This is a genomic window from Microcoleus sp. AT3-A2, assembly GCF_036705685.1.
Classification (GTDB): Bacteria; Cyanobacteriota; Cyanobacteriia; order Cyanobacteriales; family Microcoleaceae; genus Microcoleus.
Map to the genome: position 1 here is coordinate 1 of NZ_JAUBVF010000031.1, position 57,671 is coordinate 57,671.

52 protein-coding genes, 1 pseudogene and 1 riboswitch (1 of these 54 running past the window's edge) are annotated in these 57,671 nt (G+C 45.5%); of the genes and pseudogenes, 20 read left to right on the forward strand and 33 right to left on the reverse strand.

Annotation, left to right across the window (positions count from 1 at the left end):
- Positions 1 to 302 precede the first annotated feature (302 nt).
- Positions 303 to 1,958: a SpoIID/LytB domain-containing protein gene (locus QUB37_RS17785; RefSeq protein WP_333164380.1), complete on the forward strand. Its 1,656-nt coding sequence runs from the start codon at positions 303 to 305 to the stop codon at positions 1,956 to 1,958.
- Between the two features lie 345 nt (positions 1,959 to 2,303).
- Here the strand turns inward: QUB37_RS17785 and QUB37_RS17790 are convergent, their stop codons facing one another.
- Positions 2,304 to 2,603, reverse strand: coding sequence for a ferredoxin (locus tag QUB37_RS17790; protein WP_106149950.1), 300 nt, complete (start codon positions 2,601 to 2,603; stop codon positions 2,304 to 2,306).
- A 213-nt stretch (positions 2,604 to 2,816) separates the two neighbouring features.
- Positions 2,817 to 2,999 (reverse strand): hypothetical protein, encoded by a 183-nt coding sequence (locus tag QUB37_RS17795; RefSeq protein WP_333164383.1) that lies wholly within the window; start codon positions 2,997 to 2,999, stop codon positions 2,817 to 2,819.
- Positions 3,000 to 3,128: 129 nt separating this feature from the next.
- Here QUB37_RS17795 and QUB37_RS17800 point away from each other — a divergent pair, with 129 nt between their 5' ends.
- Both QUB37_RS17800 and QUB37_RS17805 read left to right on the forward strand, forming a co-directional pair.
- A complete protein-coding gene (locus tag QUB37_RS17800) occupies positions 3,129 to 4,142 on the forward strand; it encodes a Gfo/Idh/MocA family oxidoreductase (protein WP_333164385.1) in 1,014 nt (337 codons plus the stop codon).
- Positions 4,143 to 4,363: 221 nt separating this feature from the next.
- Positions 4,364 to 4,452, forward strand: a riboswitch (Fluoride riboswitch).
- A gap of 87 nt (positions 4,453 to 4,539) precedes the next feature.
- On the forward strand, positions 4,540 to 6,168 hold the full coding sequence (locus QUB37_RS17805; protein WP_333164493.1) for a cation:proton antiporter: 1,629 nt from the start codon (positions 4,540 to 4,542) through the stop codon (positions 6,166 to 6,168).
- 114 nt (positions 6,169 to 6,282) lie between these two features.
- Here QUB37_RS17805 and QUB37_RS17810 read toward each other — a convergent pair whose 3' ends face one another.
- From QUB37_RS17810 to QUB37_RS17875, 14 genes are all read right to left on the reverse strand, one after another.
- Positions 6,283 to 7,998, reverse strand: a complete 1,716-nt coding sequence (locus tag QUB37_RS17810; protein ID WP_333164387.1) for a mechanosensitive ion channel domain-containing protein — start codon at positions 7,996 to 7,998, stop codon at positions 6,283 to 6,285.
- Complete coding sequence (locus tag QUB37_RS17815; RefSeq protein ID WP_333164389.1) at positions 7,979 to 9,091, reverse strand: mechanosensitive ion channel domain-containing protein; 1,113 nt, start codon at positions 9,089 to 9,091, stop codon at positions 7,979 to 7,981. The genes QUB37_RS17810 and QUB37_RS17815 overlap by 20 nt, the downstream gene beginning before the upstream one ends.
- 16 nt (positions 9,092 to 9,107) lie before the next feature.
- The gene (locus tag QUB37_RS17820) at positions 9,108 to 9,233 is read right to left on the reverse strand and encodes a hypothetical protein (RefSeq protein ID WP_333164391.1); all 126 of its coding nucleotides are present in this window, start codon (positions 9,231 to 9,233) and stop codon (positions 9,108 to 9,110) included.
- A gap of 973 nt (positions 9,234 to 10,206) precedes the next feature.
- The gene (locus QUB37_RS17825) at positions 10,207 to 11,160 is read right to left on the reverse strand and encodes a polyphosphate kinase 2 family protein (protein ID WP_333164393.1); all 954 of its coding nucleotides are present in this window, start codon (positions 11,158 to 11,160) and stop codon (positions 10,207 to 10,209) included.
- Positions 11,161 to 11,822: 662 nt separating this feature from the next.
- On the reverse strand, positions 11,823 to 12,632 hold the full coding sequence (locus QUB37_RS17830; protein ID WP_333164395.1) for a glucose 1-dehydrogenase: 810 nt from the start codon (positions 12,630 to 12,632) through the stop codon (positions 11,823 to 11,825).
- A 66-nt stretch (positions 12,633 to 12,698) separates the two neighbouring features.
- Positions 12,699 to 13,727, reverse strand: a complete 1,029-nt coding sequence (locus QUB37_RS17835) for an AI-2E family transporter (protein ID WP_333164398.1) — start codon at positions 13,725 to 13,727, stop codon at positions 12,699 to 12,701.
- Positions 13,728 to 14,085: 358 nt separating this feature from the next.
- A complete protein-coding gene (locus tag QUB37_RS17840) occupies positions 14,086 to 15,240 on the reverse strand; it encodes a baeRF7 domain-containing protein (protein ID WP_333164401.1) in 1,155 nt (384 codons plus the stop codon).
- Positions 15,241 to 15,405: 165 nt separating this feature from the next.
- Positions 15,406 to 15,723, reverse strand: coding sequence for an HPF/RaiA family ribosome-associated protein (locus QUB37_RS17845; protein ID WP_333164404.1), 318 nt, complete (start codon positions 15,721 to 15,723; stop codon positions 15,406 to 15,408).
- Between the two features lie 569 nt (positions 15,724 to 16,292).
- On the reverse strand, positions 16,293 to 16,565 hold the full coding sequence (locus QUB37_RS17850; protein WP_333164406.1) for a hypothetical protein: 273 nt from the start codon (positions 16,563 to 16,565) through the stop codon (positions 16,293 to 16,295).
- 66 nt (positions 16,566 to 16,631) lie between these two features.
- Complete coding sequence (locus tag QUB37_RS17855; RefSeq protein WP_333164408.1) at positions 16,632 to 17,780, reverse strand: tetraprenyl-beta-curcumene synthase family protein; 1,149 nt, start codon at positions 17,778 to 17,780, stop codon at positions 16,632 to 16,634.
- Between the two features lie 167 nt (positions 17,781 to 17,947).
- Complete coding sequence (locus tag QUB37_RS17860; RefSeq protein WP_333164410.1) at positions 17,948 to 18,208, reverse strand: hypothetical protein; 261 nt, start codon at positions 18,206 to 18,208, stop codon at positions 17,948 to 17,950.
- Positions 18,208 to 18,423, reverse strand: a complete 216-nt coding sequence (locus QUB37_RS17865; RefSeq protein ID WP_333164412.1) for a hypothetical protein — start codon at positions 18,421 to 18,423, stop codon at positions 18,208 to 18,210. Before QUB37_RS17865 ends, QUB37_RS17860 begins: the two co-directional genes overlap by 1 nt.
- A 219-nt stretch (positions 18,424 to 18,642) precedes the next feature.
- The gene (locus QUB37_RS17870; protein WP_333164414.1) at positions 18,643 to 19,248 is read right to left on the reverse strand and encodes a glutathione S-transferase family protein; all 606 of its coding nucleotides are present in this window, start codon (positions 19,246 to 19,248) and stop codon (positions 18,643 to 18,645) included.
- Between the two features lie 84 nt (positions 19,249 to 19,332).
- The gene (locus QUB37_RS17875; RefSeq protein WP_333164416.1) at positions 19,333 to 20,295 is read right to left on the reverse strand and encodes a glycosyltransferase family 2 protein; all 963 of its coding nucleotides are present in this window, start codon (positions 20,293 to 20,295) and stop codon (positions 19,333 to 19,335) included.
- A gap of 289 nt (positions 20,296 to 20,584) precedes the next feature.
- On the opposite strand from QUB37_RS17875, the gene QUB37_RS17880 reads away from it, so the two are divergent.
- On the forward strand, positions 20,585 to 21,208 hold the full coding sequence (locus tag QUB37_RS17880; RefSeq protein ID WP_333164419.1) for a TenA family protein: 624 nt from the start codon (positions 20,585 to 20,587) through the stop codon (positions 21,206 to 21,208).
- Positions 21,209 to 21,918: 710 nt separating this feature from the next.
- On the opposite strand, the gene QUB37_RS17885 is transcribed toward QUB37_RS17880, so the two are convergent.
- Positions 21,919 to 23,211: a pentapeptide repeat-containing protein gene (locus QUB37_RS17885; protein ID WP_333164422.1), complete on the reverse strand. Its 1,293-nt coding sequence runs from the start codon at positions 23,209 to 23,211 to the stop codon at positions 21,919 to 21,921.
- A gap of 119 nt (positions 23,212 to 23,330) precedes the next feature.
- Between QUB37_RS17885 and QUB37_RS17890 the strand changes: the two are divergent.
- Positions 23,331 to 23,785, forward strand: a pseudogene (locus QUB37_RS17890) (aspartyl protease).
- A 236-nt stretch (positions 23,786 to 24,021) separates the two neighbouring features.
- Here QUB37_RS17890 and QUB37_RS17895 read toward each other — a convergent pair.
- Entirely contained in the window at positions 24,022 to 24,534 is a 513-nt protein-coding gene (locus QUB37_RS17895; protein ID WP_333164424.1) for a DUF1648 domain-containing protein, read from the reverse strand.
- A gap of 101 nt (positions 24,535 to 24,635) precedes the next feature.
- On the opposite strand from QUB37_RS17895, the gene def reads away from it, so the two are divergent.
- From def to QUB37_RS17910, 3 genes are all read left to right on the forward strand, one after another.
- Positions 24,636 to 25,196 (forward strand): peptide deformylase, encoded by a 561-nt coding sequence (gene def, locus QUB37_RS17900; protein WP_333164427.1) that lies wholly within the window; start codon positions 24,636 to 24,638, stop codon positions 25,194 to 25,196.
- Positions 25,196 to 25,396 carry a hypothetical protein gene (locus tag QUB37_RS17905; protein ID WP_199292547.1) on the forward strand — a complete coding sequence of 67 codons (201 nt, stop codon included), beginning with the start codon at positions 25,196 to 25,198 and terminating at the stop codon, positions 25,394 to 25,396. Before def ends, QUB37_RS17905 begins: the two co-directional genes overlap by 1 nt.
- Before the next feature lie 177 nt (positions 25,397 to 25,573).
- On the forward strand, positions 25,574 to 26,911 hold the full coding sequence (locus QUB37_RS17910; RefSeq protein ID WP_333164429.1) for a PrsW family glutamic-type intramembrane protease: 1,338 nt from the start codon (positions 25,574 to 25,576) through the stop codon (positions 26,909 to 26,911).
- 36 nt (positions 26,912 to 26,947) lie between these two features.
- Here the strand turns inward: QUB37_RS17910 and QUB37_RS17915 are convergent, their stop codons facing one another.
- Positions 26,948 to 27,607 carry a PEP-CTERM sorting domain-containing protein gene (locus QUB37_RS17915; protein ID WP_333164431.1) on the reverse strand — a complete coding sequence of 220 codons (660 nt, stop codon included), beginning with the start codon at positions 27,605 to 27,607 and terminating at the stop codon, positions 26,948 to 26,950.
- A gap of 509 nt (positions 27,608 to 28,116) precedes the next feature.
- On the opposite strand from QUB37_RS17915, the gene QUB37_RS17920 reads away from it, so the two are divergent.
- Complete coding sequence (locus QUB37_RS17920) at positions 28,117 to 29,169, forward strand: Gfo/Idh/MocA family protein (protein ID WP_006635844.1); 1,053 nt, start codon at positions 28,117 to 28,119, stop codon at positions 29,167 to 29,169.
- Positions 29,170 to 29,620: 451 nt separating this feature from the next.
- On the opposite strand, the gene QUB37_RS17925 is transcribed toward QUB37_RS17920, so the two are convergent.
- Positions 29,621 to 30,607, reverse strand: a complete 987-nt coding sequence (locus QUB37_RS17925; protein WP_333164434.1) for a GDSL-type esterase/lipase family protein — start codon at positions 30,605 to 30,607, stop codon at positions 29,621 to 29,623.
- A gap of 860 nt (positions 30,608 to 31,467) precedes the next feature.
- Here QUB37_RS17925 and QUB37_RS17930 point away from each other — a divergent pair.
- From QUB37_RS17930 to QUB37_RS17955, 6 genes are all read left to right on the forward strand, one after another.
- Entirely contained in the window at positions 31,468 to 31,683 is a 216-nt protein-coding gene (locus tag QUB37_RS17930; RefSeq protein WP_333164436.1) for a hypothetical protein, read from the forward strand.
- A gap of 88 nt (positions 31,684 to 31,771) precedes the next feature.
- Positions 31,772 to 33,349: a reverse transcriptase domain-containing protein gene (locus QUB37_RS17935; protein ID WP_333164438.1), complete on the forward strand. Its 1,578-nt coding sequence runs from the start codon at positions 31,772 to 31,774 to the stop codon at positions 33,347 to 33,349.
- A gap of 196 nt (positions 33,350 to 33,545) precedes the next feature.
- Positions 33,546 to 34,433, forward strand: coding sequence for a photosystem I biogenesis protein BtpA (btpA, locus tag QUB37_RS17940; RefSeq protein ID WP_333164441.1), 888 nt, complete (start codon positions 33,546 to 33,548; stop codon positions 34,431 to 34,433).
- Between the two features lie 177 nt (positions 34,434 to 34,610).
- On the forward strand, positions 34,611 to 35,534 hold the full coding sequence (locus tag QUB37_RS17945) for a vitamin K epoxide reductase family protein (protein ID WP_333164444.1): 924 nt from the start codon (positions 34,611 to 34,613) through the stop codon (positions 35,532 to 35,534).
- A 476-nt stretch (positions 35,535 to 36,010) separates the two neighbouring features.
- Positions 36,011 to 38,146 (forward strand): CHASE2 domain-containing protein, encoded by a 2,136-nt coding sequence (locus tag QUB37_RS17950; protein ID WP_333164446.1) that lies wholly within the window; start codon positions 36,011 to 36,013, stop codon positions 38,144 to 38,146.
- Positions 38,147 to 38,720: 574 nt separating this feature from the next.
- Positions 38,721 to 38,990 carry a hypothetical protein gene (locus tag QUB37_RS17955; protein ID WP_333164448.1) on the forward strand — a complete coding sequence of 90 codons (270 nt, stop codon included), beginning with the start codon at positions 38,721 to 38,723 and terminating at the stop codon, positions 38,988 to 38,990.
- A gap of 21 nt (positions 38,991 to 39,011) precedes the next feature.
- Here QUB37_RS17955 and nadB read toward each other — a convergent pair whose 3' ends face one another.
- The 4 genes from nadB to QUB37_RS17975 form a co-directional block, all read right to left on the reverse strand.
- Positions 39,012 to 40,664 carry an L-aspartate oxidase gene (gene nadB, locus QUB37_RS17960; protein ID WP_333164449.1) on the reverse strand — a complete coding sequence of 551 codons (1,653 nt, stop codon included), beginning with the start codon at positions 40,662 to 40,664 and terminating at the stop codon, positions 39,012 to 39,014.
- 314 nt (positions 40,665 to 40,978) lie between these two features.
- Complete coding sequence (psbU, locus tag QUB37_RS17965) at positions 40,979 to 41,413, reverse strand: photosystem II complex extrinsic protein PsbU (protein ID WP_333164451.1); 435 nt, start codon at positions 41,411 to 41,413, stop codon at positions 40,979 to 40,981.
- A 255-nt stretch (positions 41,414 to 41,668) separates the two neighbouring features.
- Positions 41,669 to 42,628 carry an adenylate/guanylate cyclase domain-containing protein gene (locus tag QUB37_RS17970; protein ID WP_333164454.1) on the reverse strand — a complete coding sequence of 320 codons (960 nt, stop codon included), beginning with the start codon at positions 42,626 to 42,628 and terminating at the stop codon, positions 41,669 to 41,671.
- A 553-nt stretch (positions 42,629 to 43,181) separates the two neighbouring features.
- Positions 43,182 to 43,529 (reverse strand): zinc ribbon domain-containing protein, encoded by a 348-nt coding sequence (locus QUB37_RS17975; RefSeq protein WP_333164456.1) that lies wholly within the window; start codon positions 43,527 to 43,529, stop codon positions 43,182 to 43,184.
- Positions 43,530 to 44,217: 688 nt separating this feature from the next.
- Here QUB37_RS17975 and hisF point away from each other — a divergent pair.
- Both hisF and QUB37_RS17985 read left to right on the forward strand, forming a co-directional pair.
- On the forward strand, positions 44,218 to 45,009 hold the full coding sequence (gene hisF / locus QUB37_RS17980) for an imidazole glycerol phosphate synthase subunit HisF (protein WP_333144026.1): 792 nt from the start codon (positions 44,218 to 44,220) through the stop codon (positions 45,007 to 45,009).
- A 430-nt stretch (positions 45,010 to 45,439) separates the two neighbouring features.
- Positions 45,440 to 45,781, forward strand: coding sequence for a low temperature-induced protein (locus tag QUB37_RS17985; RefSeq protein ID WP_333041098.1), 342 nt, complete (start codon positions 45,440 to 45,442; stop codon positions 45,779 to 45,781).
- Between the two features lie 160 nt (positions 45,782 to 45,941).
- On the opposite strand, the gene QUB37_RS17990 is transcribed toward QUB37_RS17985, so the two are convergent.
- The gene (locus QUB37_RS17990) at positions 45,942 to 46,958 is read right to left on the reverse strand and encodes a sulfate/molybdate ABC transporter ATP-binding protein (RefSeq protein ID WP_333057474.1); all 1,017 of its coding nucleotides are present in this window, start codon (positions 46,956 to 46,958) and stop codon (positions 45,942 to 45,944) included.
- 438 nt (positions 46,959 to 47,396) lie between these two features.
- On the opposite strand from QUB37_RS17990, the gene argC reads away from it, so the two are divergent.
- Complete coding sequence (gene argC / locus QUB37_RS17995; RefSeq protein WP_333164460.1) at positions 47,397 to 48,455, forward strand: N-acetyl-gamma-glutamyl-phosphate reductase; 1,059 nt, start codon at positions 47,397 to 47,399, stop codon at positions 48,453 to 48,455.
- 233 nt (positions 48,456 to 48,688) lie between these two features.
- On the opposite strand, the gene eno is transcribed toward argC, so the two are convergent.
- On the reverse strand, positions 48,689 to 49,969 hold the full coding sequence (eno, locus tag QUB37_RS18000) for a phosphopyruvate hydratase (RefSeq protein ID WP_445299864.1): 1,281 nt from the start codon (positions 49,967 to 49,969) through the stop codon (positions 48,689 to 48,691).
- Between the two features lie 303 nt (positions 49,970 to 50,272).
- Between eno and QUB37_RS18005 the strand changes: the two genes are divergently transcribed.
- The gene (locus QUB37_RS18005; RefSeq protein ID WP_333164462.1) at positions 50,273 to 51,187 is read left to right on the forward strand and encodes a calcium-binding protein; all 915 of its coding nucleotides are present in this window, start codon (positions 50,273 to 50,275) and stop codon (positions 51,185 to 51,187) included.
- A 91-nt stretch (positions 51,188 to 51,278) separates the two neighbouring features.
- On the opposite strand, the gene QUB37_RS18010 is transcribed toward QUB37_RS18005, so the two are convergent.
- The 3 genes from QUB37_RS18010 to QUB37_RS18020 form a co-directional block, all read right to left on the reverse strand.
- On the reverse strand, positions 51,279 to 51,926 hold the full coding sequence (locus tag QUB37_RS18010; protein ID WP_333164465.1) for a nucleoside triphosphate pyrophosphatase: 648 nt from the start codon (positions 51,924 to 51,926) through the stop codon (positions 51,279 to 51,281).
- 119 nt (positions 51,927 to 52,045) lie between these two features.
- Positions 52,046 to 52,585, reverse strand: coding sequence for a photosystem II reaction center PsbP (psbP, locus tag QUB37_RS18015; RefSeq protein WP_333057481.1), 540 nt, complete (start codon positions 52,583 to 52,585; stop codon positions 52,046 to 52,048).
- Between the two features lie 143 nt (positions 52,586 to 52,728).
- A complete protein-coding gene (locus QUB37_RS18020; RefSeq protein WP_333084124.1) occupies positions 52,729 to 52,941 on the reverse strand; it encodes a high light inducible protein in 213 nt (70 codons plus the stop codon).
- A 326-nt stretch (positions 52,942 to 53,267) separates the two neighbouring features.
- On the opposite strand from QUB37_RS18020, the gene QUB37_RS18025 reads away from it, so the two are divergent.
- A complete protein-coding gene (locus tag QUB37_RS18025) occupies positions 53,268 to 53,879 on the forward strand; it encodes a hypothetical protein (protein WP_333164468.1) in 612 nt (203 codons plus the stop codon).
- Between the two features lie 478 nt (positions 53,880 to 54,357).
- Here QUB37_RS18025 and larB read toward each other — a convergent pair whose 3' ends face one another.
- From larB to QUB37_RS18045, 4 genes are all read right to left on the reverse strand, one after another.
- On the reverse strand, positions 54,358 to 55,161 hold the full coding sequence (gene larB, locus QUB37_RS18030; protein ID WP_333164470.1) for a nickel pincer cofactor biosynthesis protein LarB: 804 nt from the start codon (positions 55,159 to 55,161) through the stop codon (positions 54,358 to 54,360).
- Between the two features lie 101 nt (positions 55,162 to 55,262).
- Positions 55,263 to 57,023: an ABC transporter substrate-binding protein gene (locus QUB37_RS18035; protein WP_333164473.1), complete on the reverse strand. Its 1,761-nt coding sequence runs from the start codon at positions 57,021 to 57,023 to the stop codon at positions 55,263 to 55,265.
- A gap of 40 nt (positions 57,024 to 57,063) precedes the next feature.
- A complete protein-coding gene (locus QUB37_RS18040; protein ID WP_333164475.1) occupies positions 57,064 to 57,636 on the reverse strand; it encodes a PIN domain-containing protein in 573 nt (190 codons plus the stop codon).
- Positions 57,614 to 57,671 carry the end of a hypothetical protein gene (locus QUB37_RS18045; protein WP_333164478.1) on the reverse strand. 491 nt of this gene lie beyond the right edge of the window, so 58 of the gene's 549 nt are visible here — the last part of the coding sequence; its start codon lies off the right edge, out of view; it ends in the stop codon at positions 57,614 to 57,616. Before QUB37_RS18045 ends, QUB37_RS18040 begins: the two co-directional genes overlap by 23 nt.

Consider the following 57,671-nt stretch of genomic DNA (forward strand, 5'->3'; position numbering starts at 1 on the left):
CAATTTGAGGTCGATGAAGCAGCTATCGTGACGGGCGCTGTCACCTTGGCCTATGCCGCCTACCAATATTGGAAACACCAAGTAAGTAGGTAAATTCGCTTTCCTTCAATTACCCACAATCAGATTGTGGGGTGGGTAATGGCTCAAAATTGCTCGGTGTAAAGTTTATTTGCGCCTACTTAATTAACAGAATTCTGGCAACCAAACCACCTTATCTTCCGCAATTCCCCTATAGCAGCCGCCAAATGTGCTAACGTACAATCAAAAATCCCCAAATTTCAACTATCGGGAGATAGATAACTGTGTCCGCTCAAGCACCTCCAACTCCCAATTACAAATGGTTTAGCTGCATATCTAGCACTGTTTTCACCGCATTGTGCCTGTTGCCCCTTTTGGGCGCTGCGGGATACGCCCAAACTCCCCAAAATAGACCCATCAAAATCGGCGTAGTGCAACGGTTTGGCACCAAAGCAACCGACAAACTGACGCTGAAAGCATTACCGGGCGACAGCTTAACATTGAGTTACAAAACTCCTCAAGGCATAGAAACCAAAACTGCTGCTAGCGTCAAGTTAGAAATAGCCCCGAAACCGCTGGAATCGCCCTTAGTAGAAGAACGAGTTGTTCTGAGCTCCCACCGCAGTTTCGAGAGTGCAGAAGATAGCGCCAATCAGTGGCGCGCCCAGGGAATTGAGGTAGAAATTGCTCAACCTTTTCGCTGGCAAGTTTGGGCGAAAAGAGATACTTACAACTCTCCTTTGGTGCGGCGCTGGCTGTTGCAAAGTTTGCAAGCTCAAGGGAACACAACAGCTTTTTTGGATTCCAAAGTTTTAAAACAAATACCCCAGGCATTTTGGGTTTTAAACGGCTTTCGTTTCAACCGCAATGAGTTGGATGTGACGGCCGGGAAAAATGTGATTGAGGTATTGGAACAAACCACCCAAGAGGCGACAGCTACTGAACCAGAAAAAGCAATTCAACAAACTCACCGTTATGGCGGCAGTTTGCACCTGCAAAAAAATTCTTACGGCACTTATACTTTGGTCAATGAAGTGCTGACGGAAACTTATTTGCGGGGTGTTGTTCCTCACGAAATTGGGGCTTTTTCGCCTTACGCTGCGATTGTCGCTCAAACTATTTTGGCGAGAACCTACGCCCTGAGAAATTTGCGCCGGTTTGCTGTGGATAATTATGAGTTGTGCGCTGATGTTAACTGTCAAGTTTATAAGGGTTTGACCGAGGTTTACCCGCAAAGTGATAAGGCGATCGCCCAAACGAGCGGTTTGGTGCTAACTTACGAAAATCAGCTAGTAGACGCGCTCTATTCCGCGTCTAGCGGTGGCGTGACAGCCTCTTTTAACGATGTGTGGCAGGGCGCGGAACGTCCATATTTGCGCTCGATCGTCGATTCGCCTAATAATATTTGGGACTTGTCCAAGCAGAGTTTGTCTGACGAAAACAACCTCCGCCGCTTTATCAGTTTGCAAAAAGGGTTTAATGAGGAAAAAGAAGACACTTTTCGCTGGCGCGAACCAGCTTCTTTGACCGCGATTGGTGGATTTCTCAAACAGTATCTTCAGAAGAAACAGCACCCGCTGGCTAATATTAAAACTGTCACTCAAGTGGAAGTGGTAGAAAGGTCGCCCGCAGGTCGAGTTTTGCAAATGAAGGTTCAAACTGACTTGGGCCCCATCATTATCGACAAAGACGAGATTCGCAATGCTTTTTACCCGCCGATTAGCACGCTTTTTTACCTCGAACCAATTTACAATCCCGACAAAACTCTCAATGGTTATGCTTTTGTCGGAGGTGGTTTCGGGCACGGAGTGGGAATGAGTCAGACTGGTTCTTACAATTTGGCTAATTTGGGCTGGAATGGATCTCGAATTCTGGGCTTTTATTTTCCCGGCGCTCAAGTTGTGCCGCTCAGCGATAACATTACATTTTGGCGCGAATAGTCGATCGCACTCGGCCTAATAGTCAGCGATTTAAATCATCGCCACTACACAAACAAAGCCCGCCTTTGCGGACTAAATATCAGTCGTAAAACTTTTAGATTTTAGACTTGGGATTCTAGATTGGTTTCACAGTTAATCTAAAATCGGCCATCTAAAATCTAAAATTATTTGGTCAGCTATCTGCTCAAACCGCTAGGAATTCCTAGCTGGGAGTGGCAGACTGCTGGCGGCTTTGTTGCAGTGTTAGACACAGAAACCCGGTTTCATCAAGTAATTGCGCTATTTCAGCTTAATTTGGGAAACCAGAAACCGGGTTTCTTAGGGTATCACGCAGAGCGTCCTATCTTAGTAGAGCGATTCTTCTTGGTGAGTTTCGATCGTACAGTCAGACTTAGGATAGGCGACGCAGGTGAGGACAAATCCAGCCTCGATTTGGTCGTCGTCCAAGAAAGATTGGTCGGATTGGTCAATTTCGCCTTTGGTGATTTTGCCGGCGCAGGTGGAGCAAGCTCCAGCGCGGCAAGAGTACGGGAGGTCGAGTCCTGCTTCTTCTGCAGCATCAAGAATGTAAGTATCGTCATCAACGTCAATGGTCTGGTTAATTCCTTCGGCTTCGCTGATGAGGGTAACTTTGTAAGTTGCCATGCACTAAATCCTCTCAAAAATTCAACAAGATTGATAATTTTTCCTAATGCAACCTTCAAGGCTCTATTAGCTTTGAGGTTAGGTCTTAGGTTCGTTCCCTCTATGATAGTAGGGGAAAGAAGCAAGGTTGCAACACTTATTTACAAAAAATTTGAATGGGATTAGTTATAACTTTTTCTAATTTCATCTTTATTACTTATACCTATCTTGGATTCAGCCTTGTGATACTGTTGCCGCAAGACTTGCGCTAAATAATCCGGTTTCTAGGAAAAATCCTGTTTTGAGCCGTACAGCACAAAAACCGGGTTGTTGGTATGCCGTGTGTCGATCGAGTTTCAGCAAGACTGGCTGCAAGGCAAGTCCCTGCCGGCGTTGAAATGTATAGTTAGATCGCATCAAGACTTGGGTGTTGAAGGCTCGATCGAATAAATCGCACCACAACCACAGCTTAAAATCGGGGCGATAGAACCCTAAAGCCCTGCACCGCAAGTCTTTAACTATCTAAAATCTTAAATCTCAAATCCCATGACTAATATTGATACTCGCTTTGGTTTCTCGCTTAATTCTCCAATTCGCGTGGGGATTGTGGGTACTGGTTTTGCCGCTAAGTTGAGGGCCGAGACAATTCAAGCTGATGGGCGATCGAACTTGGTAGCAGTTGCGGGCCACTCCCCGGATAAAACCGCAGCATTTTGTCAAGGGTTCGGGGCAGAAGCTGCGGTTTCCTGGCGGAAGCTAGTAGAAAGAGACGATTTAGATTTGGTGATTGTCTGTACGGTGAACCGGGATCACGGGGCGATCGTCCTGGCGGCCCTAGAAAATAACAAGCACGTTGTGGTGGAATATCCTCTATCTTTAGACGTATCTGAAGCAGAAAGGGCGATCGAACTTGCCGCCCAAAAGCAAAAACTCCTCCACATCGAACACATCGAACTGTTAGGCGGTTTGCACTCCTCAATCAAAGAATCTTTGCCCTTAATCGGTAAAGTTTTTTACGCCCGCTACATTACTATGAGTCCTCAACATCCAGCGCCGCAGCGGTGGACTTATCAACATTCCCTCTTTGGCTTTCCGTTAGTTGGTGCAATTTCGCGACTGCACCGATTTACTGATTTGTTCGGGGAAGTGGCAAGCGTTAACTGTCAAGCTCAATTTTGGGACAGTCAGCCGGATTTCTACAAAGCTTGTTTGTGCAACGCACAGTTGCGCTTTGCCAATGGCCTTGTCGCTGAAGCTGTTTATGGAAAAGGAGAGACTTTTTGGCAGTCGGAAAACATTTTCACCATCTACGGAGAAGCAGGAACGCTGGTTTTTACTCCTGAATCCGGTCAATTAATTCAGGGAGAAAATCGGCGCAACCTCAAAGTAGGAACGCGGCGCGGCTTGTTTGCCAAAGACACCGATATGGTGTTGGAATATTTGTCAAACGGTACGCCTCTGTACGTAGATAATGCCAGTAGTTTGTACGCTTTGAAGGTGGCAGATGCTGCGAGGCGATCGAGCGAGATTGGGCAAACTATCGCACTTATAAATTCGTAAAAAGGAGCGAACAGGAGGTTATTTGAATTTGGGAAAAAACGCTTATAACTCATAAGACATTAGGACAACTCAGCTAAAAGTGCTGCTCAGCAAATCCGCAATCTGCCGATCGATATTGGTCTGGTGAAAACGCCGACTAGCCATATAGTAGGCCGATTGGGCGATCGCGCTCGTATACTCAGGCTGGGTATAACAGGTATTAATAACAATAGTGCTATAAAAGTAATGATGGCGATGGAGCTCGCCGAAACCGCCCTTCGTTATTAATAATCTTCATAACGTTTAAAAGGCTGATGGCTCCTACTGTTCCGACTTGTGGCGGAAGGGTAGGATGGTGCGGATGGCTCGATCTTTCCCCTACAAGTCACGTTCATCCATTCAGCTTCAAGGGGGCGTGATGTTAGAAAGTATTATCTGGATTTTATTAATGGGCTTTTTTGTCGGGCAGATTGCTCGACGGCTGAAAGCTCCTGCACTGGTAGGTATGGTGCTGGTGGGCATTTTATTAGGCCCGCAACTGGGAAATGTCATTAGCCCAGAGGTTTTGGGCGCAGCGAATTCCCTTCGCACCATTGCTGTGATGGTGATTTTGATGAAGGCGGGGTTAGGACTCGATCGCGAAAAGCTATCCCAACAGGGAACCGTGGCGCTGCGATTAGGCTTTCTGCCTGCAGCTTGCGAGGCCATCGCCATTGCTGTCGCTGCGATGTGGCTACTTCAGTTTGATTTTTTGACGGGGCTACTGCTAGGGTGCATCATTGGCGCAGAATCTCCAGCAGTAATTGTTCCCGGAATGCTGCGGTTAAAAAGTCTAGGTTGGGGAGTAAAAAAAGGAATTCCCGATGCCATTCTGACTGGAAGTGCCTTGTCAGATGTATTGCTTTTGCTGGTGTTTAGCCTACTGCTAGCATTTCTGTCCCAAGGGAAAGCTACAACCATTACCTTACTGGGAGGAATCACCCTCAGCCCTCTGCAATTGCTGCCCTTTCAAATCATCATCCAAATTACCTTGGGGGTGCTTTTGGGATGGGTAACTGCTCGAATTTTGGTGTCACTATTAGTCAAGCAAAACTGGACTCAAACTGCGGTTCAGGACTCCCTAGTCGCTGCTGGCTTTGCCCTTGGGCTGGTAGTATCAGCCGAACATATTCCGGTTTTCTCTGGCTATTTAGCTGTCATGGCGGCGGGGTTTTTCCTGATTGAGTTGGATGCGCCTTTAGCACGAAGATTGCGGGGTGGCTTTGATAGTTTGTGGACGATCGCGGAAATTATTTTGTTTGTGTTGCTGGGAGCCAGTATTCAACTTAATGTATTAGGGAATACCTTGCTGGTTGGTTTGCTGGTGTTGGCGATCGGGACTCTGATTGGGCGATCGCTCGGTTGGTATCTTTCCACCTTGGGTAGTAATTGGACTGGGAAAGAACGGCTGTTTTTGCTAGCAGGAAATTCGGCTAAGGCCACGGTGCAAGCGGCGATTGGGGCGATTCCTCTAGCTCAGGGCATTGCTGGTGGCGAGACGATTTTGGCGATCGCAGCCCTCTCAATTTTAGTAACGGCTCCCTTGGGTGCTTGGGCAATTCCTACCTTTGCTCCCAAACTATTAGAAAAAGGCGAAGTAGACCCGACCAAAGTAGCTATTTCCGGTCGTCCAGTTTTTCTCGCAGCAGTAGACGCTTCCCCCTTAACAACAGATGTTTTAACTAAGGCCGCAGACTTAGCTCGGCGCAGTGATGGGGATGTGATTGTTTTGTATGTGGATAACCTGGGAGATAAAAAGGCGATCGCCCAATTACAAGAACAAGCACAACGACTCTTATCAGATATTTGCTATGAGTTCCTGAGTCTTTCTGGCACTGTGACTGAAGAGATTGTCCGCGTGGCGCAAGCTCGGCAAGTAACAGATATTGTGATCGGGAAACGAGGGCATCAACCTTGGGAAGAAGTGCTAGTAGGTTCGGTTTCTCAAGCCGTCTTAGAAACCAGTCCTATTCCTGTCATTCTAGTGGAATGTAGTCATAAGGAATGAAAAATAAATAAGGTGACTAATAGAGCAATAGTTTACCTTGGAGCAATGCTTCTGGGGTTTAATTCTGCAACTTATTGATTTTTAATTCCTAAGTTGAACACTCCAAAACAATAATCAGATTGTAATCGGGGACTGCACATAAACTGTAGGGTCTTCCATCGTAAAGACAATCCCATGGATCGAGAGCGATTTGGCAATTTTAGCCCTTGCCAACTCTAGTAGACGTTTACGCACTTCAATCGCATTATCTTGAGAACCTAAAATTGCAAAACTAACCCTTAATCTTTTTCCGGTTCCATCAGCCTGAGAGATATTTGTGCTGTTAGTATCAATCCCTGATAGGTAAGCTGTTTTTTCCATGATCACTTGCTGCACTAGGGCATATTCTCGTTCCTCTAAAACACTAGCAAAGTCCATATAAAATAACACCATGATTTTTTTGGCAAGAGTAACGTTTTCAATTTCTACACTTACAAGGATGGAATTGGGCATCACAATAATTGTGCCAGTACCAAGGGAGCGGATTTTGGTTGAGCGCAAACCAATACTTTCTACTTTCCCTAATTCTCCACCTGGTAAGCGGATGTAGTCACCAGTAACAAAAGGACGATCAAGATATAGAACTAAAGTCGCAATCAGTTGTTCGAGAATTTTTTGAGCAGCAAACGCGACGGCTAAACCCACCAACCCCAAACTTGCCACCAATCCAATCAAGTCAAAGTTGAGGCTGCTGGCAAAGGCAACTAAAGCTCCAATAAAGATCAAGATATGAATAATGGTCTCAAACACTAGAATGGCATCATCACTACTAGGGCTAAATTTGCCGCCCAATTTGAATCCGTAGGTACGCAGGTAGCGGCTACTTAGTTTTACTGATAACCAATATAAGCTTCCAATTAAAAATAGATTGACAATCGGCTTTAGGAGATTATAAACGACTGGTACTAATGGTTCTAATAAGCTCACAGACCAACTGATACCAATACTGAGAACTGCAAATTCCAAAAGGCGATCGCTCGGTTGAACAATTTCTATATAGATAGTTTCTAGGGCAGGAGGAGCTAGTTTTTTAAGCGCTAATTTTACTAAATCTGTAGCGTAGTGGCTCAATACAAAAGAACCTCCTAGTGTTCCAAAAAATATCAGCCATTCGGGTTGAGAAAATGGGGAAAGAAACTGATAGCGTAGACTGCGTAAGATGGGAAACCACTCGGAACTGATTATGGCGATCGCACCCCAGCTCAAACTAAAAAAAATCTTGCTGAAAATTCCAGTTTGAAACTTAAATATTCTGGTTGCTAGTCCCAAAAAAAGCCGCACTACGATCAGCGCTGCGATTACGCTCAAAATCCATAGACTTCTCTGCCAAAGATATTGGGGAGTGCGTTCTTTTTTAGCTTTGGCGATCGCTGTTTCTAGAATAGCCCGCCATTGATTAGCTTGTTGAGTTCGAGAAAACCCTGGCAGAACATCATTTGCTGTAACGGTGAGAAGGTAGTTATTATTTAAGGAAATAGAAGTAGCGCTGGTACTATCATCATTCTGCACATCAAAAGTTATGGGTTGATCAGTAGCGATCGCCTCCATGAGAATATTATTAGCAAATTGGGTGCGCTCCTTTGCTGTAAATCGCTCCACAGCTTGCAATTTAAAAAGGGGAATCCCATCAACAACCACCGGCGCACTGCCATTAACAAAACCCTGACTAAAATTTTGAGCAGGATTTTGAGCAAAACTCATGGGAGTAAACACCAACAAACAACCCACTAAAAATAAGCTAGTCAGTTTAATTGCTCGCCTAATTACTTGTTTAGATAGAAATTGGGGCATCCACATAAATCGTTGGTTGGTTAAGGATAAAAGAAATATCATGTTTTTGAAGCTGCTTGGTAATTTTTTGGGTAGCCAAATCCAGCAATTGTCGTCTTAGTTCCATCGATAACTCATTAGAACCCAGAATAAAAAAGGAAACTTGAGCCTGATTTTCACTAAAAGAAACCTCTGTACTACGCCAATCTAAACCAAAAATATCCATAGTACAGTCCATCACAATTTGGCGGATCAATGCTTGCTCATCGGCAGATATTGATTTAAGAAACTCAAGTATCATTACAGACATGACTTTCTTTGCACCTGAAAAATTTTCAATGGTAGCTTGGGTAAGCGCATTATTCGGAATAATTGTGAGCGTGCCTTTACCAGAAGTGCGAATTTTGGTTGATCTTAAGCCGATACTTTCTACTCTACCAAAAGTACCTTGCTTACCCGTAGGCCCATCGGATAAGCCGATATAGTCACCAACAGTAAACGGGCGATCGAGGGTTAAGACAATCCCCCCCAAAAATTGCTCTAAAGTCTTTTGAGCGGCAAAGGCAATGGCAATACCTCCAATCCCCAAACTGGCAACTATGCCGACAACGTTGATGTTATGGCTAATACAAAAAACTAAAATTAACGTTACAGCGATCGCAAAGTCTCCAAAATACCGAATTAAGAAGATTGACTCGCCTTTAACTTTGGGGTTTGACTCAAAAGTTACTCCTAAAATTGTGGTGTTAAAAAATTCTCTAAATAGTCTTGACAGCATCCAACCGCTAAGTATAGTGATGCCAATACTCAGGCAAAACTCGATTAAACTAAGCGATTTGCTTGGAGGGATTAGAAGTAACATTACTTCCATTGCTGAGAAAGTTAGTAACACCAAAAGTATGTTTTTGGAGCCAACCACTACACGAATATAAGTTTGGGTCAATAATTCTGGAGCGAACAAACTTAACGGTAATCTTAAGATAGAAAAGAGCGCAATTCCCGCTAATGCAGTCACCACTCCTGCTACCAAAATAGAGCTTATTTGCCCTAAGCCATAGCCATTATTTAAGGCCAGTTCGGAGGCTAGATAAAGCGGATTAATTGTTTCTGTCATAGCAAAGTTTAATCAGTCAAGTTTCAGGTTGGTTCAAAGTAGGAATCTTGCGCCATGCTTCTAGCAATGGGTGCATTGTTAACCCTTGCAAAAATACCAAAAAGGCAACAACCAGCCAATTTAAAATGCCACTATCTTCCATTTTCTGCTTCCGCAATTACTTTGAGCGCAGTTGTTTTGATTAGGCTTTTGGTGGGGAAGACAAATTTAAGCTGCATTTCTGACGGTCTTTATTATTGCATAGAAGTCATAATTTTTTTTCCAGTTTTCGGAATTTAGATCCCCCAGAGTAACCGTTAAAAAGGAAAATTAATTTTTCCCCTTTTTTAAGACGGATATTTTCTACTTTTACGGCTTCTTCAATTGAGCCGATCATCTAGAGGGATGTTTCGGGTGTATCCGAAAACTCCTCATTGAGGATGCGATCGCATCCTTCTAAGGTATCTTATAATTATACTATTTTACCTGTCAAACCCGTAAACTGGGTTGTTGTAAAGAAAGGTTGTGTGAGAAAACTTTCTCAAGCCCGCGATGGGAATACAACTTTACGATCGCCTTGCGATAATTCTTCTCAACCCAACTTCGCGCTCATATCTTTTAGTTCCTCATAGGTGGCGATGCTTTTGCGAACTAATGTGCATTGAGACTCGTTGGTAATTTATGCTGCAACTTGTGGATCATGCGATTGCGTACCCAAATCAATGCACGAAAACGAGCACAAAAGCGCCTATTCTTGCGCGATCGCCAGCACTAGAGTAAATCCTACGATCGCGATCGCTAACCGCCTAAAAACTGCTTAATGTTAATATAGTTCGGCTTTCGGCTGTAGGTAATTTCTGCACCGTTATCCAATCCACCAGCCACGAAAGTAGAGATTTCCTGGCAAATTCCTCACACTAAAGTAATAGGTCAAAATAAGAGACTGTTAATGCTAAATTTCCTCAAAGCGGATTTTTGCTAAGTTACAAAAGCCGAGAATTGAATTGTAGAGTGAGTCAGAAGAAGTTATGGATTGATAAAAGAGCTGTTTATATCTTTCTTTTCGTCTAGATTTACCTGCTTTAATCGTTCTAAAGTGAGATATTATGGCTAACCCGATTTCATCGTTACCTTAATTACTCGCTCTCAAGAATTAGCTTTGCTTGCAAAAGTTCTTGACGCTTTTCTTCGCTGACACTGGGATACTCAAGGTTCAGTTGCTTCAACTGAGTGTAAATGATGCCAGCTACTACAAGACGAGTGAACCATTTGCGATCGGCTGGGATAATGTACCAAGGAGCATAGTCCGTACTGGTGTGATTAAACATATCTTCATAGACAGCTATGTAGTCATCCCAAAAAGTACGCTCTTTAGCATCATCAACAGAGAATTTCCAGTTCTTTTCAGGACGATTTATCCGCTCTAAAAAACGTTTTCGCTGCTCTTCCTTAGACACATTGAGAAAAAATTTGAGGATGATCGTCCCGTTATTGACTAATTGCTTCTCGAAGTTGTTGATTTCTTCAAAGCGTCGCTCCCAAATATCCTTGTCGATTAAACTAGATGGAATTGGTCGCTGCTCTAGGATTTCTGGATGGACTCGTGTTACCAAGATTTCTTCATAATAAGAGCGATTAAAAATTCCAATCCGTCCTCGTTCTGGTAGGGCTTTGGAACAACGCCATAAATAGTCATGATTTAACTCTTCTGTCGATGGCGCTTTGAAGCTATGCACTTGACATCCTTGGGGATTGATTCCTGACATTACGTGTTTGATCGTACTGTCTTTACCCGCCGCATCCATTGCTTGAAAAATGATTAGTACAGCATGGGTTTTTTGGGCATACAGAATATCTTGATATTCTGCTAAAGCTTTAATACCTTCCTTTAATTGACTTTTAGCTTTCGACTTCTTTAGATGATTCGCTTTGTAAGCTGGGTCATAGTCTTTTGTTAGAGAAATTCCTGGCTCTGATGGCACAATAATTTGCTGCTTTGGTGGAACAATAAAAGGATGAATCAAATCGTCAAGATTTTTGAGCGGAAATGGATTTAATGCTGTATCATTTTTGCTCGGTTTATCGGACATACTTTTAACTCTCTAATGTCAAGGTGAATAGACTTGTTCTGACGGGATTATATCAAATCAATCTGTTAGCATCGGAATTCTTTATATCTCTATTATCGACCTCTGCGTGAATCAGTGTCAATCCATTGTCATCTGCGGCCAGAGAAATTATCTTTTTTAAACCGCAGATACAGGCAGATAAACACAGATTAACGCAGATGAATTATATAAATTCCGGTTGCACCGTCCGTGGTTGACTGTTGACTCGATTTTACGCAGGACGATGAAGCCCGGATTTGATATTAATCATGCCAACGAACGGGACTTGACAAAATTGCATTAATTGGGTCGTGTTGCACACTTAATAACAACGGCAAACCCACACCAGCTACCACATATTCCAAGTTTATAAAGTAGGAATACCTGCTTTAATTATTCTAAAGTGAGAGGTTAGACCTGCTCGATCGCCTTCACAGCAGCAAGATACCACTACTTGACATCTTGGCGGTCTAACTCCTCCGCAATGACTTCCTGGCTGCCACGTTCAATCATATCTGCATGACACCTTAGTGCGGTTTGATCTAGTGTCCGGTGAGTAAAGAAAGCGATCGCCCAAACAAATTCTTTTTTAAGTAAAATGACAGCGATCGCCTATTTCCTCCAAATAGTTTCTCCAACAAAACTTACGCAGACCAAGATTCGCGAAAGTCAGCATAGAGGGTCAATCCACCATCAATATAGAGCGTTTGTCCCGTAATGTAAGCTGCTTCATCTGATACGAGAAAGGCAACAGATGCTGCCATTTCCTCCGATGTGCCTGCCCGTCCCATTGGGATATGGCTTTCCACTACTGCCTTTTGTTCTGGATCGTCCGTCCAGCTTTCATTAATCGGTGTAATCGTTGCACCGGGCGCAATAGCATTGACACGGATGCCTCGGTTTGCATATTCCAACGCTAGGGTTTTAGTCAGATTTCCCATGCCGCCTTTGCTGATGGAATAGCTGATATACATCGGGCGAGGAATTATTTCATGCACACTCGAAACATTGATAATCACGCCAGGGCGTTGCTGCTCTAACAGATGCTTAATGGTTTCCCGCGCACACAAATATGCGCCCCGTAAATTGACTGCAATCACGCGATCGAATTCATCCGTTGGAAGTTCATGTGAGGCGCTTTCTGTTTGAATCCCAGCGTTATTAATCAGGATATCGATATTACCGAACTGATCGACAACCTGATTCACCATTTGCACGATGTCCTCTTCTTTAGAAACATCACCTTGAATCAGCAGCGTTTCAACGCCGCATTCTGCTGCCTGGCCACAGGCTTTTTGCATCGCCATTTCTTCAGTATCTTCTGCCTCTTCTAGGCTTTTGCGATAGTTAACAGCAATGTTGCAACCTTCTTGAGCAAGACGAATCGCGATCGCCTGCCCTATGCCTGAACTCGCTCCAGTAATTAGTGCGTTTTTTCCCTTTAAACCTTTCATAATTTCTCTCCCAGAGATTCACAACAAAATATCTTAACCGAAACCTCAAGCCAATTAGCTTCTACATCAACCAGAAGGTTGTTCTATCTTTTCCCCACGCATTTCATCAATATCCAGGAGGCAGATTATCACGCCCGCGATCGGGAGCGACAGAAAAACTCCGACCACTCCAGCGACTCGCGCCCCCACTAATAGCGCAAAGAACATAATGACTGGATTTATATTAATGGAGCCTTGCATAATACGGGGCATGAGTAAGTTTTCTTCAACCTGCTGTAAGAGAATGCAACCCACTAAAACTTTCAAACTCAGCAGAATTCCTTGAGGCAGAATAATCAGGCAGATGAGGCTAATTCCAATCGTTGCGCCAATACCGGGAATCAGGTCAAATGCGCCTGCGAGTGCAGCCATGACCAGTGCATAGCGAATATCCAGCAAAATAAACACCAGAAAGGTAGAGATGCCCAAGAAGATTGATAATAGCAACCTACCCCAAAATAAACCGAGAAAATTCTTTTGGATTGCCCTGGTCAAATCATCGCGTAAGCTGGCTGGAAACAACCTCACGATCAGATTCCATAGTCGTCTACCATCTAGCAGCATAAAGAAGCCAACCACCGCAATCACAATCACATTTAGCAAGTTTAATAACACATTTTGCAGTGTGGAAAAACCCTTGCCAATGATGCCGAGGGCTTGTTCGCGCAGTTGTGTCTCAAAGGTACTGAAATCGACCGTAATATTGCGCTTTTGCAGAAACGATTGGAGTGTTTCCAACAGTGCGATCGCCGACTCTAAAAATTGAGGAGCCTGTTGCAATAACTGCTGTGCTTGGGAAATGATAGCTAATCCTAACGTTGCCATTAACCCACCTAGAATTAACAAGGCAAGTAAAAACACCAGCACAACCGCTACCCAACGAGGGATGAAACGAGATACAAATTTGACTGGGTAATTCAGCAGAAAGGCGAGAATAGCTGCAAAAATAAAAACAATCAGAACCGTTTCAAAATATGCCAACACCTGCACGATCGCCCAGCCAAGCGCAAGAGTAGCAGGTAGCGAATGAGTTGAGCATTGTTCAGGTGTTCCCACATCTGATTGGTGTTAATTTTTGGATTGTCCATTACAGCGTGTCAACCTCTCCACCGTTCCTCATCCGCAGTATTAACTGAAATACACACCCCTGTCCTCTACCTAAAGAGACGAATTGTAGAGCCTGTAGGGGGAGTTTTTCTCAGCGACAGTTCTCCGGGCCCAAAGAGCAGTTGTCATGACACAAGGACATCAGCAAAAAAGGCTTTCTGCTGATTGTATGGTGGGAGAAGCTATCGGTGGGAAAGGGGTTTGCGCCCAAGCCTCAGCATGAACCGTTGTAGCAAGAGAATCTGTCACCAAGCCGATCGCCAGCCAGCATTAAAGACAGTGTTTGCCACAACAAGAGGGTATGACATCAGTAGCGAAAAACGGCTGCGATCGCCTTGTCTTGAGGAACATTTTCCGGCTCTACGGCGTAAACATTACCACCATTGGTGAGGGTATGCAGTGCTGCTAAATCCAGCAAATCTTCGTCCCCTGCCTGATGTTGAGCGTGAATCTGAACCGAATTCGCATCGGGATCGAACACCCCCCAAACTTGCTCGCCAACGGGAACAAACAACGATTCAACGCGCTGGAAATAGGCAGCCGGCACAACCTGTTCGATCGTACTAGCAGTTTTTTCGGTGGCTTGTAGTTCCTGGTAGCGGGCGATCGTTGCTTCTTTTGCTTGCTCAAAATAAGGCTGTACAATCTGCCACGCTCTTGTATGCAGTTCCTCCGGTTTCAACATTTCTGGATTGCCTGTGATGCCGTCGGGCAGTAGGTGAGCGTAGGTGTTTGCCTGCTGATAAATTGGCAAGAGATAATCAACCCCTGCCAAAATTAGCGGCGCTTGCTCGTTTTTTAAGAAGGATTCTAGCCCGTTGCTAACTTTGCGGAAGTAACGCAGCAGTCGATCGTTGTGGTCATCTTTACCGCCTCCCTGTCCATGAAATATGGCAGAACCATCGCCACCACTGCCGCCTTGTGAGGTGGCCGTATGAAACTGCAGGCTTTTTTCTGGATCGTCATACTGCAATGCTTCTGCAATGCTGGTGGGTACATCAGTCAACTCAACCTCGTTGACGTGATAACGAGTTCCCTGAAACAATCGAACTTGATTTTGGCTTAGTGCCAGAATATAAAACTGCCCATCTCCAGACAACAGTTGCAGCAATGGTTTGAGATGAAAGCGATCAGTAACTACCGTTAATTCTGGGAAGGCGATCGGCAAACAGTAGTAACGGAAGTGATTGGGAGATAGCAAAATTGCTAGTCCATCGCTTTGATGCTGCCAGAATTCATAGGTATCTAGCTCGTGAATCGGTTGCAGCAACTCTTTGGCATCCTGTTCACTCATTCCCATCGCCAGCAATTGTTCTTCGGCTTGCCGCACCCGATTCTTGAACCGAATTGGATTTTGTTGGGTTTCGGCTCCTAAACGCTCCATTGGCGTGTAGATCGAAATACAGGTTGAGTTTGATTGTTTGGCTAAAGTTGTTAATTCATCAAGGGCTAATAAATTCATTTTGTACCTTTGTTCAATGTTTCTTTCAAGCTTTTATCAGCGGTAGGACAGGCTGAATGTCTTTTCTGGGACATCTGCTGTTTTCTGATTTGTCCTGAGAAATTTCGGAGAGTAACTTCCCTGACGGTCAGAGTTGGCCTCAGAGATGTGGTCAAGATTAGTCGCTTAGCGAGCGCGCAACTTTCCGATAGTAGTGTCTAGCAACTTTTTCATTTTCTCGGCAGCACCGCTGATGGACTGCTGCAATATCTGGCCATGATCGCTGACGGCGATTGGCTGATGGTTAGCGAGACGGACTTCGATCAAACAGCGTTTATCATTAGCGCCAAACTTCTCGCTGCTGTTCTCATCGCTAAGGTGAACTTCCACCCGTGTAATATGCTGACTGAAGCGATCTAAGGTGTCGTTAATTATGGCTTCGACCTGTTGAGACAGCGCCTCGTTGCCTTCGATGTTGGCATCAGTGTTGAGCTGAACTTTCATGTGTCTATCCTCTTCTAATAGCTGTCTTATGGGAGTGGTGCGATTAGCGCCCTTTTCCCTACATACAGCATCGTGTCGATCGGTTTAATCAACCCTTGCTCGACAACTCGTTCCCTTACGATCATCGACCTTTCCGTGACCGAAGTGGCCTACTCAAAGGTAGATAGTTACACGCTTAACCCATAGCAAGCGATCGCACAATTAAAATCAGCCTTTCAGCATAGGTTTGTCCAATTTTTTCAATTTTCACTGTCTGCATTCCCATCATAGTGCTTGCACTACTGCTTACGAATTACGAATTACGAATTACGAATTACGAATCGAATTACAAATTACGAGTTTCCTTTTGGGGTCTGTTGGATGCTTCCAATACTTCGGCAAAATTCTTTATTAGTAGGTAGGATTTCGTGCCTCAACCCAATCAACAGAATAAAAAAATATATAGCGATTCTCAAAAAAGTGAGGTATGCAGACGAGCGATTAGCAATTACCAATTACCAATTACCCACTCTACCTCATTTTACTGAGAAGTGCTATATACCTTATTGATTTGATTTATGCTTACCTAATTATTGAAGTTTCCATGCAATCAGACCGACAAGCCCAATCAGACCTAATGCTCTACGAAAGTAATTAACGCCTTGAAATAATTCTTGCCAAGCCCAAGTAAACAAAGACCCAAAGCCTACTATCTGCAACCCTAAATTAATTTTACCACTTGTAACAATGAGCGTTAATAAACTAGCTACAATCCCGACACTCAGTGGTAGATTTGGCATCTGAGCTATAACAATTTGGCCTTCGCTGTCGCGGAATGTGCGATCGAACAATGTATTGTCCATGAGTTTTTTCCTCTCAATGTAATAAAAAGTACGAATTGATTTCAATGACTTACACAAACATTTGACTTACACAAATATTTGTTGATAACGAAGCCGAGCCATAATTATAGCATTCCACAAAAAGAAGAGTGATGAGCCACCACAGGAGCGAAGAATTTTTCCAGCAGTTTTTCTGACATCTCTCTGTTGATTCACTTTTTTATCTGCTAGGTAAACACCTAGTAAAGCTCGATTAATCATTCGATGAAAGTGTTTTTCCGGTAACAGATAAACAGCTTTGTCAGCATTTTTTAGGAAATAAAAAAAGCGTTCTATTGTTTCTTGTTCGCTCTGGTAGTAAGTACAAAAATTTAAATCACCACCTATCCTGTCTTCTTCTTGGTCAATAAAATAGTCAAGTAGGATATGAAGTCCTTGAACCCAAGGAAAGTAGCTGTTTTTAACCTTGATAGCTAGTTCTTTAGAAAAATTGGGATCGCCTGCATAAGCGATCAGGCAAAAAATTCCTAACGTTGAGCCAGTACAAGCAGAAAATTCATACCACTTCATTTCAGGGATTTGGTTGCGATGTTCTTCAAACCATGCTTTTAAGCGAGGAACTCGCTCCTGAACTTTGACGTGTTTATGAACTTGTAAATTACAATAATAATCAGCAAGCTCATGTAAGCAGGGAGCAATTACTTGATAGGATGGCAGTTTTTTTAATACATCTTGACAAGTTTTTACGAGTTTCATGAGATAGCCACCATCGTCTTGTTCTTGACGAAATTGGTAGTAATTAATGCTTTCAGCATCAGGTGTCAAAGCATCTAAGCAAGCTTGATGGAGAGTACGGAAATCTTCTGGATCTAGGGAAGTGCTACGATCGCACAGGTTATCTAAATAATCACTAATTGTTTGATAAGCAACTATAAAGCGGATTGTTGGCTCAATTTTTTCTTTAGCAAGTAGTCCATAAATAGAACCGCCTTCACAGTGAAATGTTTTATTTGTTATGCTTAGTAAAGCTTGTTTCCTTAATTCCGAATTAGGAATTAGTTCGGCTTCTTTCTGCCAGACTTGTAAATATTTACGCACTCTGGGAAGAACTTCGCGGTAAATCCCCAGCATCAGCATCCCAGAATTAGAGGGAACTTGCATTGCTGAAGCTTTTGGGAGAGAATAGCTAACCTCTTTATTAGTATCATTCCACTTATTTTTTATGAGTGTTGTCATTATTTTTAGTTAGTTCTTATGTTGTCCTTTGATAGTAAAATTAAACAATTTAAATATCCTCTCTCGCTTGGAAGAGTTTAGATTAGAATATTATCTATAATTGGACAGACATAATCGTTTCTCTACAATCGCATCGAGATCGATCGACCTCATGCTCAAATCCAAGGTCAGCAATTCACAGGCCTAAACCTTTTCGTGAAGCAGGCTTGAACCTCTGTTGGCAGTGCAGTAATTTCTGTTTCCAGAGCTTGAATTGATTGTGTAGCCGCTATTTCTGTTCGATCGCTCTCAGCATCCTGACTCACAAAAAATGTGGCTAGCGTTGCTGTCAAATAACCACATAGCACGATCGCACACAACGCCAGCAAAAAACAAAGCACCCGCCCTTGGGGTGTCTTCGGGAAGTAATCAGAGTCGATCGTACTCATCAACATTCCCGCCAACCACAGCGCCGTGCCATAGTCATTAATGCCAGCACTACCATTAGGAAAGGCGAAACCTCTCTCAGATTTAGAGTATGTCTGCTGAAGCACTCGATCGCTCGGTAAACTCCCAAAAGTCGAGACAATCGCACTACCATCGGGATGAATACAATATAAAGGCGATCGCCTTTAGGCGAAGTATCGCTGATTCGAGGCATCATTCTCAACTGCTTTGCGTCGAAACTAACCATTGCCGACACAGAGGAAGAGCAGCCAGATCAACTCAACTTCGAGCTAGTTTTCACTGAGCAATACGCTTAACGAGTGTTTTACAGCCCCGTAAAATTTTAGTATTTAAGGCGCACCACTTATTACTTTAGGCTACGGATAAATGTGACGGTAATGTTCTAGACGTATAGTATATTTAGCCTCATTTAAATTTAATTTAATTGTGTAATGCTGATATATCGAGGTTGATTTTTTACTCGATTTATCCAAGTTTGAATAGCTGGAAATCTGGTTAAGTCAAATCCGCCCTCGCCCGCAACGTGAGTGTAAGCAAATAAACCGATGTCAGCAATAGTATAGTGATCGCCCGCAAAAAACTCATTTTCTGCTAAATGCTGTTCCATCACCCCCAAAGCAGCATAACCCGGTGCTTGTTTTTGTTGGAGTGCTTCCTGATATTCTTCAGCTTTCCCTGTCAAATACCAAAAACGAGAAGTAGCAATAAAAGGTTCGTGACTGTACTGTTCAAAAAATAACCACTGCATGACTTGATCCCGTTCAAATTTATCCGTGGGGAAAAACTCAGTTTCTTCGCTCAAGTAAAACATAATCGCATTCGATTCAAACAGAAATTTACCCGGTTCGATTTCTAACACCGGAATGCGGCCATTGGGATTTTTGACCAAAAATTCAGGTGTGCGGCTTTTTCCTTGGAGAATATCAATTTCTGTGCGATCGAAGGGAATATTAAGTTGAGTTAAGAGCAAGCGAACTTTATAGCAATTGCCAGAGGGGGAATATTCGTAAAGTTTAAACATGAGCCTTGAGAAGATTTTATGATGTTAAATTATCTCATAAATTAGATAATGTAGGCACGATGAGTTAACCGTTGTTTGCTAAAATTATTTTGGCGATCGGTGTCGATCGCCAAAACCAGCCACTTCTGCCAGCGTATAAAGCGGGCGGCCCTTCACCTCCTCGTAAATACGCCCTATATACTGGCCCAAAATCCCAATACTCACCAACTGCACCGCACCCAAAAAGAAAACAGCCATCATCACAATTGTCAAACCAGTTAAGGCAGAACTTGGATAAAAAAGCCGCCAATACAAAATCAAAAAAGCCATTAACACAGATATAAATGCAGCAAATAACCCCATATAAATCGAAAGTCGGAGGGGAACTTTTGAAAAAGAGACTAAACCATTCATCGCCAAACTTAAAGATTTTCTGAAGGTATACTTAACCTCGCCTGCAAAACGCGGATCACGTTCAAACTTAACCGCCGTTTGTTTAAAACCAATCCAAGCCCGCAGTCCCCGAATGTAACGATTGCGTTCTGGCATGGCGTTAAGTACATCTACCACGCACCTATCCATCAAACAAAAATCTCCGGTATCTATCGGAATATCAACATCAGCAAGATGGCGCAAAATGCGATAATACATATAAGCTGGTAACCGCTTAAACCAACCTTCTTGACGGCGTTGAGTGCGTTGAGCGTAAACAACTTGATAGCCCTGCTGCCACTGTTCTACCATATCTATAATTAGCTCTGGTGGGTCTTGCAAATCGCCGTCCATGATGACTACAACTTGACCGCTAGAAAAGTTTAAACCAGCAGTTACAGCTATTTGATGACCGAAATTGCGGGCCAAACTGAGGTAACAAATTCGCGAGTCTTTTTCGTGCAATTCTCGCAAAAGTTCTAGAGAGCGATCGCGACTGCCATCATTGATTAAAATTAATTCTACTAGGCCGTCCATTCGATCCATCACGGCACTAATGCGCCGATACAATTCCGCTAAATTTTCTTCTTCGTTATATATGGGAATTACCAAGGAATACTTAGGTGTATAGTCCATCGAATTTTAGGTGATTAAATAGAGTTTGCAAATGCTAGTTTAAATAAATCAACCATTTATTTTTTTCAAGACATGGGTGGATTCAAGTTATAAAGTTGGCACGGAATCTCACTCCTTGAACCTGGCAACAGTATCCGACAAAAGAGCATTAGCCAAACTTATCAAGTTTCTTAAGTACGAAAAACCAAATGTCAACTAAAACTGACCCAAACAAAGTAAAAATCTCTGTTATCATAGATGTTGAGTCGTATCTAAAAATCACTATCATAACCCATAGATTCAAAATTGCATGACAAATTCAAATTATCTTTGGCAAGCAAATCAAGACTTAAGCGAAGCTTGTCTGCAACATCCCTTTGTCAGAGGCATTGCTGAAGGCAGCCTGCCCCAAAATAGTTTTGCATATTACGTTGCACAAGACGCATTTTTTCTGGGAGCCTTCGCTCGCGCTTACAGTATCGCTGCGGCAAAAGCACCCGACTGGGAGGGGTTTGAAATCCTCCACAATCTCGGTAGCGGTGTTTTAGAAGAACTTCGTTTGCATCAAGGATATGCAGCAAAATGGGGTGTAAACTTGCAAGAGGCAAAACCGGGAATCGCTACCCGCCGCTACACAGATTTTTTATTAGCGACAGCCTGGGGGAGTGGTGTAGGTTTGACAGTAGCCGCCATGACTCCTTGCTTGCGGTTGTATGCTTTTTTGGGACAGCAGCTAGCTAAACCTAATATACCGGAACACGCCTTTAGCGACTGGATTTCCACCTATAGCAGCCCAGATTTTGAGATTTTAGCAAAACGGCTGGAAAGTTTGGTCGATCGCTACGCAGAGGCTGGGCCAGAAGTAGAAGCAACCTATCGCTACGCTATGCTATGCGAAAGAGACTTTTTTCAGGCAGCTTGGGAAATAGAGTAAATTAAGTTTGTGCAAAAGATATGGATAACTATCTTAAGCTACCTACACGCAGTAAATTTAACAGCTATGTACAGCAGGAATGTAGCCAATACTGCCATAACAACATATTTTCAACGAGGCTGACTACTCAACACTCAACTGGCTTCCACTCAGAGTAAGACAATGCCGTAAGCGTAGCGATGAAGCGATTGCATAACACTGGAGTTTATCAGTAGCGCTAAAGAGCAAATGCCGGAATACACGACTGTAATGATCAGCCATTTTCGCCAATACCACAACAAATAGCCATTGCCCCAAATCAGGGCAAATTTACTAACAGCTTGCAACCAGCAAAAATGCACGCCAAAATGTCCAACTATTAATGAGTACCCCTCCTAATTTTACTTGCATTCCCAAAGTCGTGAAGCCGCGCATCAGCCAAGGAAACAGGGGATAAAAAGCCACAGAATGCTGATGCCCCTCATCTGCATAGCTGTCGCCTAAATTAGCGATTTATATGTGCCATTTACCGTCCCATCAGGAAGCATATAGCAGCGACAAAAATTAACCATTCCCGGATTTTGGATCGCTCCAGGCGCGGAATTACTTCTAACCCTAAATCAGTATTTGTCATGCCTAAAACAGCGCAAGACTGTAGATTTAAAATTAAAGTGTAGTCCGCTGCCGAGCGATCGCCAAATATATACGTAGGTACAGCGGTACTGCTAATTTTAACGTCCGAGTTTATTGGGAATCCCTTCGCAGCCGCCGGGAATAGTCTCTCTCGACTTCGAGCCGCACCAAGCGCAGCAGTAATAGCGCTGCTCATCCGACAGCCGCTTGACAGCGGTGAAATCAGCGCGTTCAACCACAGCGCCGGTATGTTCGCCCGTTTGATAGTTCGGAAATTCGGTACGGCTGCGGGGAGATGCAGTTTCTGCCGAGCCGTAGAATAATGCGGCTCCTCTCATGTCGGCGCGAGCGAGATTGGCGTCGTACAAGACAGCGCGGGAGAGGTTGGCTTTCACTAAATCGCACTTGCTGAGATTGGCGCGGACGAGGTTGGCTTCGCTCAAATCCGTCCACCGCAAATCGGTGCCAGCCAAATCAGCACCCGCTAACATCACATTGAGATCGATAACCCGGATACCGTGATCTCTATCTTCAGCGTAGCCGCCGTCGCCGTCAAGGATGGGGCGGCCTAAAAGCCGATCGCGCTTCAGAGGAGTAACCAATCTCGACTGCGACAAAAACCGCAGAATTTTAGCTTTACCTTCAGCATCTACACTGCTCATAATCGCAGCGGTGCGCCCTTCTGCGATCGCCCTTTCCTGCGGCCAGTCTTCCAAAAACCCTTGTTCGTCAAGGGCTAAGTCGGAAACCCCTTGAAAATAAGCATCGATCGTTTGCTGCTGCGTAATTCTGTTTTGCTGAATCGTCAAATCTTTCGAGATCACGTACTGTCGCCAAGCCACGTAAACGCCCAAAATTGCGATCAAAATTTGGCCCAAAGCGCCGATCAACTCGCCGAGAGCCCCGATGGCGTCCCAGTTGATTTGGATGTTGCGGCTTCCCGGTTCAGTATTAGTACCGCTGAGCATCAGCAAGCCAACAATCCCAGCTAAAAGCCCGAAGCAGGCGACTATCAAAGTGCGCCAAGTCGGCGGAATTACCTGCGCCCAGATTTTGCCCCAACTCGGCCACATCAGCCGCAGCGATATGGCGATCGCACCGACGCCACCAATTAAGCCCAGCCAAATGTTGTCATTGGCCAGCCCAAAAATCATCGCTGCGATCAACCCCAGCGTCAGCGCCGACCCCGACTTCTCAGCAGTCGTTTGTTCCGGCTGCTCCGGCAATAAAACCTTGCGAGTTGGAGGTGGCGGTACCGGTTTTTTCGGTTCAGCAGTAGTGACGATTGTCCCTGATTCTGGTGGCGCAGTAGGGCTCGCACCGTTGAGACTTTCTACAGTCACGTTAGATTCAGGGCGATTGGGTTGAGAAGAGTTTGGTTCGGGTGTCATGCGTTGAGGCAAATTCTAACTGTGGCTGGTCAATAAAACGATTTTAACTAACCAAGCAGGATTCTAGATAATATTACAATATAAATCTCCACTAATTACACTCAAAGAGGGAACATACTATGGCTCTGGTACTCCCCAATCTGAAAGAAAAACAAAAGGGTCAAGTTGTTACAACAATCACCGTCACGAATCGCATCGATCTAGTTATGGCGGAACGGGGATTCATTGCTGCTGAGGAAGTTCGCTCTGTCACCCTCGATAACGTTGTTGTCGATACCGGAGCAACTCTGCTTTCCTTGCCCGCTCCTATTATTAGCCAACTAGGTTTAAAACAAGTAGGATAAAGAGATGTAGAAACATCGGCTGGCATCAAAAAAGGTAGAATTTTTGCAGACGCTCAAATTATTGTAGAGGGGAGAGAAGGGAGATTTGATTGTTTAGAATTACCCGAAGGCGTTTCTGCTGTTTTGTTGGGGTAATTCCAATGGAAGAACTAGGCTTAGAACCTGATTTGAAAAATCGACGGTTGCGAGTATTGCCGATGAACAATCAGCAAACATATCTGATGGGGTAGTCGATCGGCGTTTACCGTAGTACAAACCTCTCGCCTGTGATTCCTCTCATCTCCAGTCAATTACTCGCTATCAAAAATGTTTGTAATGAGGACTAAACTCTTCAGAAAAATTTGAGTAATTTATTCCTCCTTGCCAGGAATCTTCTTTATTTTTGAGAGGTTAGGTATTATTAACGGCGGTAAAAAAATACCAAAGAACGAGGTTGTTGGGTATATGTAAATTTTTTGCCCTACATCTAGCGAGCAGAATAAGCCTTGAGCAAATACACGCCAACCGTCGAAAAAATCAAAACAACTAACCCTACAAGTAACTCGATACTAAACCTTTGAGCATTGCCCAAAGCGACAAGAATTTGCTGCCGCACCACAAACGCCAACAGCCAGCAAATCTCCGCCTTCAGCGAAGCCAAAAGGCCTCGCCCCAACAGATATTGCCGACGAGCGTTCTCAGAAGTAATCCGTACCGGATAATTAAAAGTGTGGGGATAGCGCGATACCGCAGTTAAAACCGCAAAAATAATGGCAGCCACCGCCGGCCCGATCCAAATCGTCACCTTGTCGCCCCAAGCATCAGCCAGCCCTCCCAAGCCGAAATGAATCGGAATTCGATCGGGCAAAACGGCCCAAAACTTGACGATGAGCAAAACAGCCAGCAAAAGCGCGATCGCACCTAAAAGCTCTACCGCCACTAAAATAGGTGAAAGTCCCAGAGAAATAACCGGCCGTTGGTTTGGTGTGTTTCCAGTCATGGCTACTTAAAATTAGATTAATATTGGAAATAATAGTATTGGTTCCAATTCCATTCCCCAACAGCTTTCGTTGGGGGTTTCCAAACATCCCGCGAGGTTTTATGACGGCTCAGGTTTTGATTGAAAAGAAAAAGTTAGAAAAACCGCCCCTAACAATACACACATTAGGCGATCGCGTCCTGCGGCAGCCAGCCAAGCGCGTCAAAAGCGTCGATGCAGAAATTCGGCAGCTAGTCCGAGAAATGCTGCAAACCATGTACAGTGCGGATGGCATAGGTTTGGCTGCCCCCCAAGTCGGAGTCAACAAACAAGTAATCGTCCTCGACTGCGACCCGGAAAACCCCGCCACACCCCCAATGGTTTTGATCAACCCCACCATCAAAAGTAGCAGCAGCGATATCTGCATCTTGCAAGAAGGGTGTTTGAGCATTCCGGGAGTTTATTTAGAAGTCAAACGCCCAGAAGTCATTGAAGTCTCTTACCGCGACGAATACGGCCGCCCACAAACCCTGATAGCAACAGACTTACTGTCGAGGGCCATTCAGCACGAAATGGATCACCTCAACGGAGTGCTGTTTGTAGACAGAGTTGAAAACAAGCTGGCACTGAATGAAGCATTAGTCAAGCAGAAATTTTCGCCAAAGGCAGTAAAATCAGTATGATGGCAGGAACTCCGAAAAGTGGTTTACTATTAGCTCTTTCGTGCATCACTGCGATCGCGGCAGTCGGCTCAATTTTTGAGCTCTCCTCGGGAGAAGCTCAGCTTGGCAATTTAGTCACGGGCATCATCCTCGCCCTGAGCGTACCGCTAACTGGCATATTTTTCTATGCAGCCGTTCAGGATGCCAGGGCAAATCTATAAGCAGAGTTATTAGTCATTAGTCATTAGTCAGCAGTTATTAGTAATTAGTAATTAGTAATTAGTCAGCAGCTAACAACCAATAACTGTGGAATAAAGATTGCTCAAAAATAACATCAGCTAACAGCTCGCGAGCTCATGACCAATGACTAATGACTAATGACTAATGACTCATAACTCATGACTAATGAAATCGGATTTCTGCGACAAGTGCCAGCCAAAGAGGCTGCGGGAAACCCAGCATCCAAATACCAACTTTCTGAAGATGGGGAATTGGTCATCGGACGCGATCGCAATTGTCAAATAACTTTAGAGTCGATCGCCCACGGCATGGTTTCTCGTCGCCACGCCATGATCCGTCCCCTAACCAAGGGTACTTTGAGGAGATGGGAAATTTGCGACCTCAACAGCGCTAACGGAACTTATATCAACGGAAAAAAGCTCTCTGGCTGCCAAACTTTAGAAACAGGCGATCGCATCAGTCTCGGTCTTGACGGCCCTGAATTTATATTTGAATCTCCCGTAACCCCTTACCAAAATCAACCCGGATTAAGAACACCACAAACGGGCAATTTTGCTGGTAGCGAAAAAGACGCTCTCACTTTAACTCAATTATTCCCGATCGCCTCCACTGGCAAACAATTAAGCCAAAAAGCTTACTTATATCCAGGTATCGCCACAGTTATTGTTGTCGTGTCGATGTTTGTCGCCGTTGGAAATTCTGCCGCATTCAACTTGCTGCTGTCAGCTTACCTCGCCGGTGCGGCTTACTACTTTATCTATCAACTATGCGGCAAACACAAGCCTTGGTGGGTATTGCTTGGTTCGGCTTTAGCTACAGCCCTGATTCTGAGCAGCCCCTTATTAATTGGATTTATATTCGTATTTAGAGAAATTTTGCCCGGCCGCCTGCCAATCGAAGGCGAAACAATCAGTTTTTTGCCTTTTTTGACCACAATGTTTTTCGGGGCGGGTCTGATGGAAGAATTGCTGAAAGCCCTGCCCGTTTTGGGAGCCATGTTGCTGGGAAATTGGCTGAAAAATCCGTGGCGCGATCGAATCGGCGTTTGGGAACCTTTAGACGGAATTCTGTTAGGAAGTGCCTCAGCAGTCGGTTTTACACTGTTAGAAACTCTGGGACAGTACGTTCCCAATGTCATCCAAAATGTCACCCTGCAAGCAGGGCCGGACGCCGGACAATTAGTAGGATTGCAGTTGCTAATTCCCCGCATTTTGGGTTCCGCCGCCGGACACATGGCTTACAGCGGCTATTTGGGATATTTTATCGGTTTGAGCGCCCTTAAACCCAGGAAGCGCTGGCAAATTTTGGGCGTAGGTTATTTCAGCGCTTCCGCACTTCACGCTTTGTGGAATGCGTCGGGAGCCGCCAGCGTACTTTTGTTGGCGTTGGTGGGAGTTTTGTCCTATGCGTTTTTGGTAGCCGCGATTTTGAAAGCCAGAGCTCTGTCTCCGAATCGAGAGCAAAATTTTGCAACTCGAATATTTTCTGAAAAGTGACTTCTGACTGCTTAATTGTTGAGGTGCGATCGCGCGTTAAGCTGCCATTTTTTTCTTGTGTTTTAACCAGCTTAAACCTGCCAGTGCTAAAGCTGTACCTGCAAATGTTATAGGTTCGGGAACTGGTTCGGGTGCGGTATCTACTAGGGTGTAAGAAACAGGGGCATCGTTGATAATTCTACGTCCGTCTATCGCCAAATGACGCTCCCTGTTGCTAATTATTGTCTCACGATATCCCGAGAAATAAGATGTCCACCTATCAGGACTGGTCGCCCCGTTGGTAGCCATAGACCAAGATGCCCTGCTGTCATATTTGACGTAAAAAGGCCCTCCTGGTACGTCTGGAAGGTCAATTTCTCTAATCTCTCCGTCGCCTCCCCTTGCACTCAGTCCGCGAAAATCCCCTTGAAAAAATAAAGCTATAGCCCCTGCTAAATCATAGTAAGTTTTAGAGACAGAGGCCGTGGCAAAGGTGTTAAATCTTCCCTCACCAACTGCAATTCCTTCAGATCCTATTCCTGTAAGCGAGGAATTACTCAACTTAAAAAAACCACTACCTCCACCCTCTTCCACTTGAAAATTGTAGGTGAGGACGGCAGCTTGTACTTGGTCAACTCCTGCTAATGACACCGCTGCATAACTTAAAATTGTGCTAGCGATCGCACTTCCCAATCTCTGTCTTTGTTTCTGGTTCATAGTCTACCTCATCAGATTTTACTTAAGTGTATTCGATTGAAGAAAGCGATCGCCCGTAATTATCCGCATTCTTAAGGTAAATTTTTGTGAATTCAAAGATTGCCGAATGTAAACAACCGAAGTAATACGGATAAGTCATCGTTTATATTTGTATAATTTATGACTTTCACTATTGCTTTTCAACAGAAACCAGAAAAATGTTTGATCGTAATCGCCAAATATTCCGACGGGTTTGTGTTGTTGCGATGCGGAGGACGATCGTCCTCCGCATATACACATTTAATAAATTTTGTCAATACGCAATCTCCCGACATTTTACCCCTGTATTCTGCCCTTGTGTATGAGTAGCTTTTGCTAGAGTGCCTGACGCGATAATCCCAAAACAGAACTTAGAAATTCTTCACAAATAGTTTGACTGTGGTACTATCTGGATGGCTGTGAGTAGCTGAGGGAAGCCAAGGGGCTTGATTCCTGTGGTGGTGGAGGAGAATCCAGGAGTGCTAGATAGGATGTCATTGGGATACGCAAACGTTTTCGCCCAGCGAAGTCAACCTGAACCCCTCCGCATTGGGGTGATTGGGGTTGGCAATATGGGCCAGCATCACACGCGAGTTCTGAGCTTGCTAAAAGATATCGAACTCGTGGGTGTTGCAGACATAAATGTAGAGCGGGGAATAGATGTAGCAAGCAAATACCGGGTTCGTTTCTTTGAAGACTACCGAGATTTGCTCGCCCACGTAGATGCAGTTTGCGTCGCCGTTCCAACTCGCCTGCATCACCCTGTGGGGATGTCTTGTCTCCAAGCGGGTGTTCACGTTTTAATTGAAAAGCCGATCGCGGCTAGCATTGCCGAAGCCGAATCTTTGGTCAACGCGGCTGCTGAGGCCCACCGGATTTTACAAGTGGGTCACATCGAGCGCTTCAATCCAGCTTTTCAGGAACTCGGCAAAGTGCTGAAAACTGAAGAGTTACTGGCATTGGAAGCTCACCGGATGAGTCCCTATTCCCAGCGGGCCAACGACGTATCGGTAGTATTGGATTTAATGATCCACGACATCGACTTGCTCTTGGAATTGGCAGATTCCCAAGTGGTGAAGCTGACCGCCAGCGGCAGCAGGGCCTCAGATTCAGGTTATTTAGACTACGTGACAGCGACGTTGAACTTTGCTAACGGCATTGTCGCCACCCTGACTGCCAGTAAGGTGACGCACCGCAAACTTCGTTCAATCGTGGCTCACTGCAAGAATTCTCTGACAGAGGCAGATTTTCTCAACAACGAAATCTTGATTCATCGGCAAACAACCGCCAATTATGTGACCGATTACGGTCAGGTGCTTTACCGTCAAGATGGATTGATCGAGAAAGTTTACACTAGCAATATTGAACCGCTCCACGCAGAATTGGAGCATTTTATTAATTGCGTGCGGGGTGGAAATCAGCCTTCTGTGGGAGGAGAACAAGCTCTCAAAGCTCTGCGGCTTGCGAGTTTGATTGAGCAAATGGCTCTCGACGGTCAAGCTTGGTATCCGAAAGAGCTAGAGTCTACTTTGCAAGTTAGCTAAATCGAGACAAATCGTGTCGTTTCCGGGTGCTTTTACAGTTTGGGTTTGTTGTTCGTTGAAGAGGGTAACTGTTCCCATGCAACCGGATTCGATGTCAGCCGATTTGAAATTGGACAATTCGGCGTGAGAAGTTCGGTGAGCGCGTGCGTCGAGTTGCGCTCAGTCGAACAATTTTAGACTTTAGATTGACAATCAAGCATCCAGGATACAAGCCCCCGGATTCATTCCGAAAGCAGACTCAGGACCCAGAAATAAAAAACCTGTATCCGATGAAACTTGCCCCCCGAATTTATCCGTGAGGTCAATGCTTCAATTCTAAAATCTAAAATCTAAAATCTAAAATCGCGCAATCGATTGACTCTGCAGATGAGTCTGGGGGCTTGAACTAAGGTTTAAACTTTTTTGCTCTCGACAACAGGAGTCGTGGGCAAGTATCCGTCTTTAGGTGAAGTCACGATTTATGCCAAAAAAGAGCGGCTATTTGACGACTGATGGTTTTGCTAACTAGCTGATTTCCTTGAGGACTGAGGTGAATGCTGTCTCGATACAGAGTTGGAAATTCGGCCGCACAATTGAAAATGGGAAGAAAATCTATGTAAGTAATTTTCTCTGTTTCTACGAGTTCGGCGAGACGCGCTCTAGCATTGACTTCCCAGTCGCGAGGGCCCGGGCCGCCGAGTTCGCCTCGCTTGGGCGTGACGGCTAGCAAAAACTCGACGTTGGCGGATACAGCTATTTTCTGGATTTGGCGAATAGCTTCTAAGTTGCAGCCTACTACATCGCCGCTTGTGGCTCCGGGTGCTGCCAATTGGGGAGTCGGCACTGCAGGTAGCAGGTAGCGGCTCAATAACTCTAGGGTAGCCGATCGGGGTTTGCGATCCGGGTAAGATCGATCGCGGCCCACAACCAGAGAACAGGGAGCCGATGCAAACAAATCGTCCGTATTGAGCAGCAAAACCAAAGCCTTTGCCCCAAAAACACCGAACCGCTTGGCGTAAGCAAGTTGATTCCTCGGCCCCCAAGAATTCGCTGAGGCGTTGAGAACTTCAAAATTTAAATAGTTGACTTGTGAACCTAATTGTGCATCGCTCGCCAGATTCTGTACTAGCAGTCTCAAATTCCGAGCCATAATTTCCGAGATCGTATCTGTCTGATGTGTCCACCAACCGCCGTTGGCGACAGAATCTCCCAACAGCAAGAGGCGCAGAGTTTCTGGAGGGGCGATCGGGGCGATCGATCCGCTACGCATCGAATACTCGTTAATCTCAATCCGGTTGCCCAAGCGACGCACCTTCTGGTTGGGCGCCAACAAATAGCCGCACTCGGCATCGGCAATATAAATCAAGGGATTACCAAAACCCAGCAGCACCCGCAAGAGCACTTCGATTGCCGCCCCCAATGCTGCGGTGACAGCCAAAATTATGAGAACAACTTCCACCAGTCAACCTCGATAGAGAAGGATAAACCCTGCCGACACCAAGGTATAAAAAAGAATGCAACTGCAGTCAAGCTTTCAGCCCCGATTGTAGTCAGCAGATTAAAGATTAAAGATTAAAGATTAAAGATTAAAGCATTGACTCCACAGATGAATCTGGGAGATATCGCTAAAATATAAACTTTTTTGCTTTCCAGGACTCCTGCCTAGAAGCAAGTATCCGTCTTTAAGTGAGGTGAGCGGGTCGCCTATGTAAAATCTAAAATCTAAAATCTAAACTGTTATGGCTGCGGGGTTTGAGCAACTGGGCGACCCGATTAAGTCAACTGAATCGCCCCCGTGGATATAGAATTCTAGAATATACCGTCAAAATCCGCCGTCAGCCGTCAGTAAGGAACCCCACGCTTAAAAGCGGGGGCTTTCAAGACAGTCCGGCTCTATGAGCGAGATTGAACCGAAAGCCCAAACCTTACCAGAGACAGGATCAGACCTACGTTTTTTGAGTCACGATACCGGAAAATGCGACGCTAGTTTTCCGCTCTATCGCTGAGAGTTAAACAGGCTTAATGGGGTCAAACCAGTGCTTTCAGCCTAACAAGCTCACTAAACATTCTCGAAGCGAGTGCGATTCGTTGTAACGTGAATCACGGTATCCAACCCGTACATAACGTTACCAACTAACTCCAAAAGAGAAGGTTGAACTTTCGGTCAGATGAGGGTGTAAGCCCCTCCTCTAAGACTCATAGATGACTCCCTATCTGCCCACACTGAGGAAGCTCGTTTCTTCCGGGGTGAAGCTGGGAACAGGGCGCAACTAGACATCTGTTGTGAGATGACACTAGCGCTAATGGGGAGTTCCCACGGTGAAACAGTGCCTAGAAAAGCAACCTAGAGAAAAGCGGGACACAACACCAACACCCGACTTCGCTGGAGATATCCCCGTCGCACATTCGCTTAGTAGCGACAAGAGTTCAGGGGAACCAGCGGTTGAATTGGCTCCACCTAACGGAACGAACAATCTAACCGAAGGAACGAAGAAAAACGGTTTGAGGGTCAAGGGAATGTCGAATCCCAAGTAGGACAGACGAGCGTCGGAACTCCCTTAAGCCGGGTAGGACAGACCGTAACTGGTCTGAGGTGTTCAGAAAACACAAATTGGTGAAGAGTATGTTTAGACACAGCAGTAATGCTAGTGAAACTTGGAAAATTCTCCCCTGGAAACGATTTCAGAAGGACTTATTCCGCCTTCAAAGAAGAGTGTTCAAAGCGATTCAGGTTGGAGACAAGCGCAAAGCTATGTCCCTTCAGAGGTTGATACTCAAGTCAACCGCAGCCAGGATGCTGGCAATACGTCAAGTAACGCAATTAAACGCTGGGAAAAAGACGGCAGGTATAGATGGTAAAGCCTCACTCAATCATGAGGAGAGACTGGAGCTGAGCGAAAACCTCAGAACCAAAAGTGGCGACTGGAAACACCAGAAACTACGGGAAATACCCATACCAAAGAAGGACGGGACAACCCGCCTATTAAAAGTGCCTACTATCGAAGATAGAGCTTGGCAATGTCTCGTCAAGTTTGCCTTAGAACCAGCGCACGAAGCAACGTTCCATGCCAGAAGCTACGGTTTTAGGACAGGACGCTCAGCGCACAACGCGCAAAAGCACCTGTTTGACAATCTGAACTCCAGGGTGAATGGAATAGAGAAACGAGTTATCGAACTCGATATCGAAAAATGCTTCGATAGGATAAGCCACTTATCAATAATGGAACGACTTATCGCCCCATCGGGTATAAAGCTCGGAATCTTCCGATGCTTAAAAGCAGGAGTCAATCCAGAATTCCCCGAACAAGGAACCCCGCAAGGGGGAGTGGTAAGTCCCCTACTAGCAAACATTGCACTCAATGGTATAGAAGACATCCACCAGTCCGTGCGCTATGCGGATGATATGGTATTCATTCTAAAGCCCAAAGACGATGCAATAGCAATACTTGAGCAAATAAGCCAGTTTCTAGCAAAAAGGGGGATGAAAGTCAGTGAAAAGAAAACCAAGCTAACCGCTACGACAGATGGGTTTGATTTCCTAGGCTGGCATTTTAAGGTGCAAAGCAACGGTAAGTTTAGATGTATCCCTTCAGTGGATAACTTCCAGGCGTTCCGTCAGAAGGTAAAACACATCGTCAACAACTCGAATTATGGTGCTACCACAAAGGCTGAGAAATTAGCCCCTGTAGTTAGAGGCTGGAGGAATTACCACCGCTACTGCAAGATGGATGGGTCGCGCAACTCGCTATACCACATCGAAACAAGAGCTTTCAAGGTATTCAACAAGGAATCCAAACAAACTCGCTACACGAGCAAGAAACTGCTTGATAAAGCCTTTCCATCGGTTCCTTACTCCGAAAACAAACACATCAATGTCAAAGGGAAGAAATCACCCTACGACGGAGATATAGCCTACTGGAGTGAGCGTAACAGCAAGCTCTATAACGGCGAAACCTCTAAAGCTTTAAAACGGCAAAACCATAAATGTGGAAAATGTGGCTTAAAAATGCTAGGCGATGAAAAGGTACATCTGCATCATGTAGATGGCTGCCATAGTAATTGGAAAATAAATAACCTTCTAGCGGTTCACGAAAGCTGCCACGATTATATCCACATGAGCAAAGGCGCAAGCCAAGAACATCGGGAGCTGTATGCGGGGAAACTCGCACGTACAGATCTAACTGAGAGGGGCGAGGCGTAATAGCCTCCCTCGACTCAACCACATTACCCCGAAAGGGAGATTGAGGCAACCATGCCTCACCGGAGAGGCCACCCGACCTCTCCAACCCCGAAAGGGGATTTAAGGCGACGGTCGTCGCAGCCGCCTTCCTCCCCATGCGTAAAGTCAGGGGCTTCCCGCTCGTTTTTTGGTGAACTTGGTGGTTTCAGGAAAATCCGTGGACTTAAAACAAATATTCAAAACGCCGAATCCCATAATCGGTGTGGTACATTTACAGCCTTTGCCAACTTCTCCCCGCTGGGGCGGGAACCTCAAAGCTATTATCGGAAGAGCCGAGCAAGAGGCTACAGCGCTGGCTTCTGGTGGCGCAAACGGTATCATTGTCGAGAACTTTTTCGACGCTCCTTTTGCTAAAGACAGCGTAGATCCGGCGGTGGTAAGTGCCATGACTCTGGTAGTTGAGAGGCTAACAAATCTCGTGACGCTGCCGATCGGCGTTAACGTGCTGCGAAACGACGCCCACAGCGCGATCGCCATCGCCTCCTGCACAGGAGCTCAATTCATCCGCGTCAACGTCCTCAACGGCATCATGGCTACAGACCAAGGCTTAATTGAAGGCCAAGCTCACCAGCTACTGCGCTACCGCCGGGAATTGGGCAGCGATGTCAAAATATTAGCAGACGTGTTAGTCAAGCACGGGCGCCCCCTAGGCAGCCCTAATTTGACCACAGCCGTCCAAGAGACGATCGGGCGAGCTTTAGCCGACGCCGTAATCCTTTCCGGCTGGACAACTGGCAGCCCTCCCAATCTCGAAGACTTAGAACTCGCGAGTGCAGCAGCAGCGGGAATTCCAGTTTTCATCGGCAGCGGGGCCTCGTGGGAAAACATTTCCACCCTCATGCAGGCCGCTGACGGCGTAATCGTATCGAGTTCCCTGAAACGAAACGGCCGCATCGAGCAGCCTATAGATCCGATCCGCGTCAGTCAGTTTGTAGAAGCCGCCCGCCGCAGCTTGTCCCAGAAAGAGCGCGAACAGGAAAATAGAGATGCTAATGGCTCAAGAGAGCCAACACCGCAACCGGGCAAAGTCACAAGTAAAAAGTAAAATAGGAATTGTTGACTGTTGACTGTTGGCAGTAGTCAGTTGGCAGTTGGCAGTAGTCAGTAGTCATCAGTTATCAGTCATCAGTCAGTAGTTATCAGTTATCAGTCAACAGTCAACAGTCAACAGTCAACAGTCAACAATTCCCAATTCCCAATTCCCAAATTACCAAATCAAAAAATGATTCGCCGACGTTCAACCCCTTGGATTCATCGCTGGTCTCGGACTGTGATGGCAGCGATCGCAGCCATAGGCGTCGTAGAAACGGCCTATCTCACGATCGCTAAATTCACGACTGGCTCGGTCATTTGTCCCACCAGCGGCTGCGACAAAGTTCTCAACAGTCCCTACGCTACAGTCTTTGGCACAGTGCCTTTAAGTTTGTTAGGCTGTCTGGCTTACCTGAGCATAGCAGTCCTGGCATTGGCCCCCAAAGCCGTCAATCCCGCCACCAATAAAGGACTGCACTCTCAACTAGAAAACAAAACTTGGCAAGCGCTATTTATCATCACCGCTGCGATGGTAATTTTCAGCAGCTATTTGATGTATTTGATGGCTTTTGAAATTCAGGAACTGTGCATTTACTGCATCACTTCCGCCTTATTTGCGCTGTCGCTGTTTGTGCTGGTGCTAGTCGGGCGCGAGTGGGAAGATATCGGACAGTTGGTGTTTACAGGCATTTTGGTGGCAATGGTGAGTTCGATCGGCGCCTTGGGACTTTATAACAGCGTCAACTCACCTCCTCCTATTGTCTCTACCCCCGGACTTGTACCCCCTGCCGTCACTACAACCTCCGGTCCTGCCCAAATTGCTTTGGCCCGCCACCTCCGACAAATCGGCGCTAAAGAGTACGGCGCTTACTGGTGTCCCCACTGCCACGACCAAAAAATGCTGTTCGGCAAAGAAGCAGCCAAAATAATTGATTATTTTGAATGCGATCCCAAAGGCCAAAATTCCCGCGCTGAGATTTGCCAAGCTGCTGCGGCTAATATTAAAGGTTTCCCGACTTGGGAGATTAATGGTCAGTTTTATGCGGGGACACAATCTTTGGATAAACTCGCTGATTTATCGGGTTACACCGGCCCCCGCAACTTTCAAAACTGACAGGAAAGTTGGAGATTATAGATGACAGATTTTAGATTGATGGGCAGGAAATATCCTAGTTTTTAACTTATTTTATCCTTAGCTCGTGCTGCGAAATCAATCTAAAATCTTGCATCTATAATCAATAAAAAAATAATAAAAATTAGTGAGAACGAAAAAAAATAAAACAAGTTGTGGGCCTCTACTATTTAGATCTGCGAATAACTACTAAAACTTTTACATAAAAATGCAAGAAACCGGGTTTCTGCTTCCAGAATGATTGTTGAAATGACATATTTTGGTTGCGAAACCCGGTTTCTGCTTTTGCAGCCCGATCGCACCGAAAAACCAAAAAATTGGATAATCTAAAATCTAAAATCTAAAATCGACTCGCCCGCACCAAAAAACCAAAAAATTGGATAATCTAAAATCTAAAATCTAAAATCTAAAATCGACTCGCCCCGGAGATGTAAAACCTATACGTAGTAGTAGTTTAGATGCTCAAAGGGCGAGACCAAAATCCCCAAAATATGCTAAAAACTATCAAAAAATGGGTCGATCGAGAACGCCGAGTATTGATTACTGCGAGTGCCGTTGCTAGTACGGTCATTGTCATGCGCTGGTTCGGATGTTTTCAGGTATGGGAATGGGCTGCTTTCGACCAATTTGTGCGCTGGCGGCCGGCCGAACCCATTGACTCGCGCATCGTCATTGTAGAAATTAAGGAAGCTGACTTGCAAAAATACGGCTACCCAATTTCGGATGCTGTATTGGCCCAATTGCTGCAAAAATTGCACACTGGCAAGCCGCGGGCGATCGGCCTCGACGTTTACCGAGATTTGCCAACTCAACCGGGTAACGCCGAATTGCTCAAAACTTTTAAAACTATTCCCAACTTAATCGGCATTGAGTTGATGCCAGACGAAACCCGCTTCGGAGTTCGCCCGCCTCCGGTACTTGACAAGCTTGATCGAATCGGTTTCAACAACGTTGTTATCGACGCTGACTCAAAAGTGCGGCGAACTTTGCTCTACGCTTGGCCCGGAGACGGCAAAACTCATCAAAGTTTCGCACTCAGACTGGCTTTGCTTTACCTCAAAAGCGAAGGCATTTCCCCTCAACGAGCAAGAGTCAATCCTAAATACTTGCAGTTAGGCAAGGGGGTTTTTCGGCCTTTTCAACCGAATGACGGTGCTTACGTTCGATCGGACAGCCGTGGCTATCAAATTTTGACCAACCTGCGCGGCCCGCGAGGCAGTTTTCGCACTGCATCGATGGGCGATGTGCTTTCTGGCAAAGTACCTGCTGATTTTGTACGATCGCGCGTTGTCTTGATCGGCTCAAATGCCCCCAGCCTCAGAGACTTTTACCAAAATGCTTACAGTTCAGGTTGGTTTGGTCCTCCCCAGCAAATACCGGGAGTCGAGCTTCAGGCTCATTTCTTGAGCCAAATTTTGAGTGCAGCCCTCGACGGGCGCGGGGGTATCAATGTCTGGCCAGAGGCTGCGGAGTTGCTGTGGATTTTACTGTGGTCTTGGGCGGGAGCAAATGTGAGTTGGAATTTGCGATCGCTTGGTCGATCGGCTTATTGTTTATTAAGTATCTGTCTAGGTCTGAGTGCCACTTTATACTTAGCATTCTTAGCAGGTTGGTGGCTACCCTTAATTCCTCCAATCCTCAGTCTTGTGGGTTCGGGTGCTGCTGTTGTCGGTTATCTGGCTCACTTGCAAGAAGAATTAAAACGGTCTAAAGAATTTTTACAATCGCTAATCGATACAATTCCCGACCCCATTTTTGTCAAAGATCGAAATCACCGCTGCATAGTTTTGAATCAGGCCTATTGTCGGTTTATTGGCTATCCTTTAGAAATTTTAACTTGCCGAACCGATTACGATTTATTTCCCCAAGCCGAAGCCGAGATATTTTGGCAGCAAAACGAATTAGTATTTCAAACTCACCAGCCGCGAGAAAATGAAGAATATTTTACTGATGCTCACGGAATTACGCATCTGATTGCGACTAAAAGATCCCTGCATCAAGATGCTGCCGGCAACCTATTTTTAGTCGGAGCAATCAGAGACATTACCGAGCGCCAACTTCGGGCAAATGCCCTAGAACAAAAAAATGCTGAGCTCAGCCACCAAGCTTATCACGATGCTCTTACCGGTTTGCCCAACCGCCAAATGTTCTACGAATGCTTACATCGGTCTCTAGAAATAGCCTCCAGCACTCAAGAATTGGTAGCTTTACTGTTTTTAGATTTAGATGGATTTAAGTCAATCAACGATACTCTCGGACACAATGTGGGCGATTTACTCTTAAAAACAGTTGCCAGTCGGCTCAAAAAATGCTTGCGCGGCAGCGATACTATCTCGCGGTTGGGCGGGGACGAGTTCACAGTCATTTTGCCCGCAATTCCCGGTCACGAGGAAGCTGCGAAAGTAGCGGAAAAAATTTGCGACGCCATCATGCAGCCTTTTATTTTAGAAGAACATACAGTTTCTGTAACTACAAGTATTGGCATTAGTTTATATCCCATTGACGGTCAGGAGCCAGAGATTTTAGTTAAGAATGCCGATGTTGCGATGTATCGTGCTAAGGAACGCGGGAAAAATCAATATCACTTTTATTAATCAAGACAAGTTAAAAATATAATGCAACTGTAGGTAAAGTCCCCACCTCGATATTGATAAGTCATTTATAATTATTCAATTTTTTTATCTAAAATTTCAATTACTTCAGACAAACTTTGAGTAAATTTTAGACCTCAAACCCTAATTGGGCCGTGAGGGAGATATTATTTCAGGCGTCCCCTGTGCAGCTAACTTTAAAAAATAGCTCGATCCTTAAACTGTAAGCCTTCTAAGCTTTTTGAAACCGATCAAAAAAATGTCCAAAGTAGTGAAATCTCAAATCTAAAATCACATAGTTTAAAATCCTCTAATCCGTCATCTGTCATTAGATAGATTTAGCCAAAGATGAAACTTATGAGACCAACTTGCCGTCTGATCTAAATGTTACAAAATATTAAAATAAATCACAACCTGAAACCAAATTTAAATCGCCAAAAAGCCTTAATGTAAAAAGTTTATGTAAACTTAGGAAAGTTAATTAAAGTAAATGTAAAGATATCAGTGGAAATACGGAAATTGACAGATATAATAGGTGGTACAGACGTGGATCTATTGCGATGATTTGAATAAGCCTGTGAATACTATGCGTACTTTGATTCAGCTCACAACAACGGCAACCCTGGCAGCCTGCCTGCAAGTGAATATAGTCGGCACCGCAAATGCGGCTCAACTTGCCAGCAACTCAACTAGCAATTTCACAAAAGCCCGTAGCGTGGGCAAGATCGCGACGCGATCGACTCCCAGAGTTTGGACACTTGCACCAACCTCTAGGTTGGGAAATCCCCAACAATACGAACCAGACCCGAACGGGAACCCCAAAAGTGACGGTACGGGAACGCGCTGACCCCAAATTTTCAATAAATTTTCAATCTTCTATTCGCGGAGATTTGTACCAATTGGATTGGTTAATTAAAGTATGGCTGCACCAATCCGGGTCGGTGAGGGGATAGTCCACTCGGTAATGACCGCCGCGACTTTCAGTGCGAAACGCAGCACTTTTGACAATTAAATAGCCGATATCCAATAAATTGCCAACTTCTCCCCAATTTCGCAAAATTGAGCTATTCTCCGCCTCAGCAGGCGAAAAATCAATAATTTGTCCGGGTCGTAAATTATCAAGCGTTTGACTCAAAGGCAACGAAGCAAATTCTTGCCGCCAAATCTCAAGTTGGACGATCGCACTTTCCAAATCGCGTTGTCCCCGGCAAATTCCCGCACTCTGCCACACCAAATTCGGCAATTCGACCCGCAACTTTTCGATCGCCTCAATGTCCTTTTCAGAAATCGATTTTTCCAAGATTTCCCCTGAAGATTCGTGATCGGCGAATGCCTCGGGCCTTCCACCTTCTAGCTGCAAAAGTCCCATCTGCGCCCCAAAAACCAGACATTCCAGCAGCGAATTGCTCGCCAACCGATTAGCGCCGTGTACCCCCGTGCTGGCAGTTTCTCCCACCGCGTACAAACCCGGAATCGAAGTTTGGTTAAACTTGTCAGCCACAATCCCTCCCATCCAGTAATGGGCCGCAGGCGTCACCGGCACCGGTTCGGAAAAAATATCAATTCCCCAATCAGCGCACACTTGAATAATATTCGGAAACCTGTAGCGCAGTCGATCGACCGCAATCGGGCGCAAATCCAGCCAAACATGAGGTTCCCCCGTCTTCTGCAAGTGGCGGAAAATAGCGCGGCTGACAACATCCCTAGGGGCGAGTTCCCCGCTGGGGTGAGAGTCAAAGGCAAAGCGATATCCCTTACTGTCAACCAAATGAGCTCCTTCTCCCCGCACCGCTTCGCTAATGAGAAACCGAGGCGCGCCCACTTTGCTCAGTGCCGTCGGGTGAAACTGCACAAATTCTAAATCTCGCAGCAGCGCCCCGGCTCGCCACGCAATTGCTACCCCGTCCCCGGTACTTACCGACGGATTGGTTGTTTGAGCAAAAACCTGTCCGCCGCCGCCTGTCGCCAGCACCACGGCTTTGGCCTGCAGCCACTTGACTTGTGAGCCACAAATCGAGCTAATCCCCTGACAGCGCCCGGTTTTGTCTAGCCACAGACTCAAAGCAAAGGCAGGGGATACGAGTTGAATGTTTTTGCGACTTAATACTTTTGCTGTCAGCGTACTGATGACGGCTTTGCCCGTAGTGTCGGCGGCGTGGAGAACTCGGCGGCGGGAGTGGGCGGCTTCTAGGGTGAGGGCTAAATCTGGGCCGGTGCGATCGAATGCAACGCCCATTTTCACGAGGGAGTCAATGCAAGCACCAGCTTCCTCGACTAAAAATTTCACCGCCTCCAAATCGCAAAGACCGGCTCCTGCAGCCAGTGTATCCTGAACGTGCAGCGCTGCGGAATCTTCAGGGGCGATCGCCGCCGCAATTCCTCCTTGAGCCCAATCGCTGGCAGAAACAGGCAGGGTATTTTTATTGATCAAGCCCACGTGCAAATGCTCTGGCAGGCAAAGTGCTGTGTACAAACCCGCCGCGCCAGCACCTATTACCAATACGTCAAATTTGTCAGTCATAAGTCTGCCGCCAGTCTATTTTAGATTTTAGATTTTAGATTTTAGATTTTAGAATTGAGTCTACAGATGAATCTGGGGACTTGAACTAATGTCAGTCAACGGATTTTAGATTTTAGATTTTAGATTTTAGATGAATCAGGGGAACCCGCTGATTTCAATCTAGCGAATTTTGGTCGGCTTTTGCCGAATGGTGGTTGAAAGTAAGTCTTGATAAATTAAAGGCAGAAGTCATCAGCCTAAGAGAAAAAATCTTTTCTTTCTGCCGAATGCCTTCTGCCCAATGACTTCTGCCTTCAAATGAGGCCCGCTGCTACCTAGTCGTAGAGACCGTTATTCAACCTGGTATCTCCTTCAATAAAGACTGATTCGACATCAGTTATGGTGAATTTGTCCAAGTTAGCTTGCAGCACTTTTTTCTGAGCTTCCGTCAAACCTGAAATGTTGAGTACGTCCTCAACTTTTTCGTAAGGAGCGTTCTTAATAATTAGTCCAGCTAAAGTGGGATACAACCCTCGATATTGGCGAAAGTCCCGGACGGCGCTGTTGTTCAAATCAAGTTTTTTGCCGTATTCTGTGGCAAGCTTCTCATCGGCGCGATTGGTTCTAGCCGGAGCTTCAACAGCTAGGAGCGAGGATGATGGCAAGACGATACGGCTTAATGACGCCGCGATCGCGCTTTGGTCTCCAGCCCATGCAAAGCAGCCCAGCACTAAGCCCAATACTGCCAATAGACGACCCAATCGTTTCATGAAGTTTTGTCTCCCAATTTCATACACAGCATTTATGTAGAGACTACCATTTTGCTTATGCAGTTTTTCAGATAAATCCGCAATAAGTAGAGGGCTGTTATAAACTTTACATTTGGGTATTGACAAGGCGGACAATATATGACATTAGCCGACTTTTAAGCATCGCAGGCAAGTTGATCAAAGGCACTCCCAATTAAAAACTCGGACTGCCCTTTTAAAGGGTTAATTTTTGCCCCGCCCCCAATTTTCTCGCTATCAAGAACTTTTTCCTTTCGTTTTGAGAAAAGCGTTCAAGTCAGCATAGGTACCGCCGTAAGCCACGCTGGGATTCTCGTAACCCTTCAAAGCAACGGTGTGCTGCTCGAAAGCGCCCTGCGCCCCCAATTGCGTCAAGTATTTGTAGGTAGTTTCTCCCACAGCGATATCCTTGCCGAGTTGCTTGGTGCAAGATTCCAGGCGAAATGCTGCGTTTACAGTATCTCCCAAGGCGGTATAGTCCGATCGATCGCTGCTGCCAGAATTTCCCACCATTGCATAACCGGTATTGATTCCGGCCCCGACTCGCAAAGGAAAAGGAAGGGGGTAACGGCTGCTGAGTTCGTCTGTTGCTTTGTGCAGTTCGCTCAAAGCTTGGCAAATCCGCATCATTTCCTCGCTGCTGACATCGCTGGTTTTGTGGAACCAGACTGCCATGATGGCATCACCAATGTATTTGTCCACCCAACTGCCGTGTTCACGAATGATCTGTCCTGCTTTGCGGAACCAATTGCCGATAACTTCCGAGAGGAGGGTTTCGTCTAGCTGCCTAGTCAAAACTGTAAAGTCTCGGATGTCCATTACCATGACGCTAATCAGGCTACGCACCGTCAAAGTCGCCGTAAAATCTTCAGAGTCTGTCTCGTGTATTGGTGGATCGTGCCGGTGGCCGGCGGTTGGGTTGTAGAAGTCCAATTCGGTTTGACCGAAAATAATCCGATCGCCATTTCGGAGAGTGACAGGAATACTGACCCGCCGCCCGTTGACAAAGGAACCATTGCGGCTGCCCAAGTCGATCAGGTAGAACTCTCCTGTCTCCATTTGCTGTAACATCGCGTGATTACGGGAAATCCAGCGATCTGTCAGTACAAAATTATTGTCATCGCTCCGCCCTACTGTCCAGCAATTGCTGCCGGAGAGCGGCAAGTAGCGATTGCCGCCTTCTGTGCGAAGTACCATATGTGGATTGGGTTGCACTCGTCACAACAGTCCTAGAAACGACACAAAATTAACCGATTTGAGATTTTAGACTTCAGATTTTAGATTTTTTAGTCCATCGTCGATGCACCTAGCCCCTGCAGGATTTGTGAACCATAAATTCGATCGAGCTAGCGAAGGTATTTATGATTCGCTCTACCAAAGCAGGCAGTAAAAACAGACTGTCTACCAAGATTGTACCTGATCATACTGCCTGCCCCGGACGGGAGACAACTTTTATTTATTTTGATGGCCCAGAAAAAAGTGGGAAAATGGCTCTCTGGCTAGGGGGCTAGGGTGTACACACAAATCCGAAATCTTTCAATACGATTCCTGAAACCCAAGTTTCGCATGAATCTCAGAAAGGAAGCTTATTTTCATGAATTTTAAGTTATTGATTCGGCAAAACGAGAAATCAAGATTCTAGGAAACAGGGTTTCTACAATATGGGTCAGCGATCAACTTGTCTGTACACGGTAGAGCTAGGCGGGGGGTAGGGGGTGTGGGCTGCTATGCAGATCCAGAGTTCTGTACACTACTCCCTATGGTGTAGGCTGCCAATTTCAACCGGAACAGCCCCTCCTATCGAAGATTTCCTTGCAACCATCAGACTTACATTCCGTCCATCGGCAGTAGTGCTAGTTCCTAACGCTAATAATCCAAGCCCTTCATCGCCAATAATGATAGCAGAATTCACAACTCTATCGTGCTTAGTTTTGCAATTGGAACAAGTCCAGCTACGCACTTCCCACGGAAGGCTAGCCACCTGATTCAGACTTACGTGGCAACTCTTACTCGATGGTGCGAAAAACCGACCAATTTCGAGGTAATTTTTACCTCTATTGCAGCTTTGTCTTTCACTTGTATGGTCAAATTTGACCATCCGTCATCGCTAATTACTTTAGCTAGGCATGGATTTTTTTACTAGGTTATTTACTGCCAAATTTTCAACAACGATGATTTTGTTTTCCGGCACCAATTTGGGAGAGAGTTTTTCCTAGAATTCCTCACCAGCGTTTGCCATCTTTTCGTTAGCTATGGAACTATACGGGATTTAGGGCGATGATTGGAATCTTGATGTTTGGGATATAGTTTATGCTGCTTACGGTTTAGATTTTTATAAGTTGTGGTTGATAGCAAAAATACCCCCCAGCTTTCCTAGAAACTGGAGGGATTTCTCACTAACAATTTGTACTTTTTGTGGCTACTGAATTGATTGCTGGTCATGCGTTAACTCAAACTTCTGGAAAGATACCTGTTCTTCAAAGAAGTTGATGAATGCTCTGGATAGGTTTAGTTCATATCTCTCGATTTTGACAGCTTTGTTGTGGCAATCGTTGCGACATTTATGGTTATTTATCAAACTTTTAAAATAAATTTAATTGATTGTTACCGTATTGTGATATCTGAGATATTGGTTATTTCTTGCCTGTTTAACTCGTTCTGCAGCTAAGAGTGAAGACCACAAACAGGACGGCAAAAAACAACCCTGGTTTTCATCCCACCGCTAAGATGAGTAGAGTTATAGCGGGGGACTTCCCGCCGAGTAAGTTAAATTGGAAGAGAATTGTATGTTGTCGAAAAGAATTTTACCTTGTCTGGATGTGAAAGCCGGTCGCGTGGTCAAAGGTGTCAATTTTGTTAATCTTCAGGATGCTGGCGATCCGGTAGAAATGGCTCAGGTTTACAATGATGCGGGTGCTGACGAGTTGGTGTTTCTGGACATTACGGCGACTCACGAAGACCGGAATATTATGATCGATGTGGTGTACCGAACGGCCGATCGAGTATTTATCCCTTTGACGGTGGGCGGCGGTATCCAATCGTTAGACACCATTAAAAGTTTGTTGAGGGCGGGCGCTGATAAGGTGAGTATTAATTCGGCCGCGGTGCGCGATCCGAGTTTAATTGACAAAGCGAGCGATCGATTTGGTAATCAGTGCATTGTAGTGGCGATCGACGCCCGCAAACGGCAAGATGCGGATAATCCTGGTTGGGACGTGTACGTGCGCGGAGGGCGAGAAAATACCGGCAAAGATGCGATCGCCTGGGCAAAAGAAGCGGAACAGCGTGGCGCGGGGGAAATTCTCGTGACAAGCATGGACTCTGATGGCACTCAAGCCGGCTACGACTTGGCATTAACCCGGAGTATCGCTGAAATTGTCGAAATTCCCGTCATTGCTTCCGGCGGCGCCGGCAACTGTCACCACATCTACGAAGCCGTGACTGAGGGCAAAGCAGAAGCTGCACTGCTGGCTTCCCTGCTGCATTACGGGCAACTCAGTGTAGGAGAAATTAAAACTTATCTAGCAAAATGTCAAGTTCCCGTGCGACAGCAGCAGCCATTAGTCATTAGTCATTAGTCAGTCGAGAGTCGGGGGCATCTCATATCTTGCAACATTTTCAACAAATCACTCTGCGGGTTCACTCAAGCGCCCTCTCACATTGCAAACAGGCTAAATAAACCCCCTCACTCCACGATCAAACCAGTTACTGACATTGATACCGCTAGGTGAGGCGCATCCGAAGGCACTTATAGAGAATTTTTTTGTTCTACACAAGTGCCTTCTACATAAATCTCTTGGGGCGATCAACGCCAGTCATCTAGAAATATTCCCTGAGAAGGATTTCAAATACCAGTTTTTTCAGCTAAATATTATATATTAGCTCAATTTGAAAGAGAGCAACGGTTGCTTTTCTCAAACTTGAGTTAAAGATTGTGCAGAATTTGAGTGAGCTTCAGCCTGTTAACAATCTCAGCAATTAAAATTTGTAAAAACGGAGAAATTGTGTATGTCTTTTATCAGCTTTAACTTTCCTGCCAAGCGTTTAGTTCGCACTTTAATAGCTGTTTGTTTTTGTGCTTTGATGTTTGTTTCTAATGCTTTCCCGGCTTTTGCAGTTACTAGCAGCCCCACCAAAGGTGAAGACCAACTTTTAGGTATTGAAAAAGAATCTCAAGAAGCTGTACTCAAAAAACCAATGTCCTTGGAAGAAACTCAAGAAAAAGCCAGCAAAGGACCCAACGAAGTTCAGGGGGACGCTGACATTGAAAAAATGAAAAATCCTTCCAATACACAAGCTACATCCTTTGAGCAACAAGTCAAAAAAGCTGTCAACAAAATTAAAGACTAACTCAGCGCGAAGTAGTCAGCGGACAGTAGTCAGTATAAAAGATTAGGGACATGGCGCGGTGCCGTGTCCCTAGATTTTTTTTGTAGAAACACCGGACCGCGCCACATCCTTGAAAAATCCGTATCCAATCTAAATTTAGCTTTAGTTTTCAGAATTCGTCTTAGATGGAATAAAAAAGTGGAAAGGATTTGGCATCTTTCGGCTTTACAAACACTCTTTGCTGGGGTTGCAAGTTCAAGCTATCGAATCTTTCTCTAGTCAAATTAGCGTTTACTACTTGACCGTCATCTAAGGTTAATTCTACCTGAATTTCCCATCCCAAATGAATCAAGCGACTGATTCTTGCAGGCACTGTTGCACTATTTTCTGTAGTTTCAATTACTACGTCGTGAGGGCGCAAGAAAATCTCTGGGTTGGCTGAGTCAAAGCCGTTGTCTTGAAACATTCTTGAACTGCTGGGCAATACATTGACTGGCCCGATAAAACTCATTACGAAAGCACTAGCGGGATGGTCGTAAATTTCTGCGGGTGTGCCGACTTGTTCGATTTTACCTTTATTCATTACTGTAATTCGATCGGCAACTTCCATCGCTTCTTCTTGATCGTGCGTCACAAAGACTGTGGTAACGTGTACTTCGTCGTGCAGTCGCCGTAACCAAGCACGCAAATCTTTGCGAACTTTGGCATCGAGAGCTCCGAAAGGTTCGTCTAGCAGTAACACTTTCGGTTCCACAGCCAGGGCTCTGGCGAGGGCCACCCGCTGCCGCTGGCCCCCTGAAAGTTGCGACGGGTATCTATCGCCCAATCCTGCCAATTGCACTAAATTCAACAATTCTTCTACCCGCGATTTGACTTTCGCGGGTGGTGTTTTCTGAATTTGCAGCCCGAAAGCGATGTTTTTTCGGACTGTCATGTGCTTGAATAGCGCGTAGTGCTGAAATACGAACCCAATTTTGCGGTCTTGGACGCTAGTATTGGTCGCATCTTGACCTGTCAGCCAGATTTTGCCGGAGTCGGGCATTTCTAAACCCGCAATCAGTCGCAGCAGTGTAGACTTGCCGGAACCTGACGGGCCAAGCAATGCGACTAGGGAACCCGATTCAATTTCTAAGCTGACTCGATCGAGTGCTTGGAAACTGCCAAACTGTTTTGATACGTTTTCTACGACTATGCCCATAGGTAGGAAGAAGGAAGAGGGAAGAGGGAAGAGGGAAGAGGCAGGATACAGGAAGCAAGAGGCAAGAGGCAAGAGGGAAAAATGTTAATCTCCGGTTTGTGGATGGGTTAAGGTAAGTTTTTTTATAGCACGATCGCACATCAGTTTGTTAATTTTAGGGTTTTGGCGATCGGTCAGTCGATTTTAGATTTTAGATTTTAGATTTACTTGCAGCTTGGAATCTGGAAGATGGAACTTTGGTATAAAATTTTGGGTTCTCCAGGAAAGGAGTCGGGGCTTTGTATCGGTTTTGGGCGGTGTCAAACAGCCGAAAATTAACAAAAATGCACCTCCAGAACAAAACAACACAATTCTTTGCCACCAAAGTTGGCGTTTGGTACTACAATGCAGCAAAAGTTCAAGCGTTTTTGACTTCAACGGCTGAGGGGATAAAGGAAAATGGGAGATGTTGGACGTGTGCCTGTAGGAATTATCGGCGCTTCAGGGTACGGCGGCGTGCAACTTGTGCGACTGCTGGCGGACCACCCGGCGGCTGAAGTAGTTTATTTGGGCGGGGATAGCAGTGCAGGAAAACCTTATTCCAGCCTTTACCCGCATCTGACTAACTGCATTGATTTGACAGTCGAGGCGATCGACCTAGACAAAATAGCGGCAAAATGTGAAGTTGTGTTTCTGTCGCTGCCGAACGGTTTAGCTTGTAAAATGGCACCGACGCTGCTCGAAAAAGGCTGCAAAGTCTTGGATTTGTCGGCTGACTACAGATTTGAAAATCTGGAAACTTACAAAGCTTGGTACGGAGGCGAGCGATCGGACTCTGCTTTAGCTGCAACGGCTGTTTACGGTTTGCCAGAATTGTATCGCGATCAAATTAAAGACGCTCAGTTAGTAGGCTGTGCCGGCTGCTACGTCACGGCTAGTTTATTAGCCCTGGCACCTTTGCTCAAACAAGGCCTCATTGTGCCAGAAACAGCAATTATCGACGCCAAATCCGGTGCTTCTGGAGGGGGCCGCAAAGCTGAAGTTAATCTCTTGTTGGCTGAAGCAGAGGGGTCTCTGGGCGCTTACGGCGTTGGCCGCCACCGCCACACGCCAGAAATCGAGCAAATTTGCAGCGATTTAGCCGGACACGATATTAAAGTTCAGTTTACTCCTCACCTAATTCCAATGGTGCGCGGAATTCTGGCGACTGTGTACGCAACTTTGCGTGATCCGGGTTTGGTGCGGGAAGATTTAATCACGATTTTCAGTGCTTTTTACCGCAATTGTCCTTGGGTAAAAGTGTTGCCGGCTGGAGTTTACCCGCAAACAAAATGGGCTTGCGGCACGAATCTTTGTTATATCGGTGTGGAAGTCGATCCGCGTACTGACAGGGTGATTGTGCTATCGGCGATCGACAATTTAATTAAGGGACAAGCAGGTCAAGGCATCCAGTGCATGAACTTGATGATGGGTTGGGAAGAAACTTTGGGTTTGCCACAATTGGCTTTCTATCCTTAATTGAGGATCGGTAATATCCAGATTTAAGTGGAATAAATGTCGCTTTTAGTCGAGTCTAGATCCCCCTAAATCCCCCTTAATAAGGGGGACTTTGAGAAGATTTCTTGTCCCCCCCTTATTAAGGGGGGTTAGGGGGTATCTAGACTTCGATACCAACAAGAGAGACGATCGGTTTGAGTTAAGTTCTCACCAAGGGGTAAAGCCTGGGAACGAAAATTTTCGATTACCAAGTGTTATTTAGGCCCGTAACCGATCGACCCAGCATAAATTGCCCGATCGCCCAATTGGTCTTCAATCCGCAATAAACGGTTGTATTTGGCAACTCGTTCGCTGCGACACAAAGAACCAGTCTTGATTTGGCCGGCGCGAGTCGCTACCGCTAAATCGGCAATTGTGGTATCTTCAGTTTCACCGGAACGGTGGCTGATGACGGCTCGATAGCTGTTCCGTTTGCCCAGGTCGATCGTATCCAAAGTCTCTGTCAAAGAACCAATTTGATTCAGCTTAATCAAAATCGAATTGCTAGCTTTCAAATCAATTCCTTTTTGCAGCCGCGTGCGATTAGTAACAAACAAATCGTCACCAACCAATTGAACTTTGCTGCCCATTTTCTGCGTCAGCGCTACCCAACTTTCCCAATCGTCTTCATGCAAACCATCTTCAATGGAAACAATCGGATATTGACTGGCCAAACCATCCAAATAATCAATTAATTCGGCAGGCGAATGAGCCACACCGTCGTAAGTGTACTGCCCATTTTTGTAAAATTCGCTAGCAGCAACATCCAAAGCTAAAGCAACTTGTTCACCCGGTTTGTAGCCAGCTTTTTCAATAGCTGCAATCAACAAATCCAAAGCTGCTTGATTGGATTTAAGATTAGGCGCAAAACCGCCTTCATCACCCACACCAGTCAGCAAACCCTCAGCTTTTAAGACTTTACTCAAGGATTCAAATACCTCTGCACCCCAGCGTAAAGCTTCTTTAAAAGATGGCGCACCCACCGGGACAATCATAAATTCTTGAATGTCCACATTATTGTTAGCGTGAGAGCCCCCGTTGATCACGTTCATCAGTGGTACGGGCAAAACGTTCGCCAAGGGCCCGCCCAAGTAGCGGTAAAGGGGGAGTCCTAAAGTCTCGGCGGCCGCCTTTGCTGTGGCTAAGGAGACTCCGAGAATGGCATTTGCGCCGAGGTGGGATTTGTTGGGGGAACCGTCCAAGTCAATCATGGTTTTGTCTACCAGCGCTTGGTCGATCGCATCTAGATTAGCCAAAGCCGGAGCAATTTTGTGTTCGACGTTAGCGACGGCTTTTAGGACTCCTTTGCCGTTATAACGTTTGTTGTCGTCGTCGCGAAGTTCGTGGGCTTCAAAAGAGCCTGTAGAGGCACCGCTGGGGACTTGGGCGATCCCGACAACACCGTTGGCTAGGTAAACTTCAGCTTCAATGGTGGGGCGCCCACGGGAGTCGAGGATTTCTCTGGCTTGAATAGATTCGATCGCAGTGTCTAGCATATTAATTATTCCTGACTTAACTCAAGGTTTCATGACAATTAGCAGTCTCCGGGTTTTCCCACGCTGACTGCTGACGGGTAATAGAGTACGCGATCCCCAGAATTATTGGTGCACAGTTCAAAATATTTGCGGATTTGGACGAGCAGACAGGTGTCAATAAGCTAGGCTTGTTGAATAAAGACCTCCGACAAGTTTGACAGTAATTTGATTGTTTTTAACCCCAGATTCCCGCAGATTTATTAATTGGAATCTTTGTTAAAATCAGAATGTCAACAAAGTCAATCAAAAAAGGAGAAAATTAGGATGTTAGGAACAAATCTTGGAGAAATTAGAGCATTAGCTGAAAATTCAGACCCTATTATTGCTGATCCCCCAAACACCAAATTACTCACAGGACCATTGCCAAATCCAGCCAGTGACCCCAACTTTTTTGACTTAACTCCCAATGACGACGCAGTTCAATTAGCAAATGGAATTCTGCGGAATACTCCCGGAGGTTTGCGGGCTTTAGAGGGTAACGATTTTGTCAGAGGTTCCGGTGGTGCGGAACTGATGAACGGTAACAGTGGCACAGATACTTTAATCGGAGGTTGTGGCAGCGATACAATTCGCGGCGGCCAAGATTTTGACATTCTTTATGGAGAATGTGGCAGCGATTTTGTCAGCGGAGATCAAGGTGATGACTACGTTTATGGAGGTACAGCCAATGACTTTATTCGCGGCGGTAAAGGGAATGATGCTTTAGTAGGAGAGAGTGGAAACGATACTCTAATCGGTGATGCTGGAATTGATAGACTTTGGGGAAGTGAAGGCGCAGATTTGTTTGTCCTCCGCACAGAAGTGGGAGGCACTTCGGGAGAAATTGGTTCGATTCAACCGCCTCCTAGTGGCAATTTTGATGTAGATGAAGTGCCGGCAGATTTTATTCTCGATTACAATCCGGCTGAAGGTGATGTAATTGGATTGGCGTCTGGATTGACGCGAAATGATATTGTTTTGAGCGAAAGGTTTTTAACAATTGGTGATGCCAGAGATTATGACAGCAGTGGCCCTTTTCCTCCGGGAATTCCTCGCACTGCTGATTTTAGAATTTTAAATACTAAGGCGGCGGTGATTCGGGAAGCTAGCACCGGCAATATCTTGGGTTTGGTGAAGGATGTTTCGCCGGATCAACTTCAGTTTATATCTGTATCGGATGAGGCGATCGTTCTAGGGTAATCCTCATAGGTTTGTAGTAAGCACTTGAGTCCTAGGAGAGGATCTAAAGCCCTGGCTACAAACCATTCCATTCGTTTCCCAATTCTGGATTTCAAGACCAGAAATCCGCCACATCATATCCCATTTCGGTGAGCATTTGCCGCAGCAGAGGTAAGCTCAAACCGATCACATTTGTGTGACATCCTTCGATTTTTTCGACAAAAAAGCCGCCTTTACCTTCGAGTGCAAAACAGCCTGCACAGGCAAGAGGCTCTCCGGTAGCGACGTAAGCTGCAATTTGGCGCGAGGTAACTTCCGCAAAATGAACTTTTGTAACTTGATAGCGAATGACCGATCGCGACCTGGCCTCATCAAAGTCATCGAATCTAGTATCAATTAAAGCATGACCCGTATAGAGTTCGCCCACCTTACCGCGCATTTTGTGCCAGCGCGAGATTGCTTCTTCCGCATCCTTGGGTTTGCCGTGAATTTCGCCATCTATGAGCAAAATTGAATCGCATCCCAACACCAAACAAGATTTGGGATTGGAGATTTGGGGGTGAGAATTAGCTAGTAAAAACTTAGCTACAGCCTCAGCTTTTCCCTCTGCTAAAACTTGCACTAAATTAGTGGCATCTTTCATTTGTATTTGCCCTTCATCAAAGTCGCTGGGGCAAATCACAGCTTGAATGCCAGCATTTTCTAGCAGGCGGCGGCGCGCGGGAGAAGCTGAAGCTAATACGAAAGTTGGAATTTTCATAATAAGTTAACAAGGAAGAAGGAAGAAGGAAGAAGGAAGAAGGAAGAAGGAACAAAAAGAAACTATTCCCCATCCCCAACGCCCATGCCCCATTCCCCATTCCCAATTACTTTTTAAACCTAATAAACAGAGAAAGATTTAACAACTTTCTCAAAAGCTTCTTTTACTTTGGGCCAGCGTTCTTCGGTAGTGGAAACGTTAAGCGTAAAAAGTTTGCCGCGGCTGACTGCTACACTCGCTAAGTTGTGCCGTTCTTGGTTTGGCAACTTAACGGCGTATTCTAAAATGTAATAGTTTTTCGATCGCGATTCACGAGCTTCTGCATTGACTAATTCAGCTTCGCGGCCGGAATCAGCCGGGGCGATCGCACTTTTGCTGAGCTTGTATCCCACATCCGTCGGCGATCCCAAATCCGCCAGAGTTTTGTCCTTCGCGACTGGACTGATTACCACGCTGACGTTCTCAGTTTGCTGAATCAAATCGCGGAACACCACATCGGGCCCGTTAGAAACCGCGATCGGCAGCCAGCCGTTAGGATAGAGAAATTGATAGCCGTCGCCAGTATCAACGTAGCTTTTGAGCCCGGTGACTTTAGACACACAACCGGTCAAGGTGAGGCTTAGAACCACCAGAAGTATTGCCGCAATTCGTTTGAGCATTCTTTTTACGGGTAGAGTAAAACAAAAATATTTAATTTTAATTGTCTCACCAAACCTTGCCCCTAAAAATAGTTAAGCCATGGATCGCTGTTTGTGTACCGCCCGCGATCCATAGCCATATAGTTTAATTGTTAACAAAGTCATTAAAGCTGAGTCAGCCAGCTAATCAGCCCGTGCTTGGTCGAAACTTCTAAAGCCAAGAGAGAAACAAAGCCAATCATGGCAAGGCGGCCGTTTAAGCGTTCGGCGTAGGGGGTAAAGCCGGTGCGGGGTTCGTCATCGATGTATACTGTCGGCTCGATCGCAAAATTGTTCATTTTGCCTTGGTCGTCCAGCATTAAGCCTCGGTTACTCATGTTTTTTTTCCTAAATGGTTTTTAGTGTACTGTAACTAAATGTAACAGACTTGTGAAGATATGTAAAGGATTGTGAGAATTTTTTTTTAAAGACCTCGCTCTGACACCATATTTAAAAAAAAATCCAACTGTAGGCCAGCTCTAAACCCTTATATAGTCAGTGTTTTCCAAATCTAAAATCTAAAATCTAAAATCTAAAATGGTATGACTGTGGGTAGACTCTGGGCCCCGGAGGGGGGAGGATAGAGTGGAGAGGCACAAAAGTCGATGGTGTATGGCAAATCCAGTCTGGGTTTGACGAAAATTGTGGAACGGAGGAAAAATTTATGCGGGCCAGTCTGGAAATGCGGTGGTTTTATAGCGGTGCACTGCCAAAATCAATCAATCAATGGTTTGGAAGCGAGAGTCTCGGCGGGTATCTTTCGCCTCCTGAAGAGCGGGAAGACATATATTTACTAATACCAAGCTGCGACTACTTGGGAGTGAAGCTACGTGGGAAAACCTTGGAGGTAAAGTGGCGTCAGGGAGAGTTGGGGACGATGCAGTTCGCCAATCGCTGGGAAGGCAAAGCCGAAAAGTGGCTGAAGTGGGTTTGTGCGGACACGATGGCGCCGATACCGGCGGATATTATAGCGACAGGAAAGTGGGTGGCAGTCAAGAAAAAGCGAGCGCAGCGTCTTTATCAAGTTTCTGCCCCTGGTTCCCTGATGTCTGTGCCTGTGGAAGCCCCAATTCCCCAAGGTTGCACCGTGGAACTTACTCAGTTGAACATTAACGGCAGCGCGTGGTGGACTTTGGGATTTGAAGCTTTTGGCAGCGAAAGTTGTTTGACAGAAAACCTGCAAACAGTAGCTACTTGGACTAGCAAGAGTTATCAGGCGCAAAAGTTAAAAGCTGAGGATTCTTCTGCTTATCCGATTTGGCTAGGCAGCAAGTAATCTCAAACCCGGCTTTAATAATACCTCCTGTATTTTTTAGTCCTCCTCTGCAGAGACGAGAAGCAAGTGTAGACGCGGTTTCAACCGCCGAGTCTGGCAGTCCTGGACGCAACTGACATATATAGTAATATCATTCCGGTGCCACCGGAATGATGTTGACTGTTGACTGTTGACAGTGAACTGTCAACTCGAATTTACTATTCCCATGCTAACGGGTTTGATATAAGGTGCTCTACTACCCGAAATCTTCAATAATATTTCAATAACGGAGTCTGACGCACCTGAGATGTTGCACCATTTTCAATTAGGTTTTTTACGGGCGGGCTCTCCTGCCCAACCCCTACTCCCCACAAGAAAACTCACTCTTTGTGGAACAGGCCGGAAAGCCTGTTAAGCGAGAATGGTGCAAGATGCACCCTAAAAATCGATCGTCCTGTGGCAGTTTGCCTTAGTCTTATCTGAGAGAGGGGGTTTGTAACTATTCTCCCTCTCTCCGATTCTCCCCCTCTCCGATTCTCCCCACTCTGCCAGCAGTTCTGAGAATTTGACAAGCTAAAATTGCCGCCCCAAACCCATTATCAATATTCACCACACCCACACCAGCCGCACAAGAATTGAGCATAGTTAAAAGAGGAGCAATCCCGCCAAAACTCGCGCCATAACCTACACTCGTCGGCACAGCAATCACCGGACAATCTGCCAAACCCGCAACCACACTCGCCAAAGCACCTTCCATACCCGCTACTGCAATCAACACATCAGCATCGGCAATTACGTGCCGGTTGCTCAGCAAGCGGTGAATGCCGGCAACTCCGACATCCCACAAACGTCGCACCTGAAAACCGCAAAGTTCCGCAGTAATTGCCGCCTCTTCCGCTACAGGCAAATCCGCCGTTCCCGCACTGATAATAGTCACAGTACCCGGATGCTGCGGAGTTGGGGAATTGGGAGAAATTGCACAAATTCGAGCCTTTTGGTAGTAGCACAAATCGGGTATTTTTTGTTGCAATTGCTCGAAAACTTCCGATTCGATTCGTGTCGCCATCACGGCAGAATTTCGCCCGCGCATCGCCTCGATAATCTCAACAATTTGGTCTGGCGTTTTCCCTGGGCCCCAAATTACTTCAGGAAAACCCGTTCTTAAAGTGCGGTGGTGGTCAATTTTGGCAAAATCGCCGACTTGTTCAAAGTCAAAATGCTTTAATTTATCCAAAGCTGCGATCGGGCTAATATCGCCGGTCGCGACAGATTCGAGTAACTTCTGTAAAATTTTAGGTTCCATAAACTAATAACTAATGACTGCTAACTAATGACTAATGACTAATGACTAATGACTAATGACTAATGACTAATGACTAATGACTAATGACTAATGACTAATGACTATTCTGTTATTTTCAGGTCGTACAAATTCCAGAAAGCACCGCCGAGGGCACTGTAGCGAATTCCCGAAACGCGATCGCGCACCGCCTCAAAAGTCAGCGGATTCACCATATAGATAAACGGCACTTGTTCCGCTATAATCCGCTGCGTTTCAGCATAAAGTTCCTTGCGCTTCGCCTCATCGAGCTCCTGAGAAGCTTTCACGTAAAGGTCATCTATTTTCTGTTCCCAGTCGTCAACTTTCCAACCCTTAATCGGCGGTTCTCCGGCTTGCGGGCCCTGGTTGAAACTGTGCAGCGTGCCGTTAACAGACCAAATATTGTAGCCGCTGTGCGGTTCAGTACCTCCCGTAAAACCGCCGAGGTAAGTATCCCAATTCCGCGTCAATCGCAGCTTTTCCACATAAGTGTTAAAACTCAGGAACTGCGTATCAATTTGCATCCCCAGTTTGCCCAAGTCTTGCTTAATTTGCGTTGCCATTTGTTCCCGCACTTTTTTCCCCGCCGCCATCAACAAAGTAAATCGCACCTTGTTGCCATCAGCATCCAACAATTCGCCGTTACTATTATACTTGAAACCAGCACTTAACAGTAACTCTTTGGCTTTTTGCGGATCGTAACTGTAAGTTTTCAATCCCTGTTCTGGGGACAGGTAGAACGGGCTTTGCGCCGGAATTGGGGAATGCAGGGGCGCGCCAAGTCCGCGATAAATATTGTTAGTCATGGCGGATCGGTTGATGCCGTAGGCGATCGCCTGCCGGAATTCCTTACTCGCGAACCAGCGAGACTTAACCGGGTCTACAAACGGCTGATTTTGAGCATTGCGCCCCTTATTCAGATTGAAACACATAAACACGCTGCCAGTATCTGGGCCGCCGTTGAATACCGTATATTTGCCGCGTTTTTCCTCCCGTTTCAGCAGCGGAAACACTTCCGGTTCCACGTTCAGAGTATCCAAATCACCCGATCGAAAATTCAGCAGTTGATTATCAGTATTTTCGATAATTTGCCAAACAATTTGCTGGATGTAAGGTTGAGGATTTCCCTCAGCATCTTTGCGCCAAAAATACGGATTTCGTTCCAAAACAACGCGCTGATTAGGAGTATAACTCAGCATTCGGTACTGACCATTTCCGACAATTTTTTTAGGGTCAGTATCAGTGCCCCAAGTAGCCAGGTATTTAGGGTTGCCGTCTGCATCTGTATTTTCTACAGCTTCCTGTAAAATATGACCTGGTAAAATCGGGATTCCGCCAGCATATCTAATAAATGGAGCAAAGGGTTCGGCAACGGAAAATTCAACGCGGCGGCTGTCAATTTTTTTAACTTTTGGAAATTCGCCACTGATGCCAACCCTCAGAATATCTTTCAAACCGCTAGGAATTTTGTCATTGAAATAAATTTTTTCATAACTGAAGATAATGTCATCAGTAGTCATCGGTTCCCCGTCCGACCATTTCAATCCCTCTCGCAGGGTAAAGACAATCTTTTTGCCATCTTTAGAAACTTCCCATGATTCAGCTAAACCGGGTTCTAACTCGGATGTCAAGCCGTTTTCGTTGATTAATCCCTCGTACATATAACCAAAGACGCTGTATGCAGATTGATTGAGGGGGTAGTTAAAGGTGGCCGGGCCGCTGGGGGTGGGAACGATGAGTCTGTTTACTAAGTTCGATCGGGCTGGAGTACACGCAGACAGAGTTAGGGTGGCAATTGCCGCCAGTAAAATCGCCAGCCAGCGCAGTCTTGAATGTAGCATCATAGAAATTTTCATAATTTTTTAGTTTACCATCTGCGTGCAACTATGACTGAGATTGTAACCAACCGAGAAAGTTTTTAGTGACAGAGAAATACTTTGTAATCCCGGCTTCTCGCAAAACATCTTGAACTTCCGGTAGACCAAATTCTTTGACGTTACCGCTGAGAAATACTTTGGTTTCTGTAGAATGCGATCGGGCATGACTGAGGATACAGTGTAGAATCAAATTGTCTGTTGGGTCTTTTTTGATGATAGGTGTGTTTAAATTTGCTTGAATAATCTCGGAATTTAATGCAATCATTTCGGCATTACATGACATCATAGAAATTGCTTCACGCAACCGCAATTCAATTTCATCTATTCGTTCAAGATAGTAAACTAATGACTCTTCTAGGTGAAAAGATAGAGAGGCGACCTTTTCAGAGGTCACATCTCGCTTTGTTTCGCTAATTTGACGGCTTAGCTGTTCCTTAAAAGAGTTTTGTCGCTTCAACTCGTCCTCGAAAGCTGACCAAGCCTCCATATAACAAACGCTGGGTATGACTAACTGAACTGATGAGGACAAATCTCTGAGCAACATAATTGCTTCAGCCTCACGCCCTGTAGCAATACTCATCAGAAAGTTGGTCTCGATATATATAATTGCCACCT

Bases quoted from the DNA above. Each gene is read 5' to 3' on its own strand.
- QUB37_RS17790 (WP_106149950.1), bottom strand. From the start codon at position 2,603: ATGGCAACTTACAAAGTTACCCTCATCAGCGAAGCCGAAGGAATTAAC.
- QUB37_RS17795 (WP_333164383.1), bottom strand. From the start codon at position 2,999: ATGCGATCTAACTATACATTTCAACGCCGGCAGGGACTTGCCTTGCAG.
- QUB37_RS17800 (WP_333164385.1), top strand. From the start codon at position 3,129: ATGACTAATATTGATACTCGCTTTGGTTTCTCGCTTAATTCTCCAATT.
- QUB37_RS17805 (WP_333164493.1), top strand. From the start codon at position 4,540: ATGTTAGAAAGTATTATCTGGATTTTATTAATGGGCTTTTTTGTCGGG.
- QUB37_RS17810 (WP_333164387.1), bottom strand. From the start codon at position 7,998: ATGCCCCAATTTCTATCTAAACAAGTAATTAGGCGAGCAATTAAACTG.
- QUB37_RS17815 (WP_333164389.1), bottom strand. From the start codon at position 9,091: ATGACAGAAACAATTAATCCGCTTTATCTAGCCTCCGAACTGGCCTTA.
- QUB37_RS17820 (WP_333164391.1), bottom strand. From the start codon at position 9,233: ATGGAAGATAGTGGCATTTTAAATTGGCTGGTTGTTGCCTTTTTGGTA.
- QUB37_RS17825 (WP_333164393.1), bottom strand. From the start codon at position 11,160: ATGTCCGATAAACCGAGCAAAAATGATACAGCATTAAATCCATTTCCG.
- QUB37_RS17830 (WP_333164395.1), bottom strand. From the start codon at position 12,632: ATGAAAGGTTTAAAGGGAAAAAACGCACTAATTACTGGAGCGAGTTCA.
- QUB37_RS17840 (WP_333164401.1), bottom strand. From the start codon at position 15,240: ATGAATTTATTAGCCCTTGATGAATTAACAACTTTAGCCAAACAATCA.
- QUB37_RS17845 (WP_333164404.1), bottom strand. From the start codon at position 15,723: ATGAAAGTTCAGCTCAACACTGATGCCAACATCGAAGGCAACGAGGCG.
- QUB37_RS17850 (WP_333164406.1), bottom strand. From the start codon at position 16,565: ATGGACAATACATTGTTCGATCGCACATTCCGCGACAGCGAAGGCCAA.
- QUB37_RS17855 (WP_333164408.1), bottom strand. From the start codon at position 17,780: ATGACAACACTCATAAAAAATAAGTGGAATGATACTAATAAAGAGGTT.
- QUB37_RS17860 (WP_333164410.1), bottom strand. From the start codon at position 18,208: ATGAGTACGATCGACTCTGATTACTTCCCGAAGACACCCCAAGGGCGG.
- QUB37_RS17865 (WP_333164412.1), bottom strand. From the start codon at position 18,423: ATGATGCCTCGAATCAGCGATACTTCGCCTAAAGGCGATCGCCTTTAT.
- QUB37_RS17870 (WP_333164414.1), bottom strand. From the start codon at position 19,248: ATGTTTAAACTTTACGAATATTCCCCCTCTGGCAATTGCTATAAAGTT.
- QUB37_RS17875 (WP_333164416.1), bottom strand. From the start codon at position 20,295: ATGGACTATACACCTAAGTATTCCTTGGTAATTCCCATATATAACGAA.
- QUB37_RS17880 (WP_333164419.1), top strand. From the start codon at position 20,585: ATGACAAATTCAAATTATCTTTGGCAAGCAAATCAAGACTTAAGCGAA.
- QUB37_RS17885 (WP_333164422.1), bottom strand. From the start codon at position 23,211: ATGACACCCGAACCAAACTCTTCTCAACCCAATCGCCCTGAATCTAAC.
- QUB37_RS17895 (WP_333164424.1), bottom strand. From the start codon at position 24,534: ATGACTGGAAACACACCAAACCAACGGCCGGTTATTTCTCTGGGACTT.
- def (WP_333164427.1), top strand. From the start codon at position 24,636: ATGACGGCTCAGGTTTTGATTGAAAAGAAAAAGTTAGAAAAACCGCCC.
- QUB37_RS17905 (WP_199292547.1), top strand. From the start codon at position 25,196: ATGGCAGGAACTCCGAAAAGTGGTTTACTATTAGCTCTTTCGTGCATC.
- QUB37_RS17910 (WP_333164429.1), top strand. From the start codon at position 25,574: ATGACTAATGAAATCGGATTTCTGCGACAAGTGCCAGCCAAAGAGGCT.
- QUB37_RS17915 (WP_333164431.1), bottom strand. From the start codon at position 27,607: ATGAACCAGAAACAAAGACAGAGATTGGGAAGTGCGATCGCTAGCACA.
- QUB37_RS17920 (WP_006635844.1), top strand. From the start codon at position 28,117: ATGTCATTGGGATACGCAAACGTTTTCGCCCAGCGAAGTCAACCTGAA.
- QUB37_RS17935 (WP_333164438.1), top strand. From the start codon at position 31,772: ATGTTTAGACACAGCAGTAATGCTAGTGAAACTTGGAAAATTCTCCCC.
- QUB37_RS17945 (WP_333164444.1), top strand. From the start codon at position 34,611: ATGATTCGCCGACGTTCAACCCCTTGGATTCATCGCTGGTCTCGGACT.
- QUB37_RS17950 (WP_333164446.1), top strand. From the start codon at position 36,011: ATGCTCAAAGGGCGAGACCAAAATCCCCAAAATATGCTAAAAACTATC.
- nadB (WP_333164449.1), bottom strand. From the start codon at position 40,664: ATGACTGACAAATTTGACGTATTGGTAATAGGTGCTGGCGCGGCGGGT.
- psbU (WP_333164451.1), bottom strand. From the start codon at position 41,413: ATGAAACGATTGGGTCGTCTATTGGCAGTATTGGGCTTAGTGCTGGGC.
- QUB37_RS17970 (WP_333164454.1), bottom strand. From the start codon at position 42,628: ATGGTACTTCGCACAGAAGGCGGCAATCGCTACTTGCCGCTCTCCGGC.
- QUB37_RS17975 (WP_333164456.1), bottom strand. From the start codon at position 43,529: ATGGTCAAATTTGACCATACAAGTGAAAGACAAAGCTGCAATAGAGGT.
- hisF (WP_333144026.1), top strand. From the start codon at position 44,218: ATGTTGTCGAAAAGAATTTTACCTTGTCTGGATGTGAAAGCCGGTCGC.
- QUB37_RS17985 (WP_333041098.1), top strand. From the start codon at position 45,440: ATGTCTTTTATCAGCTTTAACTTTCCTGCCAAGCGTTTAGTTCGCACT.
- QUB37_RS17990 (WP_333057474.1), bottom strand. From the start codon at position 46,958: ATGGGCATAGTCGTAGAAAACGTATCAAAACAGTTTGGCAGTTTCCAA.
- argC (WP_333164460.1), top strand. From the start codon at position 47,397: ATGGGAGATGTTGGACGTGTGCCTGTAGGAATTATCGGCGCTTCAGGG.
- eno (WP_445299864.1), bottom strand. From the start codon at position 49,969: ATGCTAGACACTGCGATCGAATCTATTCAAGCCAGAGAAATCCTCGAC.
- QUB37_RS18005 (WP_333164462.1), top strand. From the start codon at position 50,273: ATGTTAGGAACAAATCTTGGAGAAATTAGAGCATTAGCTGAAAATTCA.
- QUB37_RS18010 (WP_333164465.1), bottom strand. From the start codon at position 51,926: ATGAAAATTCCAACTTTCGTATTAGCTTCAGCTTCTCCCGCGCGCCGC.
- psbP (WP_333057481.1), bottom strand. From the start codon at position 52,585: ATGCTCAAACGAATTGCGGCAATACTTCTGGTGGTTCTAAGCCTCACC.
- QUB37_RS18020 (WP_333084124.1), bottom strand. From the start codon at position 52,941: ATGAGTAACCGAGGCTTAATGCTGGACGACCAAGGCAAAATGAACAAT.
- QUB37_RS18025 (WP_333164468.1), top strand. From the start codon at position 53,268: ATGCGGGCCAGTCTGGAAATGCGGTGGTTTTATAGCGGTGCACTGCCA.
- larB (WP_333164470.1), bottom strand. From the start codon at position 55,161: ATGGAACCTAAAATTTTACAGAAGTTACTCGAATCTGTCGCGACCGGC.
- QUB37_RS18035 (WP_333164473.1), bottom strand. From the start codon at position 57,023: ATGATGCTACATTCAAGACTGCGCTGGCTGGCGATTTTACTGGCGGCA.
- QUB37_RS18040 (WP_333164475.1), bottom strand. From the start codon at position 57,636: ATGAGTATTGCTACAGGGCGTGAGGCTGAAGCAATTATGTTGCTCAGA.